Source organism: Paenibacillus tritici, from assembly GCF_013204885.1.
Classification (GTDB): domain Bacteria; phylum Bacillota; class Bacilli; order Paenibacillales; family Paenibacillaceae; genus Paenibacillus_AQ; species Paenibacillus_AQ tritici.
Map to the genome: position 1 here is coordinate 346,029 of NZ_JABMKX010000004.1, position 57,671 is coordinate 403,699.

Annotated in this window: 53 protein-coding genes; 40 read left to right on the forward strand and 13 right to left on the reverse strand. The window is 53.8% G+C overall.

Going from position 1 to position 57,671, the window contains the following annotated elements; all coding sequences use genetic code 11:
• Nucleotides 1–108 precede the first annotated feature (108 nt).
• The 4 genes from HQN87_RS09215 to ilvB are packed head-to-tail and all read left to right on the forward strand — an operon-like array spanning nucleotide 109 to nucleotide 5,640.
• Nucleotides 109–1,599, forward strand: coding sequence for a nitrate/nitrite transporter (locus tag HQN87_RS09215; protein WP_173131019.1), 1,491 nt, complete (start codon nucleotides 109–111; stop codon nucleotides 1,597–1,599).
• 41 nt (nucleotides 1,600–1,640) lie between these two features.
• Entirely contained in the window at nucleotides 1,641–2,891 is a 1,251-nt protein-coding gene (locus HQN87_RS09220) for a molybdopterin molybdotransferase MoeA (RefSeq protein ID WP_173131022.1), read from the forward strand.
• Nucleotides 2,892–2,916: 25 nt separating this feature from the next.
• Nucleotides 2,917–3,933: a GTP 3',8-cyclase MoaA gene (gene moaA / locus HQN87_RS09225; protein WP_173131025.1), complete on the forward strand. Its 1,017-nt coding sequence runs from the start codon at nucleotides 2,917–2,919 to the stop codon at nucleotides 3,931–3,933.
• Between the two features lie 30 nt (nucleotides 3,934–3,963).
• Nucleotides 3,964–5,640 (forward strand): biosynthetic-type acetolactate synthase large subunit, encoded by a 1,677-nt coding sequence (gene ilvB, locus HQN87_RS09230; protein WP_173131028.1) that lies wholly within the window; start codon nucleotides 3,964–3,966, stop codon nucleotides 5,638–5,640.
• Between the two features lie 255 nt (nucleotides 5,641–5,895).
• Here the strand turns inward: ilvB and HQN87_RS09235 are convergent, their stop codons facing one another.
• The gene (locus HQN87_RS09235) at nucleotides 5,896–6,609 is read right to left on the reverse strand and encodes a YwiC-like family protein (protein ID WP_173131031.1); all 714 of its coding nucleotides are present in this window, start codon (nucleotides 6,607–6,609) and stop codon (nucleotides 5,896–5,898) included.
• Nucleotides 6,610–6,794: 185 nt separating this feature from the next.
• Between HQN87_RS09235 and mobB the strand changes: the two genes are divergently transcribed.
• From mobB to HQN87_RS09325, 18 genes are all read left to right on the forward strand, one after another.
• Nucleotides 6,795–7,364 (forward strand): molybdopterin-guanine dinucleotide biosynthesis protein B, encoded by a 570-nt coding sequence (gene mobB / locus HQN87_RS09240; RefSeq protein ID WP_173131034.1) that lies wholly within the window; start codon nucleotides 6,795–6,797, stop codon nucleotides 7,362–7,364.
• 25 nt (nucleotides 7,365–7,389) lie between these two features.
• Nucleotides 7,390–7,998, forward strand: coding sequence for a molybdenum cofactor guanylyltransferase (mobA, locus tag HQN87_RS09245; protein ID WP_173131037.1), 609 nt, complete (start codon nucleotides 7,390–7,392; stop codon nucleotides 7,996–7,998).
• Nucleotides 7,999–8,002: 4 nt separating this feature from the next.
• The gene (locus tag HQN87_RS09250; protein ID WP_173131040.1) at nucleotides 8,003–8,488 is read left to right on the forward strand and encodes a molybdenum cofactor biosynthesis protein MoaE; all 486 of its coding nucleotides are present in this window, start codon (nucleotides 8,003–8,005) and stop codon (nucleotides 8,486–8,488) included.
• A 53-nt stretch (nucleotides 8,489–8,541) separates the two neighbouring features.
• Complete coding sequence (locus HQN87_RS09255; RefSeq protein ID WP_173131043.1) at nucleotides 8,542–9,249, forward strand: DNA alkylation repair protein; 708 nt, start codon at nucleotides 8,542–8,544, stop codon at nucleotides 9,247–9,249.
• A gap of 106 nt (nucleotides 9,250–9,355) precedes the next feature.
• Nucleotides 9,356–9,847: a pyridoxamine 5'-phosphate oxidase family protein gene (locus tag HQN87_RS09260; protein ID WP_173131046.1), complete on the forward strand. Its 492-nt coding sequence runs from the start codon at nucleotides 9,356–9,358 to the stop codon at nucleotides 9,845–9,847.
• Nucleotides 9,848–10,140: 293 nt separating this feature from the next.
• Nucleotides 10,141–10,698, forward strand: a complete 558-nt coding sequence (locus HQN87_RS09265; protein WP_367272679.1) for an RNA polymerase sigma factor — start codon at nucleotides 10,141–10,143, stop codon at nucleotides 10,696–10,698.
• Nucleotides 10,680–11,834 carry a DUF4367 domain-containing protein gene (locus tag HQN87_RS09270; protein ID WP_173131051.1) on the forward strand — a complete coding sequence of 385 codons (1,155 nt, stop codon included), beginning with the start codon at nucleotides 10,680–10,682 and terminating at the stop codon, nucleotides 11,832–11,834. The genes HQN87_RS09265 and HQN87_RS09270 overlap by 19 nt, the downstream gene beginning before the upstream one ends.
• A gap of 32 nt (nucleotides 11,835–11,866) precedes the next feature.
• The gene (locus HQN87_RS09275; protein WP_173131054.1) at nucleotides 11,867–12,742 is read left to right on the forward strand and encodes a hypothetical protein; all 876 of its coding nucleotides are present in this window, start codon (nucleotides 11,867–11,869) and stop codon (nucleotides 12,740–12,742) included.
• A 245-nt stretch (nucleotides 12,743–12,987) separates the two neighbouring features.
• The gene (locus HQN87_RS09280) at nucleotides 12,988–14,325 is read left to right on the forward strand and encodes an ABC transporter substrate-binding protein (RefSeq protein ID WP_173131072.1); all 1,338 of its coding nucleotides are present in this window, start codon (nucleotides 12,988–12,990) and stop codon (nucleotides 14,323–14,325) included.
• A 166-nt stretch (nucleotides 14,326–14,491) separates the two neighbouring features.
• Nucleotides 14,492–15,454, forward strand: a complete 963-nt coding sequence (locus HQN87_RS09285; RefSeq protein WP_173131075.1) for a carbohydrate ABC transporter permease — start codon at nucleotides 14,492–14,494, stop codon at nucleotides 15,452–15,454.
• Nucleotides 15,451–16,299, forward strand: a complete 849-nt coding sequence (locus HQN87_RS09290) for a carbohydrate ABC transporter permease (protein WP_173131078.1) — start codon at nucleotides 15,451–15,453, stop codon at nucleotides 16,297–16,299. Before HQN87_RS09285 ends, HQN87_RS09290 begins: the two co-directional genes overlap by 4 nt.
• A gap of 200 nt (nucleotides 16,300–16,499) precedes the next feature.
• Nucleotides 16,500–18,263 carry a sensor histidine kinase gene (locus tag HQN87_RS09295; RefSeq protein WP_173131082.1) on the forward strand — a complete coding sequence of 588 codons (1,764 nt, stop codon included), beginning with the start codon at nucleotides 16,500–16,502 and terminating at the stop codon, nucleotides 18,261–18,263.
• 43 nt (nucleotides 18,264–18,306) lie between these two features.
• On the forward strand, nucleotides 18,307–19,911 hold the full coding sequence (locus HQN87_RS09300) for a response regulator transcription factor (RefSeq protein ID WP_173131085.1): 1,605 nt from the start codon (nucleotides 18,307–18,309) through the stop codon (nucleotides 19,909–19,911).
• A gap of 139 nt (nucleotides 19,912–20,050) precedes the next feature.
• On the forward strand, nucleotides 20,051–21,133 hold the full coding sequence (locus HQN87_RS09305) for a Gfo/Idh/MocA family protein (protein ID WP_173131088.1): 1,083 nt from the start codon (nucleotides 20,051–20,053) through the stop codon (nucleotides 21,131–21,133).
• A 175-nt stretch (nucleotides 21,134–21,308) separates the two neighbouring features.
• Nucleotides 21,309–21,716 (forward strand): DUF4073 domain-containing protein, encoded by a 408-nt coding sequence (locus HQN87_RS09310; protein ID WP_173131091.1) that lies wholly within the window; start codon nucleotides 21,309–21,311, stop codon nucleotides 21,714–21,716.
• 318 nt (nucleotides 21,717–22,034) lie between these two features.
• Nucleotides 22,035–22,715 (forward strand): hypothetical protein, encoded by a 681-nt coding sequence (locus HQN87_RS09315; RefSeq protein WP_173131094.1) that lies wholly within the window; start codon nucleotides 22,035–22,037, stop codon nucleotides 22,713–22,715.
• Between the two features lie 70 nt (nucleotides 22,716–22,785).
• Nucleotides 22,786–23,049, forward strand: coding sequence for a hypothetical protein (locus HQN87_RS09320; protein ID WP_173131097.1), 264 nt, complete (start codon nucleotides 22,786–22,788; stop codon nucleotides 23,047–23,049).
• 93 nt (nucleotides 23,050–23,142) lie between these two features.
• A complete protein-coding gene (locus HQN87_RS09325; protein WP_173131100.1) occupies nucleotides 23,143–23,676 on the forward strand; it encodes a hypothetical protein in 534 nt (177 codons plus the stop codon).
• Nucleotides 23,677–23,701: 25 nt separating this feature from the next.
• On the opposite strand, the gene HQN87_RS09330 is transcribed toward HQN87_RS09325, so the two are convergent.
• The gene (locus tag HQN87_RS09330; protein WP_173131103.1) at nucleotides 23,702–26,080 is read right to left on the reverse strand and encodes an ABC transporter ATP-binding protein/permease; all 2,379 of its coding nucleotides are present in this window, start codon (nucleotides 26,078–26,080) and stop codon (nucleotides 23,702–23,704) included.
• 161 nt (nucleotides 26,081–26,241) lie between these two features.
• Here HQN87_RS09330 and HQN87_RS09335 point away from each other — a divergent pair, with 161 nt between their 5' ends.
• From HQN87_RS09335 to HQN87_RS09345, 3 genes are all read left to right on the forward strand, one after another.
• A complete protein-coding gene (locus tag HQN87_RS09335) occupies nucleotides 26,242–26,916 on the forward strand; it encodes a response regulator transcription factor (protein WP_173131106.1) in 675 nt (224 codons plus the stop codon).
• Nucleotides 26,913–27,956, forward strand: a complete 1,044-nt coding sequence (locus HQN87_RS09340) for a HAMP domain-containing sensor histidine kinase (RefSeq protein ID WP_173131109.1) — start codon at nucleotides 26,913–26,915, stop codon at nucleotides 27,954–27,956. The genes HQN87_RS09335 and HQN87_RS09340 overlap by 4 nt, the downstream gene beginning before the upstream one ends.
• Nucleotides 27,957–28,060: 104 nt before the next feature.
• Complete coding sequence (locus HQN87_RS09345) at nucleotides 28,061–28,402, forward strand: hypothetical protein (RefSeq protein WP_173131112.1); 342 nt, start codon at nucleotides 28,061–28,063, stop codon at nucleotides 28,400–28,402.
• A 43-nt stretch (nucleotides 28,403–28,445) separates the two neighbouring features.
• On the opposite strand, the gene HQN87_RS09350 is transcribed toward HQN87_RS09345, so the two are convergent.
• Complete coding sequence (locus HQN87_RS09350; protein ID WP_173131115.1) at nucleotides 28,446–28,736, reverse strand: hypothetical protein; 291 nt, start codon at nucleotides 28,734–28,736, stop codon at nucleotides 28,446–28,448.
• Between the two features lie 160 nt (nucleotides 28,737–28,896).
• The gene (locus tag HQN87_RS09355; protein ID WP_173131427.1) at nucleotides 28,897–30,327 is read right to left on the reverse strand and encodes a DHA2 family efflux MFS transporter permease subunit; all 1,431 of its coding nucleotides are present in this window, start codon (nucleotides 30,325–30,327) and stop codon (nucleotides 28,897–28,899) included.
• A gap of 298 nt (nucleotides 30,328–30,625) precedes the next feature.
• On the opposite strand from HQN87_RS09355, the gene HQN87_RS09360 reads away from it, so the two are divergent.
• The 4 genes from HQN87_RS09360 to HQN87_RS09370 all read left to right on the forward strand — a co-directional run bounded on the left by HQN87_RS09360 (nucleotide 30,626) and on the right by HQN87_RS09370 (nucleotide 32,942).
• On the forward strand, nucleotides 30,626–31,207 hold the full coding sequence (locus HQN87_RS09360) for a TetR/AcrR family transcriptional regulator (protein ID WP_173131118.1): 582 nt from the start codon (nucleotides 30,626–30,628) through the stop codon (nucleotides 31,205–31,207).
• An 80-nt stretch (nucleotides 31,208–31,287) separates the two neighbouring features.
• Nucleotides 31,288–31,410, forward strand: coding sequence for a hypothetical protein (locus HQN87_RS32690; RefSeq protein WP_301953166.1), 123 nt, complete (start codon nucleotides 31,288–31,290; stop codon nucleotides 31,408–31,410).
• Nucleotides 31,379–32,140, forward strand: coding sequence for a metallophosphoesterase (locus HQN87_RS09365; RefSeq protein ID WP_246553376.1), 762 nt, complete (start codon nucleotides 31,379–31,381; stop codon nucleotides 32,138–32,140). The genes HQN87_RS32690 and HQN87_RS09365 overlap by 32 nt, the downstream gene beginning before the upstream one ends.
• Before the next feature lie 103 nt (nucleotides 32,141–32,243).
• Nucleotides 32,244–32,942, forward strand: coding sequence for an SDR family oxidoreductase (locus HQN87_RS09370; RefSeq protein WP_173131123.1), 699 nt, complete (start codon nucleotides 32,244–32,246; stop codon nucleotides 32,940–32,942).
• Here HQN87_RS09370 and HQN87_RS09375 read toward each other — a convergent pair.
• On the reverse strand, nucleotides 32,902–33,327 hold the full coding sequence (locus tag HQN87_RS09375) for a response regulator (protein WP_173131126.1): 426 nt from the start codon (nucleotides 33,325–33,327) through the stop codon (nucleotides 32,902–32,904). The two genes, HQN87_RS09370 and HQN87_RS09375, sit on opposite strands and share 41 nt — an antisense overlap.
• A 14-nt stretch (nucleotides 33,328–33,341) precedes the next feature.
• A complete protein-coding gene (locus HQN87_RS09380; RefSeq protein WP_367272689.1) occupies nucleotides 33,342–34,601 on the reverse strand; it encodes a sugar efflux transporter in 1,260 nt (419 codons plus the stop codon).
• 75 nt (nucleotides 34,602–34,676) lie between these two features.
• On the opposite strand from HQN87_RS09380, the gene HQN87_RS09385 reads away from it, so the two are divergent.
• Together HQN87_RS09385 and HQN87_RS09390 are read left to right on the forward strand one after the other, a co-directional pair.
• A complete protein-coding gene (locus HQN87_RS09385) occupies nucleotides 34,677–35,591 on the forward strand; it encodes a helix-turn-helix domain-containing protein (protein ID WP_254075442.1) in 915 nt (304 codons plus the stop codon).
• A 117-nt stretch (nucleotides 35,592–35,708) separates the two neighbouring features.
• Nucleotides 35,709–38,531 carry a glycoside hydrolase family 3 protein gene (locus HQN87_RS09390; RefSeq protein WP_173131135.1) on the forward strand — a complete coding sequence of 941 codons (2,823 nt, stop codon included), beginning with the start codon at nucleotides 35,709–35,711 and terminating at the stop codon, nucleotides 38,529–38,531.
• Nucleotides 38,532–38,975: 444 nt separating this feature from the next.
• On the opposite strand, the gene HQN87_RS09395 is transcribed toward HQN87_RS09390, so the two are convergent.
• Nucleotides 38,976–39,887 carry a helix-turn-helix transcriptional regulator gene (locus HQN87_RS09395; RefSeq protein WP_173131138.1) on the reverse strand — a complete coding sequence of 304 codons (912 nt, stop codon included), beginning with the start codon at nucleotides 39,885–39,887 and terminating at the stop codon, nucleotides 38,976–38,978.
• A 158-nt stretch (nucleotides 39,888–40,045) separates the two neighbouring features.
• Here HQN87_RS09395 and HQN87_RS09400 point away from each other — a divergent pair, with 158 nt between their 5' ends.
• Both HQN87_RS09400 and HQN87_RS09405 read left to right on the forward strand, forming a co-directional pair.
• Nucleotides 40,046–43,177: an alpha-mannosidase gene (locus tag HQN87_RS09400; RefSeq protein WP_173131141.1), complete on the forward strand. Its 3,132-nt coding sequence runs from the start codon at nucleotides 40,046–40,048 to the stop codon at nucleotides 43,175–43,177.
• Nucleotides 43,174–44,334, forward strand: coding sequence for a glycoside hydrolase family 88/105 protein (locus tag HQN87_RS09405; protein ID WP_254075426.1), 1,161 nt, complete (start codon nucleotides 43,174–43,176; stop codon nucleotides 44,332–44,334). Before HQN87_RS09400 ends, HQN87_RS09405 begins: the two co-directional genes overlap by 4 nt.
• A 113-nt stretch (nucleotides 44,335–44,447) precedes the next feature.
• On the opposite strand, the gene HQN87_RS09410 is transcribed toward HQN87_RS09405, so the two are convergent.
• Genes HQN87_RS09410 through HQN87_RS09430 form a run of 5 tightly spaced genes read right to left on the reverse strand, consistent with a single transcriptional unit; the run spans nucleotide 44,448 to nucleotide 47,329 of the window.
• A complete protein-coding gene (locus HQN87_RS09410) occupies nucleotides 44,448–44,900 on the reverse strand; it encodes a GNAT family N-acetyltransferase (protein ID WP_173131144.1) in 453 nt (150 codons plus the stop codon).
• 16 nt (nucleotides 44,901–44,916) lie between these two features.
• Nucleotides 44,917–45,867 carry a phosphotransferase enzyme family protein gene (locus tag HQN87_RS09415; RefSeq protein WP_173131147.1) on the reverse strand — a complete coding sequence of 317 codons (951 nt, stop codon included), beginning with the start codon at nucleotides 45,865–45,867 and terminating at the stop codon, nucleotides 44,917–44,919.
• Between the two features lie 32 nt (nucleotides 45,868–45,899).
• On the reverse strand, nucleotides 45,900–46,355 hold the full coding sequence (locus HQN87_RS09420; RefSeq protein WP_173131150.1) for a DinB family protein: 456 nt from the start codon (nucleotides 46,353–46,355) through the stop codon (nucleotides 45,900–45,902).
• 15 nt (nucleotides 46,356–46,370) lie between these two features.
• On the reverse strand, nucleotides 46,371–46,892 hold the full coding sequence (locus HQN87_RS09425) for a GrpB family protein (RefSeq protein WP_173131153.1): 522 nt from the start codon (nucleotides 46,890–46,892) through the stop codon (nucleotides 46,371–46,373).
• A gap of 59 nt (nucleotides 46,893–46,951) precedes the next feature.
• Entirely contained in the window at nucleotides 46,952–47,329 is a 378-nt protein-coding gene (locus tag HQN87_RS09430; protein WP_367272681.1) for a GNAT family N-acetyltransferase, read from the reverse strand.
• 195 nt (nucleotides 47,330–47,524) lie between these two features.
• Here HQN87_RS09430 and iolG point away from each other — a divergent pair, with 195 nt between their 5' ends.
• The 3 genes from iolG (at nucleotide 47,525) to HQN87_RS09445 (ending at nucleotide 51,120) form a co-directional block, all read left to right on the forward strand.
• Nucleotides 47,525–48,568, forward strand: a complete 1,044-nt coding sequence (gene iolG / locus HQN87_RS09435) for an inositol 2-dehydrogenase (RefSeq protein WP_173131156.1) — start codon at nucleotides 47,525–47,527, stop codon at nucleotides 48,566–48,568.
• 40 nt (nucleotides 48,569–48,608) lie between these two features.
• A complete protein-coding gene (gene iolB, locus HQN87_RS09440) occupies nucleotides 48,609–49,439 on the forward strand; it encodes a 5-deoxy-glucuronate isomerase (RefSeq protein WP_173131159.1) in 831 nt (276 codons plus the stop codon).
• 670 nt (nucleotides 49,440–50,109) lie between these two features.
• Entirely contained in the window at nucleotides 50,110–51,120 is a 1,011-nt protein-coding gene (locus HQN87_RS09445; RefSeq protein ID WP_173131162.1) for a LacI family DNA-binding transcriptional regulator, read from the forward strand.
• A 280-nt stretch (nucleotides 51,121–51,400) separates the two neighbouring features.
• Here HQN87_RS09445 and HQN87_RS09450 read toward each other — a convergent pair whose 3' ends face one another.
• Nucleotides 51,401–51,598 (reverse strand): hypothetical protein, encoded by a 198-nt coding sequence (locus tag HQN87_RS09450; protein ID WP_173131165.1) that lies wholly within the window; start codon nucleotides 51,596–51,598, stop codon nucleotides 51,401–51,403.
• 373 nt (nucleotides 51,599–51,971) lie between these two features.
• Between HQN87_RS09450 and iolC the strand changes: the two genes are divergently transcribed.
• From iolC to iolE, 4 genes are all read left to right on the forward strand, one after another.
• Nucleotides 51,972–52,982 carry a 5-dehydro-2-deoxygluconokinase gene (iolC, locus tag HQN87_RS09455; RefSeq protein WP_173131168.1) on the forward strand — a complete coding sequence of 337 codons (1,011 nt, stop codon included), beginning with the start codon at nucleotides 51,972–51,974 and terminating at the stop codon, nucleotides 52,980–52,982.
• A gap of 110 nt (nucleotides 52,983–53,092) precedes the next feature.
• Nucleotides 53,093–54,553: a CoA-acylating methylmalonate-semialdehyde dehydrogenase gene (locus HQN87_RS09460; protein WP_173131170.1), complete on the forward strand. Its 1,461-nt coding sequence runs from the start codon at nucleotides 53,093–53,095 to the stop codon at nucleotides 54,551–54,553.
• 25 nt (nucleotides 54,554–54,578) lie between these two features.
• Nucleotides 54,579–56,588: a 3D-(3,5/4)-trihydroxycyclohexane-1,2-dione acylhydrolase (decyclizing) gene (gene iolD, locus HQN87_RS09465; protein WP_173131173.1), complete on the forward strand. Its 2,010-nt coding sequence runs from the start codon at nucleotides 54,579–54,581 to the stop codon at nucleotides 56,586–56,588.
• A 61-nt stretch (nucleotides 56,589–56,649) separates the two neighbouring features.
• On the forward strand, nucleotides 56,650–57,546 hold the full coding sequence (gene iolE / locus HQN87_RS09470) for a myo-inosose-2 dehydratase (protein ID WP_173131433.1): 897 nt from the start codon (nucleotides 56,650–56,652) through the stop codon (nucleotides 57,544–57,546).
• The last annotated feature ends 125 nt before the right edge of the window (nucleotides 57,547–57,671 follow it).

Here is a 57,671-nt window from a genome sequence, read left to right on the forward strand (position 1 = left end):
AGGGAAAGGGGACTCCCCTATATCTGAGCCGGGGAACGGCGGATACAATGAGTACAGAAGTATCTATAGGCATAAATCACAAGAAAAAACGGCGAAAAGGTGAGTCGAATGATTAGAAAAATGCAATTGCCCCTGCAAACCTTAAACTTGATTACCGGATTCATGGTGTGGGTGATTATCTCTTCCCTGATGCCCTTTATTTCGGAGGATATCAGCATCCCTCCAGGGCGGCTGGCCATGGTTACGGCCATTCCGGTTGTGCTTGGCTCGGTTCTAAGAATTCCGTTAGGCTATTATGCGAATATTCTGGGAGCGCGAATTATTTTTATGTCCAGTTTTATCCTGCTGCTGTTCCCCGTCTACTTCATCAGTGAAGCGTCCTCGGTCACTCATCTGATTATCGGAGGGCTGTTCCTGGGTGTCGGCGGGGCTGTATTCTCGGTAGGCGTAACCTCTCTGCCGAAGTATTATCCCAAGGAGAAGCATGGCCTGGTCAACGGAATCTATGGCATCGGGAATATCGGAACGGCGGTCACGACCTTCTCGGCCCCCATCGTGGCTGCACAGATCGGCTGGGCCCCTGCTGTCAAAATGTATCTGATTCTGTTACTGGTCTTCATCGCCCTGAACTTCTTCTTCGGGGACCGTCAGGAGCCTAAGCTCAGAACACCGATTATCGAGCAGATCAAAGGCGTATCCAGGAACGAGAAGCTCTGGCTTTTCTCTCTGTTCTATTTCATTACCTTCGGCTCGTTCGTGGCGTTTACCATTTATCTGCCGAACTTTCTGGTCTCCAATTTCAGTCTGGAAAAAGTGGATGCCGGGATGCGTACCGCCGGCTTCATTGCAGTAGCCACCTTCTTCCGTCCGATCGGAGGCTGGCTGGCCGACAAGTTCCAGCCTTTGTTCCTGCTAATCTTCACCTTCAGTATCTATACGGTTGCAGCCATTATTCTGGCCTTCATGCCGGACATGGGCTTATACACAGCAGGGTGCCTGGCGATAGCGGTAAGTGCGGGAATCGGTAACGGGGTCATCTTCAAGCTGGTTCCGCTGTACTTCAACAAGCAGGCGGGAATTGCCAACGGAATTGTGTCCATGATGGGCGGTCTGGGCGGATTTTTCCCTCCGATTATGCTGTCGGTCATTCATGCGGCGACCGGACAATACTCCATCGGGTTCATGCTGCTCTCCCAGGTGGCGCTTGCCAGTCTGGTGCTGGTGGTATGGCTGTATTTCCAGGACCGTCTGGCCCTTACCTCTGAAGTGTTCAATTCAACCGGTCAGGGGATTCTGGTTACCGATGTATCCGGTCATATCAAGACGGTTAACCCGGCCTTCACGAAGCTCACCGGCTATACCGAAGAAGAAGTGCTGGGCAGACAGCCCAGCCTGCTGAAGTCCGGCCGCCAATCCAAGGATTTTTACCGCGCGATGTGGAGAGAGGTCAAGGAGAAGGGGATGTGGCAGGGTGAGATCTGGAACAGGCGCAAGAGCGGAGAAGAATATTTGCAGTGGCTGAATATCAGCGCAGTGAAGGATGAGACAGGGGAAGATGTCCGTTATGTAGGCACCTTCAGTGATATTACGCAGAAATAGACGGGGATTGGGTATCCAGTCCGGCACCGGGTTAGGAGCAGATGAAGGTGGAGAAGACGAGAACGCCGGTTACTGTAGCAGAAGCTGTATTCCGGATTACCGATAGAGTATGCCGCACAGGTACAGAGAGAGTCCCGCTTGACGCAAGTTATGGACGCATACTGGCGCAGCCGCTCACGGCAACCCATGATGTTCCGCATTTCACCCGTTCCCCGTATGACGGATATGCTATTGCTTCGGCAGATTCTGCCGGTGCTTCCGGCAGCAGCCGGGTCAGCTTCACGGTGGTGGATCATATCGGCGCCGGGGAAGTCTCACAGGCTGTGATCGGCCGCCATGAAGCGGTCCGCCTGATGACGGGGGCAGCGCTGCCGGATGGGGCGGATGCGGTAGTCATGTTTGAGCAGGCCGTGTCCACGGGGCAGACGTTTACGATCCGCAAGGCTTTTGCACCGCAGGAGAATCTGTCTCTGCAGGGTGAGGATATGCAGGCAGGGGAAATGGTGATTCCGGCAGGCCGCTTCATTCATCCCGGGGTGATTGCGCTGCTTGCTACCTTCGGTTACGCGGAGGTGGAGACGGGGAGACGGCCGGTTGTAGGGATTCTGTCTACGGGAACAGAGCTGCTGGCTGTGAATGCACCCCTGGTCCCCGGCAAAATCCGTAACAGCAACGGGCCGATGATTGCCGCCCAGCTTGCCCGGATGGGGATCCCTTACCGGATGTATGATACGGAAGCGGACCAGCTCGAAGATTGCCTGCTGACAGTCCGCCGGGCCATGGCTGAAACCGACTGTCTGATCACAACGGGCGGAGTGTCGGTTGGAGATTATGACTACCTGCCGGAGATTTACAAGCGCCTCGGGGCTGAGGTGTTGTTCAACAAGGTGGCGATGCGCCCGGGCAGCGTGACAACAGTGGCAGTTGCCGGGGATACCTTCCTGTTCGGACTGTCCGGCAATCCTTCGGCGTGCTTCACCGGCTTCGAGCTGTTCGTCAGACCTGCCCTGCTCCGGATGATGGGAGCGGACAACCTGTATCTGCCTCATACGACGGCCCTGCTGGCAGAGGATGTGCCGAAGGCCAATCCGTTCACCCGGTTCATCCGGGCGGTCTATGACGGGACCACGGTACGGCCCGCCGGCTTCAATAAGTCGGGTGCAGTATCGTCGATTGCACGCGGGAACTCCCTGATCGTGCTGCCGGGCGGGACAAGAGGTTATGCTTCAGGTGACAAGGTGGATGTCCTGCTGCTGGGCGCTGAAGAAGGCACGGATGAATGGGGACTGTAAGGCTACCGGAAGGAGATAGACGCACATGAATACTCATCCACTACAGGATCAGCTGCGGCGGCCTATCCATGATCTGCGGATATCGGTCACCGACCGGTGCAATTTCCGCTGCTCCTACTGCATGCCGAAGGAGATATTCGGTGAGGATTATGCCTTCCTCCCGGCCAGCGAGCTGCTTACCTTCGATGAAATCTGCCGGTTGACCAGGCTGTTCGTCTCGCTGGGTGTCAGCAAAATCCGCCTGACCGGAGGCGAACCGCTGATGCGGCCTAATCTGCCTGAGCTGGTCACCCGAATCTCCGCTACGCCCGGTGTAGAGGATATGGGACTGACGACGAACGGGGTCCTGCTAGGCAGACAGGCGGCGCCGTTGTACGCGGCGGGCCTGCGCAGGCTGAATGTCAGCCTGGATGCCCTGGACCCTGAACTGTTCGGCAGAATGAACGGGCGCGGCTTCAAGCCGGGAAGCATTCTCCAGGCGATTGATCAGGCGGCCGCCGCCGGGTTCGAGGTCAAAGTGAATATGGTCGTCCAACGAGGCGTGAACGAATCGGAGATTCTGCCGATGGCCGCCTACTTCAAGAAGCGGAAGATCACGCTGCGCTTCATCGAATTCATGGATGCCGGCAACGATAACGGCTGGAGCTATGATAAGGTCGTTACCAAAAAAGAAATACTGCAGCAGCTGCAAAACGTCTATACGCTGGAAGCCCTGGAGCAGAATTACACCGGCGAAGTCGCACAGCGTTATGGCTATCAGGGAAGTGCGGGCGGGGTCGGCTTCATCACCTCCGTGTCCGAATCCTTCTGCTCCACCTGTTCGCGGGCCCGGCTGTCTTCCGACGGCAAATTGTATACCTGCCTGTTTGCTTCTGAGGGCTTCGACCTCAGGACCATGCTGCGCAGGGGGGCCAGTGATGCAAGTCTGCTGGCAGCGATCAGGCAGGTATGGGAACAGCGCAGCGACCGTTATTCCGACGAACGGACGGAGAAGACCCGCAGAAGCAAGGCCAAGATTGGCATGTCCTATATTGGAGGATAATTTTTGCATGACAGGAGGCGAATCGTACCTATGAACGGAGCAGAGCTGCTGATTGAGCTGCTGATCGGGAAGAAAGTGGAGACCCTGTTCGGCTACCCCGGCGGAGCCGTATTGCCTTTATATGATGCGCTATATGATAATGACCGGATTCAGCATGTGCTGGTCCGGCATGAGCAGGCTGCGGTCCATGCAGCGGACGGATATGCAAGAGCCACGGGGCGTCCGGGGGTGGCCCTCGTAACCAGTGGTCCCGGAGCCACCAATGCGGTCACCGGCATTGCCACAGCATTCATGGATTCTGTTCCGTTGATTGTGCTTACCGGCCAGGTAGCCACTGATCTCATTGGTCTGGACAGCTTCCAGGAAGTGGATATTTACGGAATGACCATGCCGGTCACCAAGCATAATTATATTGTCAGGGACATTGCCGATCTTCCCAGGATCGTACACGAAGCCTTCCATGTAGCGACCACAGGAAGACCGGGTCCGGTCCTGATTGATCTGCCGAAGAATGTCATGAATGCAGCGTACACCGGGGAGAATGGGGCAGCGGCACAGAGTGTCCCGCCAAGCATAAGAGGCTATCAGCCCGATCCGTCCATTGACCCTGCGGATATCATGCTTACGGCAGAGCGGCTGAGCCGCGCGGAGCGTCCGCTGATTCTCGCCGGCGGAGGCTGCATGCAGGGAGATACCCCTGCACTCCTGAGGGAATTCGCCGAGCGGCATAACCTTCCTGTAGCCAGTACGCTGATGGGTCTCGGAGCGTTCCCCTCGGGACATCCCCGGCATCTGGGCATGGTCGGGATGCATGGAACAGTGGCTGCTAACCGTGCGCTGCAGGGTGCCGATGTGGTGTTATGTCTCGGAGTACGGTTCAGTGACCGTGTAACGGGTAAGCGGAAGGCGTTCTCCCCGGGCTCCTACAAAATCCAAGTGGATCTGGACACCTCGGAGCTGAACAAGAACATTCCTGTAGATCTTGCGGTAAACGGCTCATGCGAGGAGCTGCTTAGAGGAATCCGGGAACAGGTACATACCGCGGAGCGTTCAGCCTGGGATCAGCAGATTATGACCTGGCTCCATCGCCCGGTGAAGTCAAGCCGGGAACAGGAGGCTAAGCTGACTCCCCAGGAAGTGATCCGCTGCCTTCAAAAGGCTACCGCAGGCGATGCGATTATTGCCACGGATGTCGGCCAGCATCAGATCTGGACGGCGACGCATTATGAATTCTCGGAAGCCCGGTCCTTCCTGACCTCCGGCGGGCTGGGCACCATGGGGTACGGTTTGCCTGCTGCAATAGGCGCTGCCGTTGCTTTTCCGGAACGCGATGTGGTGTGTATTACAGGGGACGGCAGCTTTCAGATGAATATGCAGGAGATCATGACGGCCGTGGACCATGGCCTGAATGTCAAGGTGGCGATCCTTAAGAACGGATATCTGGGGATGGTCAGACAATGGCAGCAGTTGTTTCTGGGCCGGCGGTATTCCTCGGTGCGGATCAGCTCGCCGGATTTCGTGGCCTTGGCGAAGTCCTTCGGCGCCCACGGGTTCCGGGCACGTACGCTGGCTGAAGCGGAGCAGATTATCCAGCTTGCGCTGCACACAGAGGGGCTGGTCGTGATGGAATTCGATATCACCGAGGAGAGCAATGTCTATCCTATTGTGCCGCCCGGCTCCAGCAATCAGGATATGATCGTAGAGTAGACAATAGACTGGCGGACATGAAGGAAGCTCCTCTGCGCGGATGACCGGCGGAAGAGCTTCCTGGTTTTTTAGAGGCTGATAAGCCGAATATAATAAGAAAAGCGATAAGGATCGGAGGGGGATTTTGGAACTGTAGGAGCGATAGCGACCGCCTTTGTCACCGGATTTTCTACCGCTAACTGCGGTTCCAAATCAAGAAATCTGGGGACAACAGCGGCCGGAAGTCCAAATATTCTCCGTAGTGACGATTAAGCTTTAGAAATATAATACAAGCACAGACACATACAACATGACGGAGAAGCCGATCTCGATGATTCCGGTACGTTTGGCGGTAATGCCAGTCCTTGGCAGAAGGGCTGCCCGCAGAAGCAGGATCAGCAGCGGGACCAGCAGAGACGGGAACAGAAACAGCCCGGCTGCGGCGAACAGCAGATGATATCCCACGGAGCCGTAATAGAAGCGGGGATTATTCCGTTCACGGATGACCGTTTTGACATAGAATGCGGTTCCGGTAAAATACAGCACAGCCAGCACGAACAGCTCGTTCACGGCCTGCCAGCTCTCTCCCCGCCCCACATAGAAGACCGGATAAATCACCAGGCAGAATGCCACAATAGCCGCGATATCATTGAGCAGGGCCCGTTCATTCTTCGTTCTGGCATAATAGAGATTTACAGCAAATAACGGCAAGAGCAGCAGCACGAACCCTAGCAGTACAGGCTGGACGATCACCAGATAGAGGGCGAACGGGACCAGCAGAATGCCATATACCTTGAGCGGCCCGGCAACCCGCGCGAATCTCCGGGTCTTCACCGCCTGCAATAACGGGAAGCTGAACAAATAGATCAGCAGCCAGCAGATAAACAGCGGAATATGTATGAATTGGCCTTTGGAGGCGGTGACTCCGAGCAGAAACGGGAGAACGAGCATCGCCCAGGCGCCGTGCTGGTTAGGGATATATTTTTTCATTGAGACATGGAGCTCCTTCCTTGAACGATCATGGGGTGTCAGGTACCAGACTCTTTAACTATACTTTTTGTGGGCGGGGAACACAGGTGATTTGAAGCACATGTGCGGCACCGGCAGAGTGGGAATGGGAAGCAGGCTGAACAATGTTATAATCGGATAGATACTCAAGAAGAGGAGTAAGCACTGTGACGAAGGAATCTCAGTATGCAGGAGAAGGAAGTCCGGTTCCTGTATTGCAAATCATAGGCTATAAGAACAGCGGCAAAACAACCCTGGCCTGCCGGCTGATCCACGCTCTATCCGCGCAAGGGATACGTGTTGGCACTGCCAAACGGGATGCTCATGATTTCCGGTTGGATGACCCGGGGACCGACAGCAGCAGGCATCTGCTGCACGGTGCGGTTGAGACTGTGCTGACCTCTTCAGAGGCCACAAGGGTCATGCGGAAGTCGGGGACTTCCCTGGAAGACATTGCGCAGTCGATGCACGGCAGGGTGGATCTGCTGATCGCCGAGGGGTTCAAATCTGCGGATTATCCCAAGATTGCCTTGATTCGCCGTTCAGAGGACAGGATAATGCTGCAAAAAGAAGCATCAAATATATGCCTGTGGTTAAGCTGGGAAGAGACGGCGGATAGGCATAGTGCAGCTTCCCAAGCTTGGAAGAGCCAGAATGGCTCCCCAATATTGCCGCTGCGGGATCAGGCGCTTGTAGATCAAGAGATCCTCGCTCTGGCTCTGTCGCTGCTAGCTTGAATACAACCTACAGGAGGTGTCCCTTGTGCTGACAGGAATCATATTGGCGGGCGGACGGAATTCCCGGATGGAGGGCCGGAATAAAGCACTCCTGACCTATCACGGGGAACCGTTCATTGTCCGGCAGGTGAGGGAGATGCGGACCGTTTGCTCCGCGGTGATGGTGGTCACGAACGATTCTTCCCCTTATCAGAGCCTTCTTCCGTCTGATATCCTGTATCTGCCGGATGTATACGCAGGGCATGGGCCGTTAAGCGGGTTTCATGCTGCTTTTGCCAGAGTGGAGACGGATTATTCCTGGGTTGTAGGCTGTGACAGCCCTAATATCTCGGCTCCGGCTGCCGCTTGGATGCTTACCCGGCTGGAGGAAGGCGGCTATGATGCGGTTCTTCCCGTAATTGACGGCAGACATCAGATGCTGCATGGGGTATACCGGACGCGTCCCGTCTTGCCAAGGATTATTGCAGGACTGGAGGCCGGACAATACCGGCTGGCAGGTCTACTGGATTCGATCTATTGGCTGGGGGTTGACCAGGACGAGCTTGCCGGGGCGGGATTCGAAGCGGAATGTGCGGCAGATGTAGATACACCCGGGCAGTATGAGCAGCTGCTTGCAGCTATCGAAAGGGAGTGAGCCTATGGACAGTTCATTGTTTGAAATTACAGACCAAGCTATAATACCGGCAGAGGTATCGGATAAAGTTCTGCGCCGGGAAGCCGGAGCGATTACGTTATTCATAGGTACGGTACGGGAGTTCACGCAGGGGAAAAGAACCTTATATCTGGAATATGAAGCGTACCCGTCCATGGCTGTTGCGCAATTGAAGCGCATCGGGCAGGAAGTGCTGGAGCGTTGGCCGGATACGAAGCTTGCGGTTACCCACCGGGTAGGCAGGCTTGAGATTACCGATATCGCTGTTGTGATCGCAGTCTCCTCCCCCCACCGTAAGGCCGCTTATGAGGCGAATGAATACGTGATTGAGCGGATCAAGCAAATCGTTCCGATCTGGAAAAAAGAAATGGGCGAAGACGGCCAAGCCTGGATAGGCGATCAGCTGGGTCAAACGGTTTATCCGCAGGGACGGCCGCTATTGCCGAATGTTCCGGCAGAGGACGGGAAGTAGCGGTAGGTCTACATTTTGAAAAGAATACATCACGAATAAGGAGTGTTGCACAGGTGAATGCAGAACAGGTTATGCAGGAGCTTGAAGCGCTTGGCAAGGAACGGACGAAGAAAATGTATGTCGCCAACGGCGCACGGGAACCGCTCTACGGAGTAGCTACCGGTGCCATGAAGCCGATCTTCCGGCAAACCAAAATCAACCAGCCGCTGGCTGAACAGCTGTATGCCACAGGCAATTATGATGCAATGTATTTTGCCGGGATCATTGCTGATCCGAATGCCATGACGGAAGCGGACTATAACCGGTGGATGGACGGGGCTTATTTCTATATGCTGTCTGATTTCGTGGTGGCTGTAACCCTGGCTGAAGCGGATATTGCCCAGAAGGTGGCCGATGAGTGGATCAAGAGCGGGGAGGACCTCAGAATGTCGGCGGGCTGGAGCTGTTACTGCTGGCTGCTGGGAAGCCGCCCGGATCAGGAATTCTCAGAGAGCAAGCTTGCCGGTATGCTGGAGCTGGTGAGCAAGAGTATTCATCAGTCCCCGGAGCGGACCCGTTATTCGATGAACAACTTCCTGTATACCGTAGCCGTATCCTATTCGCCGCTGCATGATCTGGCGTGCGAGACAGCCAGGCAGGTGGGCCCGGTTGAGGTGGACAAGGACAAGCCGAAGAGCAAGCTCATCAATGCTTACGATAATATTCAGAAGGCTGTCGATAAAGGGCGTACCGGCTTCAAACGCAAGCATGTAAGATGCTGATCCACCGGATTGTAGTGAAATAGATAATGCTTCGCCGCTTCTGGTTAATAAATGCTATGCGTTTGGATAACCTATTCCATATCCCGGAAGAAAAGAGGCGGTTAGTATGTCAACTACACACCACAGTCATGAGGAGGCCGTTGAGACGGTCCGCAAGCTGATCAAAGGTATTGATATGGCCATGTTCACGACGATCTCAGCCGAAGGGCTGGTCTCCCGGCCCATGAAGACGCAGGAAGTTGAATTCGACGGGGATCTGTGGTTCCTGACCAAGAAGGATACCAGCAAGTTCGGAGAGATCCTCTATGATCCGCGGGTGAATGTCGTATATTCCGATAAATTCTATGTCTCCATCCGTGGAACGGCCGAGATTGTGGAGGATGTGAGCAAGAAGAAGGAGTTCTGGAATGCGGGGTACGAGGCGTTCCTGAAGACCGGTTACGATGACCCGGATGTGATTCTGATCAAGGTCCATGCCGAAGCAGCCGAATATTGGAAAAGCGGTAATCTGGCTGAGAAGGCGATGTACATGTTCAAACGCATCACTAATCAGGATACAGACAAGCTGAACCTCAATCAGACCGTCGAGTTGGAGTAGACGGTTCTGGAAGCCGGTTCTGCCCCGGAGACCAACAGGATGTATCTGTTGGTCTCTTTTTGTGCAACAATTTTGAAATAGAGCCGGAATAAACAGGGGAATGTTGTATTTTAGGCAGGATTTTTTCCTGTTCATAGGAGTTGAACGGGACGCACGCCCCGCAAGGGCGGCGTTTTTTTTACATACGGATTCCGCCATAAATAAATGTCACGCTGATGGCTGCTCAGGTGTTATATCTTATAGAAACAGAAGAAAATAGAAGAATTAGAAGAATTAGAAGAAAGGAGACCAACGTGGATTCTATTGAAGAGAAGATCAGAAGAATACAGGCCGGAGAGGCCCCGCTGTTCTCAGATGTGATCAGGCTGTACCAGCAGCGGATATACCTCTACTGCTTCCGCCTGATGAACAATAAGGAAGAGGCTGAGGACGCGGTGCAGGATGTCTTTATCAAGGCTTACCAGAATATCGGGCAGTTCAGGCCGCAGACGAACCTCAACTCCTGGCTCTACAAGATCGCTTACCACCATTGTCTGAACCTGCTGCGGCGGCAGAAATTTCAGCTCCAACTGCGCAAGCTGCTCCGGCAGGAGGTTGCAGTGGACAGCGCCGAACAAATGGTCGAGAACCGCCTGTTCAGCGAGCCGGTCTCGGCTGCTCTGGCGAAGCTTGATGTGGAGGACCGGAATTTGTTGATTCTGCGTGTTTATGAAGACAAATCGTTTGCAGAAATCGGCGAGATTCTGGGGATAAGTACGCCTGCGGTGAGAAAAAGATATGAACGGACAAGAGGCAAGCTCAAAAAGGCTATTGAACGAAGGGAGAAACAGCTATGGGTAAAAGCGAATTGACCCCGGAGGAGCAGTTCTTGAAGGACGGAGACCGGTCTATGGATGTCAGACCTGTGGATATCCATGATCCTGTGATGGAAGCCATAGGGTTCGGCAAAATCCGTTGTACTCCTGAGCTGGAGACACCCCTGCCTGGCGGGGAGGCAATTGACACTATGCGTAGAGTTGAGACGGAAACCAGATCAGCACGGGACCGGAAGCGGATACTGCGGATGCCGGTGAGAAGCTGGGCCGCGGCGCTCATCCTGATAGTCTTGCTTGGAGGAGGGTATTCCTGGTACACCGGAGGGCCACGGCAGGCGGCCGGATTCGAGTATGAGGTGCTGCCCTACAAGCCGCTCCCAGTTACGAAGTCAGGTCTTATGATATCGTTATTGAAAGCTCCCTTAACTCCCGGTTTACCCCCCGATCCTGCTGCTTCTCAGCCCCAGCCGCGAAAGCAGCGCGAAGAGGATGAACTGTGGACTTTAAAATATAATAAGGGCTATAATGCCATAAAAAAATTATTGCTCCCCGGAGAGTATGCTACATTTGTATTAAAACAGGATGGCCGGGAAGGACGCAGTCAGCTTGGGGTGTATCACCCGCTGATGAAATTTACGGACTATTCAGCGTTTAAAAGCAGTGCAGAGAAGCATTTAGCTCCGCATTTGAAGCAGCCGGGGTATATGCCGGACGGCTATAAGTTTGACCAGGCATGGATTCCTCCCTCTATCAAAAAGATTGAAGAGAAAGAGCTGCTTGCCGGAACCGGCGGGATCAAGCTTGGGGATGGCTTCCGGGTGATCTGGAGACGCGAGCCTGCGGGGAACATTGCCTTTAATTCCTCTTCATTAATGTACAGGAATGGTGAGAATCAGATAAATTTAAACGCCAAACGTATTGATGAAAAGGCTGAAACGGCAGAGACTCTGCTGTGGACCAAAACCACAACGATCGAGAATATTGATATTGGCGGCAAGCAGCTGATCTATCTCGAACCCTCCGGTAATGAAGACTTCAAGGTCGGGTATAAGTATAAACTGGTCTGGGCCGATCCGGAAGCGCAGATTGTCTATGATGTGACAGCCAATGCTGAGAATACCACATTGACCAAGGATGAGATTATCCGCATTGCTGCCGGTATGATGAATTAAGTATTGTACACATAAAGAAAGGTGGAAACTCAATGAATTACAGAAAAATGTTCATGGCTGTGACAAGTGTGGCACTATTAGTGGGTATAGAGTGCGGGGCTTCAGTGGAGGCGTTTGCTGCCCCATCCAGAATACAATCTGCAGCAGCCCTGCCTGCCATCAAGACGGATGTTAAAGATGTAGCGCAGGTCAGCATGGAGGAGGCTAGAGCGAAAGCGGAGCAAGAGCAGAAGAAATTCAAGAGTCTTCTGGACCAGCAAAAGAAAGCGTTAAGCGGTACTTATCAGCCTGGAGAGATCAGGTATGCATACATTAATGACAAGGAATACCAGGCCAGTCCCATCGGCTCGTCCTATGGGAGTAACTCGTATTCACTTATATTCAGAAATTATGATGAATACGTCAAGAAGTATGCGGCAGGGAAGACCGCAATGCGTCTGGAGCTGAATCAGCTCCCGGATGGCTACAATTTTACTCTGGCAAGAATTGCACCCTATCAAACTTCTTCCGAACAGAAGCAGATATTGAACCAGGTGATTGCTGAGGGGAAGGCGTCCGGCAAAAAAATATATGTTAAGAAGCTGCAGGAGAAGCGGATTTCTATAGAGCTAATCTATACTATGGCCGCTCCGGTCAATGGAATAACTGGAGTCCTCGCTTTCAGAACCGAGCCCGCAGGGGCTGCAGGGAAGACGGTTGAATCGGAGCCGGTACAGCCGCAGTCGGAGAAACTGAAAGTCGATGGGCAAGAGGTGATATATACAGCTAACGATAAGCAGGAGCACAAGTCGGTTGTATGGATGAATGCAAAAACACATGTCAATTATATTCTCACGGAAGACCGCGGGCACCTGACCAAGGAGGAACTGCTGGCTTTGGCAGGACAGGTTATGGAGGCATCGAAATAGCTGCAGGTTCTGCTTGCTTGACAATCATCTGGTCCGTTGCGTGAAGACCTGCGTAAAGCACCTTCAAAATTGGCCCCTATCGCTAGGATGGGGGACAGCCTTGGAGGTGTTTTTGGCGTGCACGCCGATATTATTTCCGTGAGATTTTATAAGAATTCGTGCATTGCCCTTCTATGAACTTCCAATCCATCTTGTTACTATAGCAATGTAGCAAGACAATACAGATTTATACAGGAGGGTTAAAGATGTTGAAATGGAAGCGTTCTCTTTCGGTGTTGGCCATGACAGCGATAGTAGGTACACTGGCTGCCTGCGGCGGCGGAGGAAATAAAGTGAACAATGCCGGAGCGGCTACGGAGGCACCTGCCAGCACAACTGCTGCTGCAACTGAAGCTCCAAGCACCAATGAACCTGTCAAGCTCCGTATTATGTGGTGGGGTTCCCAGCCGCGTCACGAAGCTACCCTGGCGGCGCTCGACTTGTATACGAAGAACAATCCGAATGTAACGTTCGAGCCGGAGTATTCCGGGATGGACGGTTATCTGGACAAATTATCTACGCAGGCTGCGGCCAACAACGCTCCCGATGTAGTTCAGCTTGACCCGGGCTGGATGCCGGACTGGATGGCCCGCCAGCAATTGGCCGATCTGGCTCCTGAGGTGGATGTCAGCAAATTCGACGGGAAGCTGCTGGCCGGGGGCCAGAGGGAAGGCAAGCAGTATGCCGTGCCGCTCGGATCGGTAGCCTTCGGTATGGTATATGATAAAGCCGCGATGGATAAGCTGGGCATTGCGAATCCGGCCAACGGCTGGACCTGGGATGAATTCTTCGCCCTAGCCAAGGAATCCAAAGCCAAGCTGCCGAAGGGCCAATATTTCACCCTGGACTATGCGGGCAACTACTTCATGTATTCCGCCTATCAATATGCCAAGGGCAAAGGGCAGGTCATCACGGATGACGGTCATTTCAACGTAGATGAAGCCTCCTATCTGGAATGGACCAAGAAATTTGAAGAGCTGCGCAAGGAAGGCCTCGTTCCTCCGGCGGACGTCAATGCCTCCGATAAGGAAAATGATCCGCAGATGGACCTGCTGGCAGCAGGGAAAGTCCTGTTCCGCTACAGCTTCTCCAACAATCTGGGAACCTGGGACAGTATTAAGCCAGGAGCTTATGCCCTTGTAACCATGCCGCGTGCCGAAGAAGCCGGAGGCTGGCTGAAGCCGTCGATGTACATGGCTGTCTCCAAGAATTCCAAGCATGCCGAAGAAGCCAAGAAATTCATCAACTGGTTCGTGAATGATCCGGAAGCGGCTCAAATCACCAAAACCTTCCGCGGCCTGCCGGCCAACAAGGAGAATGCCGCCCTGCTGGAAGCGAATATGAGCGATCTGGATAAGGTGGGCTTAGAACTTCTCCGTGCGACAGAGCCGGATGGCCAGACCTGGTCGGCCGGAGCCGGCGGCTGGACCAACTTCGTGGATAAAGACTGGGTGCTGGTCCGTGATCAGCTCAGCTTCGGGAAATCCACACCGGAGGAAGCCTTCAAGCAGCTTAAGGAAGCTTCGCAATCTTACGAGAAATAAGCTGTGAACTTTAAGCCCGGGCAGCCATGTCCCGGGCTTTCTTTATCAACGGGTCTCTGAATTAATCGTTATATTTTGAAAGAATTCGAGCATTGCCCTTATTTAGAAGAACCTGGGCCAATTATATACTTAAGCTATACAAATTGACCACAAGAGGTGACCACAGATGAACCGCTCCACAACCACTTTAGCCCAAGCCGCACCATCGCCCAAAAAAAGCTCCTATTTCAAAAGCCGGTGGAACGCGCCGCTTGCAGGCTATTTGTTTATTTCGCCCTGGCTGATCGGGTTTCTGGTGCTGACAGCGTATCCGTTATTCCTGTCGCTGTATTATTCATTTACCGACTACACCCTGATGCAGCCCATGCAATGGATCGGGTCCCGCAATTACGAACGGATTTTTACAGCAGACCCCAAATTCATTCAATCCGCCAAAGTCACTGTTATGTATGTGCTTGCTTCCGTGCCCCTTAAGCTCATTGCGGCCCTGCTTGTAGCTATGGTTCTGAGCAAGGCTGTCAAAGGGATCGGCTTCTACCGCACAGCGATCTATTTCCCCTCACTCATCGGAGGCAGCATCGGGGTATCCCTGCTGTGGCGTAACATCTTCGGCGTAGACGGGATTTTCAATAAGCTGATTGCTGTCTTTGGCATCGAGGGCAAAAGCTGGATTACCAATCCCGACACAGCGCTCGGCACACTGATTCTGCTCACGGTCTGGCAATTCGGCTCCACCATGGTCATCTTCCTGGCAGGACTGAAGCAGATTCCGAATGACTTGTACGAGGCTTCCTCAGTGGACGGGGCCAACAAAATCGTTCAATTCTTCCGCATCACACTGCCCATGCTGTCGCCCATCCTTTACTTCAACCTGATCATGGCCGTTATTAATGCCTTCCAGATGTTCACCTCGGCCTTTGTGATTACGAACGGCGGTCCGATGAATGCTACATATGTGTATGCCATGTACCTGTACGAACGGGCATTCAGCCGCTATGAGCTGGGCTACGCTTCCGCACTGGCCTGGATTATGCTGGTCGCCATAGTAGCCGCAACGCTCCTGATCTCCTACACCTCGAAGTATTGGGTATTCTATGAGACTGACACTGGAGGGAAAAAACGCAAATGACAACAACTTTGAACTGGAAGCCTGCACTCCGGCATGTATTCATGATTCTCTTCAGCTTCCTCATGGTCTATCCGATTGTCTGGTGGATCGGGGCATCCCTGAAGGACAGCACCGAGCTAAGCTCGCCGGGAATCTTCCCGTCCGTCCCGCAATGGGAGAACTTCACCAAGGGCTGGAATTCGGTTCCCGGACACACATTCACTGACTTCTATCTCAACACCTTCGGCCTTGAAATTATGGTGCTGATCGCAACCCTGTTATCCTGCACGCTGGTTGCCTTCGGCTTCGCCAGACTGGATTTCCCGCTGAAGAAGTTCTGGTTCTCCATTCTGATGCTGACGCTGATGATGCCGGGACAGGTGCTGATTATTCCCCAGTATGCCTTGTTCCATCAGCTGGGCTGGGTTAATACGTATTTGCCATTTGTCGTTCCCCATCTGCTGGCAGGCGGGGCCGGGGGCAGCTTCTTCGTCTTCCTGCTGATTCAGTTTATCCGCGGTGTGCCCAAGGAGCTGGATGAATCGGCCAAAATCGACGGCTGCTCATGGTTCGGAATTTTCTGGAGAGTGGTTATGCCTCTGGCGTTCCCGGCGGTGGTGACGGTGACGATCTTCTGCTTCCTGTGGAACTGGGATGACTTCCTGGGTCACCTCCTGTACATCAACACGGTTGACAAATACACGGTTGGTCTAGCGCTGCGCATGATTAATGACTCACAGTCTGCTGCCGAGTGGGGCCAGCTCCTGGCCATGTCGCTTGTCTCGATTATTCCGGCTACCCTTGTATTCATATTCCTGCAAAAGTATTTCGTGGATGGGATTGCGACAACGGGGATAAAGGGATAAGATGTTAAAAAACATCCGTCTGATAACGGTAAAGCGACAGAGCCTTATTCGCCGCTTTACCGTTTATTTCGAAATATAAGCAATTATATGTTTTACACAATAATTTATCCTTCTATTTCTCGCTGAAACGGCACCGTCCTTTGAAAGGACGGTAAAGCCGTTTCTACTTGTGTGAGCCGGAGGCGAAGGAAGGGGATAGCTTGATCAATCCTTTTAAGAAATACAGGATCGACCGACTTTTTTTTCATAGCTTTGCTATCGTTCTTATTCTGGTAATAGCCGTTACTGCATGGACCAGCTACAGCAATTCCTCCAAGGCCCTTGTACAGACCACCTCTCATTATCAGCAGCGGCTGCTGGACGAATTGAATAATGAAATCAGCACCCGGCTGGATATGATTGAGCAGATCTCACTGTCCACCTCACGGGACAACGAGCTGACGACCTTTCTGCTGAACAGGCAGGATGATTTCGAGCGGTACCGCAAGCGTGTGAGCGTTGAGAGTGCGCTCGGCAATTTGACCTATGCCATTCCGTTGATTCAGGGGATTGACCTGTATATGGATGAGCCGATGCCGAGCGACGGCCAGAGCTATATCCAATTCCGGAATATTCGCGATCTGGATAAGCAGTCCTGGGCCAGGAATCTGGTGAAAAGCGATTTCGCCTGGTCGGGGGAGCATTCCATTCCCAGCGTGCAGGGGGAGATTCCGGTTCTAAGCTTCGCCAGAAAGGTAATGAACGAGAACGACTATCTCGGTGTGCTGGTCGTCCATATTAAGGCCAAGGAGATCCGTGCGCTGCTGACCGGTAACTCCTCCGGGTCGAACCGGATCATGGCGGACAGCGGGGGGAAGCAGATTCTGAGCATCGGGGAGACGCTCGAACAGAGTGAATGGTCCAAATGGATCGATCTCAAGAGTAACAACTCAGGTTATGTCCATATTCCCGGGGATGAGAATTCCGGCAATACCCTGCTCGTCTATTCCAGAATGGACAACTCCATTTGGACGCTGCTCGAATTCACCTCCTGGAAACAGATTACGGCAAGCAGTCTGGAGCTGGCGGAATGGATCGGACTGATCGGGATTGGGGCTATTCTGCTGGTCCTGCTGCTGACGCATTATCTGAGCAAGCAATTTACCAAGCCGATCAAGCAACTTGTAAGCGCTATGAAGATATATTCTGTAGGCGGGCATAGAGAGGAGCTGCCTATAGATTACGAGAATGAATTCGGTTATTTATTCTCCGGCTACCGCAAGCAGAACGACCGTATCGAGGAGCTGTACCTGTCGCTCGAACGGCGTTATGAGCAGCAGCGCAAAGCGGAGATTGAGGCCTTGCAGGCCAATATTAATCCTCACTTCCTCTATAATATGCTGGACCAGCTCAACTGGATGGCTATTGATGCCGGACAGGATGAGCTCAGCCGGATTCTGGAGCTGATGGGCCAGATGTTCCGTATCGGCTTATCCAATGGGGCGAGCTTCATCATGATCTCTGAAGAGCTGCAGCATATTCAGTGTTATCTGGAGATCCAGCAGCTTCGCTGGGGGGACGGGCTGGAGTACCAGATTGATGTGGCACCGGAGCTTCAGGAGATCTACCTCCCTAAGCTCACCTTGCAGCCTTTCGTGGAGAATTCCATTGTTCACGGATTCAACAAGCAGCGCAGCGGTCATATCTCTATCCGCATGGCTATGTTAGAGGAAGCGGTGCAGATTATTATTGACGATAATGGAGCAGGCCTGAAGCAGCCGGAGGAGCGGCCGAGGAGCCGCCGCACCGGCGGCTATGGCATACGTAATGTGAGAGAGCGGATTGCCGGATATTTCGGCAATGAGTACGGGATTACGCTGAAGGAGCGTGAAGAAGGCGGGACCCGGGTGGAGATTATTCTGCCGCTGCTCACAGAGGCTCCGGCACAGACACTGACGGCTTCGCTGGCTGCGAAAGAAGGCTGATACCGCTGCTGCGGGGATGTAGAAGCTTAAGGAGGCACAGATAATGTGGAAGATCGCTATTATTGACGATGAGCGCCAGGTACTTCAGGGAATGAAGCGGGCGATTCCATGGGAGGAGCTGGGTGCAGAATGGGCCGGTGAGGCGCTTAACGGGGGAGACGGGCTTACGATGATCCGAGCAGCCAGCCCGGACATTGTGATCACCGATATCTATATGCCGGTGATGAGTGGCCTGGAGATGATGGAGCAATTAAGGAACGAGGGCTTCAAGGGCAAAATTATTATTTTGAGCGGATATTCAGACTTTGAACATGCCAGGCAAGCCCTAAGGCTTCAGGTCAGTGACTATGTCTCCAAGCCGATCAGTCTGCCCACACTCCGAACGATTCTGTCCAAGGTCATTGCGGAGCTGGTCAAAGAGCAGGAGAAGCGGACCCGGCAAGGAGAGCTTGAGCTGAAAATGATGTTATACGAGCCGTTTGTCGAGAAGGAATGGGTTCGTTCGGCAGCAGTCGGCACGCTGGACCCTGCGTACCGCAACAATACCCATCTTCCGTCTTCGTATCATTATTGGCTGGAACGCCGCCATGCCACGATCGGAATCGAGCTGATCCGCGATGACCGGGCGAGTTCCTTCTCGGTCTCTGACTGGAATCTGTTTCGCTTCGCGGTCAGCAATATTGCCTGTGAGGTAACGCGCAAGCATTTTGCCAACATGGAATATACAGAGCTGAACAGCAACAGGGCATTATTGATTATTCATCCTGACGCAGAATGCACGCAGCAGCTTGAGGAGCTGGCGACCCGGCTGATTGACAGCATCAGCTCGTATCTTCGGCTGATGGTCCGCATAGGTATAGGAGGACTGAAGGATACGTGGACGAAGATTCCCGAATCGACGGAAGAGGCCTTCCGCGCCATGGATCACGGAGCTCTGCGGATCAGCCCGGCTTATGAAGTGTACTGCTACCGGGAGAGTCACAGCAGCGGGCAGGACCGGGGAGTCCTCTTCCCGGTCAAGTTCTCTTATAAGCTGGCCGCTGCAATGAAGGCTTCACAGGAGGCTGAGGCACAACAGCTTGTATACGGTTACATCGCGGAGCTGCAAGCGCAGCAAGGGGTCTCCGCCAGCTACGTGCAGATGCTCGGCAGTGAACTGTGGGGAATTATTGCCTACGCCTTATATGAATCAGGATTCGTGCTCGATGACCTGTTCACCAATGATCAGATCGCCCAGGAGATCGGCAACCTGGCCGTGCCGGATCAGCTGGCAGGCTGGTTATCCGCCAAGATCACAGCGATCTGTGCCAGCCGCCAATGGAAGGGCAGCAGCAAGCACAGGCAGATTGTTGATTTCATGACCAACTATATCCATGAGCATTATGCCGAGGAGCTTACGCTGGCCGATCTTTCGGATAAGGTGTTCATCTCCCGGAATCATTTGTCGATTATCTTCAAGAATATCACCGGGGAGACATTCAACAACTACCTGACCCGGGTGCGGATTGAGAAGGCCAGAGAGCTGCTCATGGAACGCAATATGCTGGTCTATGAAGTGGCGGAACGGGTGGGCTACAAGAACATTCCTTATTTCAGCACACTATTCAAAAAGATCACCGGTATGAACCCGACAGAGCTGATCAAATGAATGCGCCTAATGAAGTCTGATGGCATTGGCGGGACGGCGGTCCTGCCATGGGCGGAAAATCATAGCCCGGGTTCAAGGAGAGAGCGCGTACTTACTGTAGTACAGCATCATCACACCAGTTCACAGGGGAGGACAGGTTATGTCCGTAACATTCAGTATTATCGGCGGGGCCGGTTTCCGTGCACAATATTATCTCAGAATTGCCCGCTCGTTGCCGGACCGCTTCCGGATTGGCGGCCTTGTGGTAAGGGACCGGGCCAAAGGGAAGGCCATGGAAGCGGCATGGGGCGTTCAGACGTATCGTTCCCTTGAAGAGCTGCTCAGGAACGAGGACCCGGACTTTGTCGTTGTCTCGGTCAGCGGTCAGGCTTCCCTGGACTATTTGTACCGTCTGGCGTCACTGGGCCTTCCCGCGCTGACGGAGACACCTCCTGCCTCAGGCCTGGAAGAGCTGGAGCAGCTGCATAAGGAGCTGACCCGGCACGGGGCGTGGATTCAAGTCGCCGAGCAGTATCCTTACCATCCTGTTCAAGAAGCGAGACTGTCGCTGATCCGTTCAGGCAGGCTCGGCAGAATCACAGAAACGACGGTCTCCGTGTCGCATCTCTATCATGGAGCAGGCCTGATCCGCAAGATGCTTGGCATCGGGTTCGAGGAGACCACCATCCGGGGGATGCGGTTCGCCTCCAGCTGGGTGGGCGGCCCGACCCGGAGCGGTCCTCCGGCTGAAGACAAGCTGATTCCGCTACAGCGGGATCTGGCCTGGCTGGATTTTGGGGACCGGCTGGGTATTTACGATTTCACCAAGGATCAGCACCGCTCCTGGACACGCTCGAATCATCTCTCCGTACGCGGCGAGCGGGGGGAGATCTTCGACAACCGCGTGCTTATCCAGCAGGATAATCTGGTGCCGCTGCAAATGGAGCTGAGACGCATCAACAAAGGGGAGCAGGAGAATGCAGAGGGCTATTACCTGCAAGGGATTATCTGCGGTGAACAATGGGTCTATGATAACCCGTTCACTCCTGCCCGGCTGTATGATGATGAGATTGCCATTGCCACCTGCCTGGACCAAATGGCCAGCTACTCCGCAGGCGGCCCGGGATTCTACGGACTGGAGCAAGCCTCGCAGGATGCCTATCTCGGACTGATGATTGACAAGGCGATTCAGACCGGCGAGACGGTGAGAACCGAGCGGATGTGCTGGGCGGAGGACAGGTAGGCGACGCTGCGCTGGTGTAGGTGATTCAGGTCCTGGGGAAGTGAATACGTGCGCTAATCAGAAATTTTATAAAGAAATAACCAGATTCAGGAATAACTCTGCGAAATCAGATATATTATGATCTATGTCACATCGCTGTGTGATTATCATTTGATAATTTGTGGAGGTTGAAATAATGCGGGGAACGGTTAACAAATACATCCGTCTATCTTTAATTGGAGTTCTTTTTACCGGTACAGTCGGTACAGCCAGTCTGGGAGTCCATTCGCTGAAGGCTTATGCGTCGGATGAGTTCAATGCAGCAGGGCATAGCTCACCTTCGTCCATGACCCTGTTCTCTCAGCCGCCATGGCCGCCCAATGTAACTGCAGATGATGAAGCCAACACTATCATAGGTGCGAACGAGAAGATGGAGTATTCCACTGACGAAGGCTTGAACTGGACCGCCTATGATCCGCTCTGCCCGCCGGTCTTCTGCGGCGACCTGACGGTGCAGGTGCGGATCGCAGGAGACAGCGTGAATTATATTCCGGCCGGATTTATCAAAACGCTGACGTTTACAGCGGATACGCCGGATGTCTGATACGGCAGTTTAGCGGACGCACCCCGTACACCGAAATTAGCGAGTATAGCGTAGCGGACTGCGGATTAATGTTAGGTGCGGCTTTAAGGCTATCTATCAATTGAACAATTATGTTCCCTCGCCATATCTAATCACGATTCCGTCCGTCACAGGACGGGGGCGATGTCATTGACGCTGGCAGCAACAGACACTATAATCTATAAAAACGGATGAAGCACATCCCGTACCCATGGTTTGTTGGGTGCGGGATTTTTTGTTTTTTTAGGGCACAGTACGGTTCCACGTTTTGCGGATGATGTACAGAGGAGGATGAAGGGAATGGCTTTTGCAGAAGAGCATCACAAATGGCTGGAGTATCATAAGAAACGGAGAGCAGGGGAGCGTAAGGACCGGCTGGAGCGGGGACACCGGCATGGCGAGCAAATGTTTGTGGAGCGGGTGTGGTGGCCGATTTTTGGTAACATGGATGATCTTCACCCGGAGTATGAGGTTGCGGATTGGCGGGGGATGCCCTATTTCGTTGATTTTGTATGGAAGCAGGGACAGGTGAAGTTTGCTATTGAGGTCAAGGGCTATGGCCCGCATGTGGCCAAGACGGACAGGACCCGTTACCGCCAGGAGCTAAATCGAGAGACGTATTTGCAAATTGCCGGGTATCGGATCGTCGCAGTCCCTTACGATGAGCTGGAAGCCGCACCGGAGCTGATCATCTCTCTGTTAAAAGCTCTGCTCACTCCATGTTTGCTGAAAAATATGGCTGAGGGATGCCGTCCATTTACGAGGATCGAAGCCGACATTCTGCGGATGGCAAGCCGGAAGAATGGTTATCTCAAACCTGTGGATGTGGTGAGGGGGCTTGGGCTAAATCGTCGTACAGTAATAAAATATATGAATATTTTATGCGAAAAAGGTAAACTCAAACCAGTGCCCGTACAGGGAAGTAATCGAGTCAGCCGATATGAGCTTATTCATTCTTTTATGGATGCAGAGATATGGTAGGAAATTAGCATAGGCATGAATTCGCCGAAAGCGGGCGGCCGGTGGAAAGGAAGAGCAAAAGTGCACCTCCTTGCGCCAAAAGCAGGCGGCCAGCGAGAAGGAGGAGCAAAAGTGCACCTCATTGCGCCGAAAGCAGGCGGTAGGTGAGAAGGAGGAGCAAAAGTACACCTCCTTGCGCCAAAAGCAGGCGGCAGGTGAGAAGGAGGAGCAAAAGTGCACCTCCTTGTGCCGAAAGTGGGCGGCAGATGAGAAGGAGGAGCAAAAGTGCACCTCCTTGCGCCCAAAGCAGGCAGCCAGCGAGAAGGAGGAGCAAAAGTGCACCTCCTTGCGCTGAAAGCAGGCGGCAGGTGAGAAGGAGGAGCAAAAGTGCACCTCCTCGCGCCGAAAGCAGGCGGCAGGTGCCAAGGAGGAGCAAAAGTGCACCTCATTGCGCCGAAAGCAGGCGGTAGGTGAGAAGGAGGAGCAAAAGTGCACCTCCTTGTGCCGAAAGTGGGCGGCAGATGAGAAAGAGGAGCAAAAGTGCACCTCATTGCGCCGAAAGCAGGCGGCAGGTGCCAAGAAGGAGCAAAAGTGCACCTCCTTGCGCCGAAAGCAGGCGGTAGTTGAGAAGGAGGAGCAAAAGTGCACCTCCTCGCGCCGAAAGCAGGCGGCAGGTGAGAAGGAGGAGCAGAAGTGCACCTCCTTGCGCCAAAAGCGGGCGGCAGGTGCCAATGAGGAGCAAAAGTACACCTCCTTGCGCCAAAAGCAGGCGGCCAGCGAGAAGGAGGAGCAAAAGTGCACCTCCTCGCGCCGAAAGCGGGCGGCAGGTGCCCAGGAGGAGCAGAAGTGCACCTCCTTGCGCCGAAAGCAGGCGGCCGGCGGAAAGGAGAAGCAAAAGTACACCTCCTTGCGCCCAAAGCAGGCGGCAGCACCCAAAAAAATCCAAAGGGATACATTCCCCTTTGGATTTCTTATAAGTTAGTCCGGCATATCAGGACTAACCCTGGTTACTCACTGCGCAGCGCAGCGACCGGGTCCTTTTTCGCCGCCATTTTGGCTGGGATGGCACCGCCGAGCATCGTCAGCACGACACTGATCACACCCAGAATGAGCGCATGGAGCGGATTCAGCTGGGCGACATTCTTCAGCTCGGTCAGGTTATACAGGACGGCGTTAACCGGAATGGTCAGCAGGTAGGTAATGCCGATCCCCAGAATCCCCGAGCAAGCCCCGATAATGAAGGTCTCGGCATTGAACACCCGGGTAATGTCCTTCTTCCGGGCACCCAGTGCGCGCAGTACGCCGATCTCTTTCGTACGTTCCATAACGGAAATGTAAGTGATGATCGCAATCATAATCAGCGACACCACCAGGGAAATAGCTGCAAAAGCAATCAGTACCATCGTAATCCCGTCCATAATTCCGCCGGAAATGTTGGTGACTATAGCTGCGAGGTCGGTGTACTGTACCTGGGCTTCGGCAGCCTTTCCTTCATTCCACTTGTCCAGATAAGCCGTTACGGATTCCTTGGCACTGAAATCAATCGGATACAGCGAGACTGCGCTTGGAATATCCGTTGCACCCAGAGCAGCCAGTGCATGTTCTTTGGTCATGGACGACATGCTGGCCGCCGCTGCCATTCCGGCATTCATGAGCGGCATCTCGCCCATTCCGGCACTGGAGCCGCCGCCTGCGATACCCTCCGACAAGGCTTGCCCTGTCAATACGTTAATATCAGATTTCTCTTGTGCGAGTACAATTTCCGATTTCTGTGCATCCGCAATGAAGGTGGAGGTCAGCTCATCAGAATAGACAAGACCGGGAGACAGTGTAGAGATTCTGGACCCTTCCTGGGCACGCAGAACACCGACAATATTAAGGGTTACTGCCTTGGGGCTGTTGTAGAGGTCATTCAGATTTCCGCCGGTTGCATGGACTACAAACTGTTCACCATTTTTTTTGTAATAATCATTGTTCATGACCAGCTTAAGCGGAGTTCCGACCAGATCACTCAGATTGATACTCTTAGCTTCATAATCCAGTCCAAGCGCATTCACTGCACCCTCGGTCAGACGGTTGTATTGATCCACGATCAGCACCAGATCCGTCTTCTCGGCCGGGAATTTCCCCTCAAGCAGATCATAATATTGCTCCAGATAGCTGCCCGAGGCACTGCCCTGTTTGCTTGGATACGGAGCTGTCGTGATCTTGCTTTTATCCAGAACCGCCGCCTTGTCCCCGTTCTTCACCAGCCAGTTCATATTCACGGTACGGGTGTAAGAGACGCCGTCAATCAGCTTGGGATCGATTCCGTCCAGATACTTGATATACTCCTTGGTCAGCACGTTCGTGTGGATAGCTGAATTCACCGTAGGGTCGTATGGATACAGCTTTTTGTCGGCCGGATAGGAAGGGAGTTCCGTAGTTTCCTGCCCCGGAGGACCTGCATTCTGCAAATTCATGGCCGTCTGGTTGATCGAAATCGGGAAGTTGGATAATGCCCCGGTTTCGTACGAGCTGATCTGTTTGTCGAAGCCATTGGACAGCGACAGAATCAGGGCAATGCCGATAATTCCGATACTGGAGGCAAAAGCGGTCAACCCCGTGCGCCATTTCTTGGTGGCAATATTTTTGCCGGATAATTTCAGGGCGGTGAAAAAGCTCATGCTCGTCTGCTTCAGCTTATAAGCACTGGAAGTCTTCTGCGTGGCGAGCGGATTGCTGTCCGAGATCGCATGACCGTCCGAGAAACGGATGACGCGGTCTGCATAATTCTCCGCCAGCTCCGGGTTATGGGTAACCATAATGACGAGCTTATCCTCCGCAATGGTCTTGATCAGCTCCATGATCTGTTCACTGGTCTCCGAATCCAGAGCGCCTGTAGGTTCATCGGCGAGGATAATATCCGGATTGTTGGCCAGCGCCCGGGCAATCGCTACACGCTGCATCTGTCCGCCCGATAGCTGATTCGGCTTTTTGTGCACATGATCCTTAAGGCCGACCTTCTCCAGTACCTCCAGCGCCTTACGGTGCTTCTCGGCTGAATCGACCCCGCTGAGCGTCATCCCCATCTCCACGTTATCCGTGATGCTCAGGTGTGAGATCAGATTATAACTCTGGAAAATAAAGCCGACACTATTATTACGGTACGCATCCCACTCGCTGTCTTTGAAACGCTCGGTCGATTGGCCGTTAATGATCAGCTCTCCGCTGTCATACTGATCCAGTCCGCCGACGATATTGAGCAGCGTGGTCTTGCCTGATCCGCTCTGGCCCAGAATGGCGACGAATTCACTTTGTCTGAAATTGAGGTTCACTTTATCCAGCGCCACCTGTGTAAATTCACCGGTCTTATAGCTCTTGGTAATGTTTTTTAATTGCAGCATTGTCCAGTCTCCCTTTCCACTCCTGTAATCTTGTTTCTCTCTGTACCCTAGTATAATCGTCCAATATAAACTAAACCTAAACTCCCAGTTGAGATTCACTTGATCTTGGCAGGTTAAAGCTATACGCTTCATTACATATGAACGTTCCAGGAGGAGACCTAATGTTTAATATTCTTGTGGTTGAGGATGATGCCAAGCTGCGGCAGCTCTTCTGTACCGTACTGACCCGAAACGGATATCGCGCGCTGCCGGCGGTCAATGGAGAGGACGCGCTGGATGTGCTGGATAAGGAATATATTGATCTGATCATCTGCGATATTATGATGCCCCGGATGGACGGCTTCGAGCTGACACAGACGCTCAGGGACAACAACCAGCAGCTTCCCGTTCTTATGGTGACGGCGCGGGAGAATTTTGCCGATAAGCAGCAGGGCTTCCTTGTGGGAATCGACGATTATATGGTCAAGCCGGTCAATGTGAATGAGATGATCCTGCGTGTGGGAGCGCTGCTGCGCCGGGCCAAAATCATCAGCGAGCGCAAAATCGAATGGGGAGAAACCGTGCTGGATTATGATACGTTAATGGTAATTCAGGGGCCTGAGAGTATCCTGCTTCCGCAGAAGGAGTTCTATCTCCTCTACAAAATGATTTCTTATCCCAATAAGATCTTCACCAAACAGCAGCTGATGGATGAAATCTGGGGGATGGACTCCGAGTCCGACGAGCATACCGTGGTGGTCCATATTAACCGCCTGCGGGAGCGTTTCAGGGAAAGTGCGGATTTTGAGATCGTTACGGTCAGAGGGCTGGGCTATAAGGCGGTGAAGCGGGGATGATCCGTGGGAAAAACAGAGGGTTATGGTGGTATTTTGTCTCTATGGTGTTTGTGATCATTCTGTTCTTCGTCCTGCTTATGTCTGTATGGGCCTTCCTCTATTTCCGGATAGGAAACAACACCTGGGAGCATGGCAACCCATTCCCGCCTATTCTGACTATGGTGTTATTCAGCCTGGTCATCGGGACTACGATCAGTATCATGGTGGGCAGGACCATTCTGGCCCCGATTACGGACTTCAGCAAGGCAGCCAAGGAAATTGCAGGCGGCAACTTCGACATCTATCTGAATGAGTCGCACCGGGTCAATGAGATCAGCGAGGTGGCGCACCACTTCAACCTTATGGTTCAGGAGCTGCGCAGCATCGAGACCCTCCGCAATGACTTCGTCGTTAATGTGTCTCACGAATTCAAGACGCCCATTGCGGCAATCGAAGGATACGCGACGCTGCTCCAGGAGGAGAATCTGAGCAAAGAGGAGCATGACGAATACACCGGGATGATCATCGACAGCTCGCGGCAGCTGTCCAATCTCTCCGGCAATATCCTCAAAATATCCAAGCTCGAGAACCAGGAAATGCTTACAGAGCTGGCTGAATACCCTCTGGATGAGCAGCTCCGCCAGGCGCTGCTGTTGCTGGAGTCCCTCTGGTCTGCCAAGCAGCTTCATCTTAATCTCGACCTGGAGGAGCAGCCCTATTATGGAAATGAAGAGCTGATGATGCAGGTGTGGCTCAATGTGCTTGGCAACGCGATCAAATTCACCCCGGAAGGCGGGGCCATCTCGGTATCCATCCACTCGGATGGCTCCTGGATCTCCGTGGTCATCGCCGACAACGGAATCGGAATGACCCCGAAGGTGCGCAAGCACATCTTCGAGAAATTCTATCAGGGCGATCCCGCCCGCTCCGCCGGGGGCAACGGCCTCGGCCTGCCGCTGGCCGCCCGGATCATCAGCCTGAGCAAGGGCATCATCGAGGTGCAGAGCGAGCCGGGCCAAGGCTCGGTGTTCACGGTCAAACTGCCAGTGACGGGAGAGTAAATTAATCACAGACAAGCAGAAAAGGTATGGGATAAAATAACATAAATGAGAGTTATTCATTTGAGTTGTTCAATGGAGTTATTAAAGTGCTCAGGAGGGATCGAATGAAAACGAGAAATATCATCCTAATCATTGCGTGTTTGGTTGGACTGGCGGCTGTGATTACAATGCATGATATGTTCAAGAATCAGAATCTGAGAATAGTGTTGTCTTTAGCCGTCGCTGTTGCCGCGGCCTATCTCATTTCAAGAAGCGCCATTCCGAAGCAGGTATCGGCCAGAACAATGAACGTAGTGTTAGCGTCATTGTTGGTGTTTACTTGTGCGAATCATATCCTGCTCTCCGCAGCCTTAGGGCAGAGTATATTCGCTAACTACTTTTGGGGATTCTTGTGCGTGATCTATTGTCTAATCTGGCTGCGTGCCCGGCAAGATCAGAAGGGTTAACGGCCTGGCTCTGCTGAAGTGAACCGGTCAGCCAGGCAGCGGGTTATTCCGCAGACGGGAGCTTGGCGCGTGTGGACTTCTTTTTATTAATCTCCTTGGACAGCTCTAACTGCTGCTGGGAGATTTTTTTGAGTTCTGCCTGTAATTTGGTGATCCGGCTCATTTTACTGCTGAGCGAGCTTGGCGAAGAGCTGAGTTTGCAGTCTTTCTCCAGCTGGCTGATCTTGCCCCGGGTGGTGTTGGTCTTCTTCTGCAGCTCCGCAATATCCGATTCCATCTCGGTGATCTCCTGGTTCAGGCGGTTAAGCATAGATTTCGTGAAGCTAATAGCCATTCTGGCACCTCTTACTTCCCTTAATATAATGTGCATCAAGATATTATTGTACTACAAGCGTTACGTATATGCGAGATACAGAAGAAGACCCGTGGAGTGCGCTCCGCGGGTCTTCTTCTGTATGAAACCTATAGAATGGCAGAGAATGCAGGCGCGCTCCCTAGACTTCCTTGGCAACAACCATCTTCTGCTCCACACCCGGTTCCTTGGCCTGCCCCACCTGCTTAATGAAGAAGGAGAGGACCAGCCCGATCACGCCGATGCCAACAATGACCAGGTAGGAATCGTTGATGCCCTGGATGGAGGCTTCCATTATCATATGCTTCTGAGCTTCGCCGGTAGTTCCGCCGCTTGCCATCATATCTTGAACATGGGCGGCGGTACGGCTGGTCATCACGGTGACCAGCAGAGAAGTCCCTACGGCACCGGCTACTTGCCTTACAGTATTGGAGATCGCTGTACCATGTGAATTCAGCCTTGATGGGAGCTGATTCAGCCCGAGGGTCTGAATAGGCATGAGGAGCAGGGCCATTCCGATCCTGCGGCCGGTGGACATCAGCATCAAATAGCTGTAGCTTGTCGAGTCTGTAAGATTCACGAAGCTGAGGGTAGTCAGAATCGTGATCGTGAGGCCGATAATGGAGAGCCATTTCGCTCCGAAGCGGTCGAACAGCTTACCGGTGACCGGCATAAGCGCGCCCATAATGACCGCTCCGGGAAGCAGCAGCAGGCCGGATTCCATGGCGGTGAAGCCGCGGGCATTCTGCAGATAGAGCGGCAGCAGCATCATATCCGCGTACATCACAATCGTAACCGCCACACTGATGAGGGTGGTCAGGGAGAACATATTATATTTGAAGGCCCGCAGATCCAGCAGCGGGCTATCGGAAGTGAGCTGCTTCCAGATGAATAACCCGAGCGACAAGAGTCCTGCTGCCAGAGACAATAGCACTTCTGCGCTCGACCAGCCTGCGCTGGCCGCCCGGCTGAAGCCGTACAGCAGGGTGCCGAATCCGAGGGTGGACAGGACCACGCTGGTGATGTCGATTTTGGGAAAAGTACGCTCTGCCACATTTCTCAGATAAATAAATCCGCATACGATGACAATAACGGTAAGGGGAAGCATGCCGTAGAACATCGTCTCCCAAGAATAACGTTCCATAATATATCCGGCCAGCGTAGGGCCAATGGCCGGGGCGAAGATAATGGCGAGTCCGACCATACCCATGGCGGCGCCTCTTTTCTCACGCGGGAACAGGGTTAAGATGACATTGGTGAGCAGCGGCATAATAATGCCGGCACCGGCAGCCTGAATCATCCGTCCGGTAAGCAGCACGGGGAAGCTTCCGGCAAGAGCAGATACAAGGGTCCCCGCAAAGAAAATAAACATCGAGGCCTGGAACAGCTCGCGTGTAGTGAAACGCTGCATCAGATAGGCTGTGATCGGAATCAGCACACCGTTAACGAGCATATAACCGGTAGTCAGCCACTGGGCCGTTGCCGCCGTGATGTTGAAGTCATTCATCAACTCCGGTGTGGCCACGCTCATGATGGTCTGATTCAGTGTGGCCAGGAAGGCGCCGAGAATCATTACGAAAAGAATAGGTCCCTTTTGAATAGAGGGGACTTTGTAGTTTGCTGTCTTGTTACTCAATATTCTCCATCCTTTCAAACCGCCGAATCATGGACTAAATTTACAATGTGTCGTATAGTTTACAATGTATAAAGTAGATTATAAATGAAAATTTCATGCGATCAAGCAACGATTTTCGGGAAAATGTAAAGTAGTTTACACTTAGAAGAGATGTGTAGTGTATGTAGGTGAAAAACGACACTTTAGACTGAAATTGTAGCCTGCCCTTGGGCAGCCGCAGATAGGAGAGAACAGAATGGCCAATTCCCCCCAGCGGACAGATCCGCGTGTCCTCCGCACACGCCAATTCCTTAAGGAGGCGCTGGTTGAGCTGATGGAAGAGATGAGCATTGAGAAAATCACCGTCAACCGCCTTGCGCAGCGGGCCCAAATTAACCGTGTGACCTTCTATCTGCATTACCGGGATATCCCGGATATGCTTGAGAAAATGGCGGATGACATGGCTGAGGAGGTGCTGGAAGTGGTAAGGGATGATACGGACCCTATGGAAGCTGCACAGGAAGAGAAGTGGCCGATGCTGGAGCGTCTGCTTGTGCATATTGCTGAGAACGCCAAATTCTACAAAATCGTACTGACGTCACGGAAGAGTACGATCTTTACCGACCGGCTATTTAAACTGATGGCGGACATTATCTCGGCACGGGTGGAGAGCAGGGTTACTGCGCATGACGCTTCGGAGGTAACGGTGCAGAGGGACATCGCTGTGTGGTATGGCTCGGCGGCCCTCATCGGGACAATCATTGCCTGGCTCCGGGAGGATATGCCGTATACGCCGCAGTATCTGGCCAGGCAGATCACTTCGCTGCGGGCAAATTGATGGACTCACAGGTCCAAGAGCGGCCAATTCATCCAGCATATAAATAGTAGGGACTACTACGTATTCTGCAGCTATTTATAATGGATGGGGTGGTTCGGGATGAAGAGGAAGAGGAAGGCAAAATCGGCACGGAAGCGGGTAATTCCCGCCAGATTGCAGGCTATACTCAGAGTGAAGCGCAGAATCAAGGCGCAGACCCTTGAGTTTGCGGTATTTGGAGACAGCCATGTAGGATACGGCGACAGCTTAAGCATATTTAAGAGCCTTTTGCCCAAAGCGGTGAGCAGCGGGAACAAACGGTTGTTCATCTTCGGGGGAGATAATACACACGCGGGTGCGGACCAAGGGGAGAACGCCGAAGCGTATTACAAAGAATTCAGAGACACAGTAACAGGCACGCTCGGAAGTATTCCTTATAAGGCCTCGATAGGGAATTGGGAGGCCACCACCCGGCCTCTGTTCACCCAGTATTTGGGGGCGGTAGCCGGACAGATGAATTTCCCGGGAACCCAGGGCAAAGTGAAATATGTGTGGCTGGATTGCGCACTCGGACAATTCAGTCCGGCAAGTCTCTATCTGCTGCGAAATCTGGATGACAAGCATTACTATATTGTGGATTTCCATTGGCCTCTGAGGGTGCAGGGAATTTCAGTGGATTCCAGCCATGTGCTCAGCGCAGCGGAGACCACCAGATTCTTCTCGGCGATTCCGCCCCAAGCAAGAGATAAGGTTCTGGCTATCTTCACACACCATGGTCATAAATTCTACCGCAAGCTTAGTAATATCTATCCGGGATACGCTAAGACGAAATTCTTCGTCTGCGGCTGTTCCGGGGAATATAAATGCAAGACTGACGGGAACATGGGTTACTACAGTGCCACCTTAACCGGCAGCGCATCAGGATATATGGTCGATGCGTATATTGAGCACTGAGTGTAGTACAGCGGGACACGGCGGAGGGCTTGACAGCCCTTTCATGGGTTGGGTATGGTTGTATGGTTCATAACATGAGACATACGACAGGAGGAATCACACGATGAATATTCTGATTACCGGGGCCGGACGCGGACTGGGGCTTGATCTGGTTGCCGTAGCACTGGAACACGGACATGACGTTATTGCCGGAGTACGTGACCCGGCGCGCGGGCAGGCAGCACTATCAGCGCTTGCGGCTGCATACGGGGACAACCTGACCGTGGCTGCTCTTGATGTGACAGATGAGGCTGGAATAGCGGCGCTGGCTGCAAGCTTGAAGGAGCAGGGGCGGACGCTCGGTGTGATCATTAATAATGCCGCAGTGCTGAATGCCACGGACACTCCGCTTGAGGAGCTGGATATTGCAGAGATGCAGCTTGCGCTTGATATTAATCTGTACGGGCCGATGCGTGTGGTCAAGCACTTCCTGCCGCTGCTAACAGAGCAGAAGGCTTCAATTATCAATATCTCCTCCGAGGCAGGCAGTATCACGAATGCTTACCCGGGCAGTTATCCGTACACGATCTCTAAGACCGCACTAAATATGTTCTCGCAAAAGCTCCATGTCACGCTGAAGGAACGCGGTATCCATGTACTCAGCGTACACCCCGGCTGGATGCCCACCGATATGGGCGGATCTAAAGCGCCAACGAGTCCGCGTACCAGTGCCGAAGGCATTCTTAGCCTGATTGAGCAGCGCACCGCGCCGGAAGGGCACTTCAGGTTCGTGGACTATACGGGCAAGGACATGGAGATTTAATTGGAAGACACAGATTGCCGTTACCGCTGCTGGTGCCGGCTGATTCAAGCAGCGCTTCCTCCAGCGCCTGAAGACCGATAGGCTTAAGCAGGGAGTCCATGCCGCCCCGGCAGAAGGCCTTCAGGATGAAGGCGTGGCTGCTAGTCACGATCATTCTGCCGTAAGTATGCTGCCCGTACAACTGCTCCAGCAGAGGGGCTTCGCCCAGCAGCAGCAGCTTGGCATCCGTAATGATCAGTTCAGGTCTATGCTTCTGAATCAGCCGCAGGGCGGAAGCATCACAGCCGGCTTCCATAATCTCTGCGGTATCCGGGGAGAGCTGCTCCAGCATCTGCCTCAGGCTGTCCCGCACCTGAAGACTGTCGTCAACGAGTATGATTTGCATTGCAATTCCTCCTGTTAAGATGCCAAGGTCTCCTTAATCTTTGCGTCCGGGGAGCGGCGGGGCCATAGCAGCAGTCCAAGTGAACCTCCAATGAGGAGCAGGCAGAGCAGGTAAGAATGCCGGTATCCTAACCACTGGGCTGCGGCTCCTCCCGCCAGGCTTCCGGTCAGTCTGCCGATGGTTGTGGCATTGGTGTACAGCGTAGAGGCGTAGCCGGGAAGATCCGGCAGCAGATCCTGAATATAGCTGATGCCAATGGCAGAGATTACGGCGACAAAAAAAGCCAGCAGCACCTGTCCGGCCATGAGCTGCCAAAGCTCGCCCGCCCCCAGCACCAGCGCGTAATACATTCCTCCCAGCACCATGCCCCAGCCCATCAGCAGCTTGTTAGAATATTTGGCCGACATCAGTCCCAGCATGAACATGAACGGAATCTCCAGCAAGGCGCAGATACTCGCAACCGAAGCCACGTTCTGTGTACTGCCTCCAAGCGTATTGACGATGAATAACGAAATGTTCAGATTATTGGCCCAGTGTCCGGCATAGAGCAGGGTCAGGATGAGAAAAGGAACCAGCACCCTGGTATCCCGGTGCAGCCGGACTGGCTGTTGCCGGGGCTTATGGCTCTGCCGGTTAGCGGCAGGCGGCCGTACGAAGCTGAACACAAGCAGCGCATTCACCAGGAAGATCAGGGTTGTCGACAGGAATACTCCCTGGAACCCGAAGCGGCTCAAGAGCGCAGCTCCTGCCAGCGGCCCGCTGATGAAGCCAAGCGAGAACATCGAGCGCAGGGTAGAGTTGGCATAGGCGTGATCGGGGGAACGGCTGGCGTTCACGGCTTCCCTGGCACTGGCGAATAATTGCGGCATCGCCGGGGCGCCTACTGCGGTGAATACAGTCATATAGACCAGCAACGGGTAGAAGTCATGGATGAATATGTATCCGGCAAAAGCAATTGCATTAAATATCATACAGATCACCATCAGCCTGCGGCGGTTCAGACCGGCATCAGAGCGCTTGGCGATGAACATGCTTAAGGCCACACCGCTAAGCAGAGTCACCGCCGTGAAGATTCCGAAGGTTCCGGCGGATACGCCGAGTTCTTCGGTGAAGTAGACAGCCAGGAACGGGGCGCTGATAGAGATGGCCATTCCCTGAAACAGCATACATAACATGAATATGGGATAGCTTGGAATCCGGAGCAGAGCATAGGTTCTTTTGAGCATAGAGGCAGTGAGCTTCCTTTCGGCATCGCTTGTAGTCTTATCTTTGATTTGGTTATAGTATAGTTAATGTTACGGGAATATTGAATGTTTTATCTGATTATTTATCTATACTATTTGGCTGGGATGGTGAACATTGTGGATGTAAGGCTGCACGCGTGCGCGTATTCTTTTCATGTGCTGCCCTTCAAAACCTCCTTCACGCCGCCGCCCTTCTTCCTCTTCAGGCTGCAGGTGGTAGGCAGCTGCCGGGCGCTGGTTAACGGAAGGATGACCCGGATTCAGCCTGGAGATTTGCTGATCTATAAGCCCGGGGAGCCTTATCATCTGGTGGTGGAGGAGATGGACGGGAAGATCGAGAGCGGAGATTATTACCTGCTCTGCGAAGGCTCGTGGATTCAGCAGTGGTGGGAATCGCGTCCCCGTCTGCCGCATCAGCGTATTCACCTGGATGCAGGGATGCTCTCCCTGTGGCAGCAGCTTAGCATGGAGCAGCACCGGATCATCCAGGACAGCCCGGAGCTGATCCGCCATCTGCTCTGCGCACTATGCCTGTCACTGGACCGTCTGCCGGTAGAATCGTCACCCCTTGAGGATACGCTGAGATCCTCCAATGAGCGGGTGATGAGGATGCACCGCTACATTAACGAGTATGCGCTGAGTCCGCTGCGGGTGGAGGAGGTTGCGGCTTATGCGGGGCTAAGCGTATCGCGTGCGGTGCATCTTTTCAAGGAGCTGTCCGGGTATACCATCATTCAATATACCCAGGAGATCCGGTTGTCGAATGCTCTGGAGCGCATCCGTTATACCGACTTCAGTCTGGAGAATATTGCGAATGCCTGCGGCTTCGGGACCTATTCCTATTTCCACAAAGTATTCAAGGCCAGATACGGCGTCTCCCCCAAAGAGATCCGCAAGCGGCCGCTGGAGAACAAGCCGGAAGGGGATTATGTCATTACGGACGGGGACCTGAAATATACCGGACTGTCGGCAGATGCGCTGAAGTTCCATTATCCGCAAGGGAATCCCCCGCAGCCGTGAATCTCTAATTATGAACTGATTTTTGGGATAATTATGATGGTGTTGCCGGAAGCGCCGATCTTTTATGATGAGATGAAACCGTTATCATGAAGATTGAAGATTAAAGGAGCGATTGAAATGGATACTGCTACATATCCTTTTAGACAAACTGACGTACCATTGGGTGAACGTATACAGGATTTGCTCTCCAGGCTGACGCTGGAGGAGAAGGTAAGTCTGATGCCGCAATATCAGGCGGAGATTGAACGGCTTGGCATAGGCGGCTACAAGCATGGGACAGAAGGGGCGCACGGGATCTCTTGGCTGGGCAAAGCGACCTCTTTCCCGCAGCCAAGCGGCCTGGCCTGCACCTGGAACCCGGAGCTGCTGCAGCGGATCGGCTCAGCCATCGGGGATGAAGCCAGAGCCTTCTACCGGAAGAATCCGGCCGTCAACGGCCTGACCCTGTGGGCACCGACGGTGGACATGGAGCGGGACCCGCGCTGGGGAAGAACAGAAGAAGCGTACGGGGAAGACCCGGAGCTGACAGGCCAGCTTAGCACAGCACTGGTCCAAGGTATTCAGGGCGATCATCCGGTGTATTTGAAAGCGGTAGCAACCCTTAAGCACTTCCTCGGCAACAACAATGAGATCGACCGGGGGGTGGCGTCCTCCAGTATTGACCCGCGGAATATGCGCGAATATTATCTGGAAGCCTTCAAGCCCGCCTTCCAGGAAGGTGGCGCACAATCTATGATGACCGCCTACAATTCAGTGAACGGAGTGCCGGTCATCCTCCATCCGGCCGTGATGGAGATTGTGAAGGGCGAATGGGAGATGGACGGGTTCATTGTGAGCGATGCCGGAGACCTGTTCGGAATTGTGAAGGACCATAAGTATTATGATTCCTTCGCCCGGTCGATGGCCGAGTCGATCAAGAACGGCATTGACAGTGTGACGGAAGAGACCGAAGAGACCATTAAGGTCATTCATGAGGCGCTCCGTGAAGGACTGCTGACCGAGGAGGATCTGGACCGCGCCCTGTCGAACACCTTCCGCGTCCGCTTCCGGCTCGGGGAGTTCGATCCGGAGGAAGGCAATCCGTATACGAGTATAGATGACTCTGTCATTCTCAGCAAAGCGCATGGCGAGCTGTCCCTGGAAGCCGCGAAGCAATCTATTGTGCTGCTCAAGAACGATAAGGCTACCCTCCCGCTGAAGGCCGATTCGTTGTCCAAGGTGGCTGTAATTGGTCCGCTGGGGGATGAAGCGTTCAGGGACTGGTATTCCGGAACAATGCCTTATGCGGTAACTCCTTATCAGGGGGTAACCAAGAAGCTGGCAGGCAAGCAGGTAACCTTCGAGAGCGGGGATGACCGGATCATCTTAACCTCTGCGGCAGGCGGTCAGGCTGTAGGCATCACGGGTGAGGACGGCCGGCTGGCGGTGCTGCATGATCAGCCGGAGCGCGGCGAACTGTTCCGCCATACGGCGTGGGGCTGGACGGCCAATACCCTGGAGTCTACCAGCCGTGGGCAGTATGTTACCCTGAGCGATGCCGGAACACTGACAGCTTCCGCTGATGAGATCTACGGCTGGTATGTGAAGGAATCGCTGAATCTGGTCCCGGAGGCAGACGGCGCAGTCAGCTTGCGGACCTGGAACGACCAGCCGCTGTGTATCAGTGCTGAGGACGGAACCATTCGCGCGGCTGAAGAAGAAGCATCTGCCGAAGCAGCACTATTCCATAAGAAAATTGTCGTGAACGGCATAGAAGCTGCGGCAGAAGCGGCCCGGGCTGCTGAGGTTGCAGTCGTCTTCGTCGGCAACCACCCGCTGCTGAACGGGAAGGAAGAGATCGACCGGCCGGACATTGTGCTGCCTGCTGAACAGGAGAACCTGGTTAAGGCCGTCTATGCCGCTAACCCGAATACGGTGGTAGTCATCGTGGGCAGCTACCCGATCTCCTCCACCTGGATCGACGAGCATATTCCGGCAGTACTCTATACCTCCCACAGCGGACAGGAGCTTGGCCATGCGGTGGCAGAAGTCCTGTTCGGCGGGTACAGCCCGTCCGGCAAGCTGAATATGACCTGGTACCGCAGCGTGGACCAGCTTCCAGAATTCATGGACTATGACATTATCAAAGGCAAAAGAACCTACATGTACTTCGACGGTGAACCGCTGTATCCGTTCGGGCATGGTCTGAGCTACGCGCAGGTGGAGTATAAGAAGCTGTCGCTGGCGGCGGAGGAAGTGCAGCAGGACGGCACGATCAGCCTGACCGTAGAGCTTGAGAACAGCGGCAGTGTAGAGGGGGACGAGGTGGTGCAATGGTATGTGCAATCCTTGTCCACCCGGATCAAGCGTCCGCTTAAGCAGTTGAAGGGCTTTGAGAAGCTCCGGCTGGCTGCCGGGCAGGCAGAGACAGTCACCTTCACCCTGCCGGTATCCGAGCTCTCCTTCTGGGATGTAAGCCGGGAGCGGTATTGTGTGGAGGACGGGGAATACAAGCTCCTCGTAGGCCGTTCTTCAGGCGATATCCGGCTGAGTGCTACCATCCGGGTGCATGGCGAGAATGTTCCGCCGCGTAATCTGTATACAGCAGTGAAAGCCGAGAACTACGATGATTACGAAGCGGTATTCCTGGATGAGTGCAAGGCAGGCGGCGCTTCGGTACATCCGGTGAAGGATGGGGCATGGATTGCCTTCCATAATGTACAGTTCGCCGAGGGCGCAGCAGGTATTGAGCTGCTGGTATCCTCGTCCCAAGGAGGCGGGATTGAGGTCAGAACCGGCGGTCCGTCCGGCAAGCTGGCAGCTACGCTTGCGGTTCCGGCAGGCGAAGCCCAGAGCTGGCATAGCCAGTCCGCCCTGGCAGGCGTGGATGCCGGAACCGCCGATGTGTATCTTGTATTTAAGGGTGAGGTTCTGCTCAGCCGCGTTCTTTTTACGGTGTAGAAGGTTCCAAAAGTATAATTGGTAGGGAACACAACTTGAAGCTTCGTCGTCACCGGGTGTACATTTGGACTTCCGGAATGAAAAAAATCTGGAGACCACAGAGATTGGAACACCGGTCCGTTCGCGCAGCGTCCATCCAAGTGCTCACGTTGATCCCTCCAAAATAAAAAGCAGTCCCAAGTAGTCATTTCATGGCTTTTGGGACTGCTTTTTTGTTATTTTTGTCAGGTGCCGGAGATAGTTGGATTTACTCCACTTGCTGATAAAGGAATGAACGCTGCTAAGACAAGAGTTGGAAAAACAGCATTTAATTTCTCACAATTCACCCTCAGAAGCCCAAATGACTGATTTTAGATGCTGTTTTTCCACTTGCTTCTATCAATCCCTCAGAAACAGACAAAATAAGATACCTTTTTCCACCTGCTTGCTGCATGATCGACCGAATCAATACGACCGCGTGGACGAAGCCCCGCCAGACAACCCTTGCGCCTTGCGGAACGCAGACGGAGACATGCCGCTCTGCTTATTGAAGATGCGGTTGAACTGGGAGAAGCTGTTGAATCCGCATTGTCCGGCAATGTCGGAGATCTTCTGACGGGTATGCAGCAGCAGTTGCTGGGCTTTGCGGACGCGCGTCATCTGGATGTATTCCGTCAGAGTGAAGCCGGTAACGGTTTTGAACTGATGGGACAGGTAATAAGGGCTGATATAGAATTCCTTGGAGATAGAATCCAGGGACAGCTCGCTGCTGTAATGGCTGTGGATGCGGGCGGTGATCGAATAGATTTTTTGCATCATCGCGTTCCCGATCTCCTCCAGCACATAAGCGTTCTGGCCGGACTGCTGGAATAAACTGCACAGAAATTGCTGGAACAGGCTGTGGATCAGCACCGGATTCAGCGGCGAAGTATTGTGGGACAAGGTAAAAATGGCATTCAGCGGCTCGAACACGGCACTGCGCGGACCGCCCGTGAACCGGTAGATCGGAACCTCCGCGGCGAACGGTTGCAGCATGGTATGGTAAGCGGCCTCAAGTCCGGGGGTATTCCCGGGCATGTTGAAGTTGATGATCAGCCGCTTATGCGGCGGCCCTGCGGGATACTGGGTCATATGCAGCCGGTACGGGGCGAGCAGAACAATATCATATTGCTGCAGGGCATGAATATTACCCTCAATAATATGTGTGGCGCTGGAATCGAGCAGAATATGGATTTCATAAAAGTCATGATCATGCTGAAACTCCATATTAATGTCGTGGGACCGCTGATCGTAGTCAAAATAATAAAACAGCGGATCAGCCGGAGTATTGATACGTACGCTATACCCTTGCTCATACAACAGGTCGCTTTCAAGCATAACCTCTCTCCTCACCACTTGCAGATTACCCATATATTATAGGCCCGAAAAAGCAAATAATGCAATGTTTAGGACGGAATATAGCAAAAGTAAGGTAGTTTTTGAACCAGAGGGTTTGTTATAGTGATGATATGAAAGCGGATACAAGGAGTGATGAGATGTTATTCACAGAAGAAAAGCTGATAAAACGCCAGGCCGAAGTGGAAAAGCATAGATATCTTAAGGTTCTGGAGCTTACAGAGTTTGCGTTCGCAGAGGATGAGGAAGGGGCTAACGGCGTATACCCGGAATCGGTGTCCTTTGATGGCATCATCAGACTTCAGGAGCATTGGCGCGGACGGGACCGTTATGTCTGGCTGCGTACAGTGATCGTAATGCCCGAGAGTCAGGCGGGCTTCAGACTCGCCGGCAGATTTGATTTTGGCAAAACAGGGGACTTCAATAACTCCGGCTTCGAATCGCTGCTGTTCGTGAACGGCTCGCCTTACCAGGGCGTAGATAATAACCATAGAGAGGTGATCTTCGGCGATGAATGGGGCGGGCAGACGGTAGAGCTGGCGTTCCGGCTGTGGTCGGGGCTCGAAGGCGGCGGGCGTCCCAGAATTCAGGATCACCGGATCAGCGAAGCCTTCATCGGCTATTCGGACGAGAGAATTGATGATCTGTTCTATATGTCGAAGGCCGCGCTGGATACCTTCCGTTATCTGGGCAGAGACCAGCCGGAGAAGCAGTGGCTGCTTAGAGCGCTGAACGACGCCTTCCGCCTGATTGACTGGTCGGAGCCCGGCTCGCCGGAGCATATCACCTCGCTGTACGAGGCAGGCTCCAGTCTGAATCAGGCGGTAGAGGGGATGCCGCAGACTTTTGACGTAACGCTTACGGCTGTAGGCCATACCCACATTGATGTTGCGTGGCTGTGGCGGCTTAAAGCTACCCGTGAGAAGACCGCCCGCTCCTTCTCCACCGTCCTGCGGCTGATGGAGGAATTCCCGGAGTACCAGTTCCTGCAGACACAGCCGCAGCTATACGCGTACCTGGAGCAGGATTATCCCGAGCTGTTCGGGCGGATCTCGGAGAAGGTGAAGGAAGGACGCTGGGAGGCGGAAGGTGCCATGTGGCTGGAGGCCGATTGTAACATCCCGTCCGGGGAGTCGCTGGTCCGCCAGATTATGACGGGCAAACACTATCTTCGTGAACAATTCGGAGTTGAGAGCAAATACCTCTGGCTGCCGGATGTATTCGGGTATAGCTGGGCGCTGCCGCAGATTCTCCGCAAATCGGGGATTGATACCTTCATGACCACCAAAATCAGCTGGAACCAGTTCAACCGGATGCCGCATGACACCTTCTGGTGGCGGGGAATGGACGGCTCGGAGGTGCTCACGCATTTCATTACCACCTCAGAGAAGGACGGGGCTGAATACACATATAACGGACGGATGACAGCGGCGCTGCTGCGCGGGATCTGGAATTCCTATCAGGACAAGGAGATCAATGATCACCTGATGTTTGCCTACGGCTGGGGCGACGGGGGCGGAGGACCCACACGGGAGATGCTGGAGCTTCGCCGGCGCTTCGACAAGCTTCCGGGTATCCCGAAGATTGAAATGGGCAGTGCCGGGGACTATTTCACCGGACTGCATGAACGCATCGGTAAGGCAGAGGCATTCGTGCACACCTGGAACGGCGAGCTGTATTTCGAATGCCACAGGGGAACGTATACCTCGCAAGCCCGCAACAAGAAGTACAACCGCCGCCTGGAGCTGCTGCTGCGTGATGCGGAGTGGCTGTATACGCTGACCGGGGTAAGACGGGGGAATCTGGAATCGGTATATCCTGCGGCTGAACTGGGCGGGATCTGGGAGATTCTGCTGCGCAATCAGTTCCACGACATCATCCCCGGTTCGTCCATCCAGGAGGTCTACGAGGACAGCGACCTTGAATATGCGGAAGGAGAGGCACGTTCACTCGCGCTGATTAACAGCGCAGCTGAAGGAGAGACTGGCAGCCGGATCACCCTGCTGAACAGCTCGAACTGGAACCGTCCGCGGGTTGCGCTGATTCCCGCAGAGACCGCAGACGGCGCACAGGTTCATGATGCGGACGGGAACCGGCTGATGCAGCAGCAGACGGCAGACGGCGGAGTGCTGGTGTATGTTCCATCGGTGCCTGCACTTGGCACGGCAGTCCTCCAGATAGCACCCGGACAGGCTGAGGAGGCATCCCGGGAGGAACAGGTTCAGCCGCTTGCAGCCGTATCCGGCAACACGCTGACAACACCGCTTGTGAAGGTCGTGTGGAATGAGCAGGGCCAGTTCACTTCGATGCTTGACCGGCAGAGCGGCCGTGAGCTGCTGGCTCCGGGGCAGCGCGGCAATGTGCTTCAGGTGTTCGAGGATAAGCCGCTGGACTTTGAGGCGTGGGATATTGATATTTTCTACCAGGAAAAGATGACGGAGATCTCACAGCTGTCCGGCTGCGAGCTGACCGAGAACGGTCCGCTGCGGGCCGTGCTGCGTATGAGCTGGACCTATCACCGCACAGCGGTAACCCAGGACATCCTCTTTTACCGGGATACCGCCCGGATTGATTTCCGCACAGAGCTGGACTGGCACGGACATAACCAATTGCTGAAGGTGGCCTTCCCGGTGGATATTCATGCGTTGGAAGCTACCTATGATATTCAGTTCGGCAATGTGAAGCGCCCGACTCACTGGAATACGAGCTGGGATGTAGCCCGCTTTGAGACGGTAGGCCACCAGTGGGCGGATATCAGCGAGAAGGGGTATGGCATAGCGCTGCTGAATGACTGCAAATATGGCTACGACATCAAGGATAGTGTACTTCGGCTGACACTGCTGAAGTCGGCTGTTCATCCCGATCCCGAGCAGGATCAGGGGCATCATGCCTTTACGTATGCCCTTTATCCGCATACTGGCGATTTTGTGGAAGGCGGGGTAGTCCAGGAGGCGTGGGAGCTGAATAATCCGCTGCGCACCGTGGCAGGAGAGCTGGCAGGAGCACCGCTGCTTGATATCGCAGGCGCACATGTGATGGTGGATGCCATCAAGCGCTCGGAAGACGGCAACGATGTGGTGCTGCGGCTGCATGAATATGCCGGTTCCCGGACGCAGATCACGGTGGAGAGCGCATATTCTATTGCCTCCTGGCAGGAATGCAATCTGATGGAGGAGCCGCTCGGAGCCTGGCAGGAAGCAGAGCTGTCCTTCCAGATTAAGCCTTATGAGATCCGGACATTCAGAATGAAGCTGCGCGGGGCGCAAGCATGAGAGGGGAGCATGGCGGCATGGAAGCAGGAGAGAACCTGAAGGTGTATGGAAGCACTATTAATAAAGAGGAGCTGCTCCGTAAGCTGGACCTGGTTACAGATAAGCTGATGAAGCTGAGCCGGCCGGACAACGAGACGGAATTGCAGAAGCAGGTAGAGGGGGCGGGACGGCATCGTTATTTTGCCCGCGACTTCGGGATGGAGGAATGGGATTGGCCGCAGGGCGTAGGGCTGTATGGTCTGCAAAAGCTGGACCGCCACTTCGGGGACGGCCGTTATGAGGCCTACACCAAGCCGTGGATGGCCCGGCAGCTGGAGAAAGGCCTGCCCAGCCGGAACATCAATACGACCGCTCCGCTCTTGTCGCTGATGGAACTGGAGGAGGCCGGGGAGCTGAGCCTCGTATGGATGGATTGGCTGATGCATGGCCTGCCCAGGACACTGGAGCAAGGGTATCAGCATGTCACCACAGGTGCGGAGAAGCATGAAGTCTCACTCCATGAGAATGAGCTCTGGATTGATACGCTGTTCATGGCCATTCTGTTCACGGCCAAAATGGGAGTGAAGCATGATAACCCGCAGTGGCGGGAAGCCTCACTGCATCAATTGCTGCTGCACATTAAATATCTGTATGACAAAAAAACCGGCCTGTTCTTCCACGGCTGGCACTGTGAGCAGCGGCATAATTTCAGCGAAGCCTTCTGGTGCCGCGGCAATAGCTGGTTCACACTCGGCCTGCCGGAATATCTGGAGCTGATGCGCCCGTATCTGTCAGAGGGAATCTTCACATATCTCCAGCAGATCATGCAGGCCCAGGCGGAAGCTTTACTGGCTTGCCAGAGCGGGGATGGACTGTGGCATACGCTGCTGGATGACCCGGACAGTTATACCGAGACGTCCGGCTCGGCCGCCATTGCCGCCGGTATTCTGAACGGTGTACGCACCGGAATGCTGCCGGAGGCGTACGCGGAACCGGCGCTGAGAGCGATCCAGGCTGTGCTGGATCAGGTTGATGGCGAAGGCACCGTGCTTGGCGTATCGAGCGGTACTCCGATCGGTGCAGCCAAGGAGGATTACAAAGCGATTGTCATTGCCCCTATGGCCTACGGCCAGGCGATGGCGCTGGTTGCACTGGGTGAGGCTCTGCATTACTGCTGACGCGAAGGCGGATTTGCAGAACAGGCGGAGCGCAAGTGAAAGGAGTCTGCGAATGGTATAAGCGGCAGCTAAGGACGGGAGAATCGTCTTCGGCTGCCGCTTTTTTGCAGAGGCTATAGATCTTGTGACAGGCGTATCATATCGACCACTTGGATCCCATTCTCAAATAGTGCTTCAGGGTAATGTCTTATAAAAAAGTCCCTGTCGATCCCGGTCATTCTGAACCCGCATTTCTGATAAAGCAAAAGCTGTCCTACACTGGAGTTCCCCGTACCCAGCTCAAGCGTTTTATAGCCGAGAGACCTTGCCTTTTGAATGGCGTGATTCACCAGCAGTTTGCCTATCCCTTGGCCCTGGTAGTCCTCATCGACCGCAATATTCACCAGTTCCATGGTCTCTGGTCTGGTTTGCAGTAAGACATACACTCCGATTACACGGTTATCTGCCTCGGCGACGAAGCAGAGACCTCTTGCGGCATACTCATCAACAAGCCCCGGGGAAGGGTCTGCCAACAAAAGCAATTCTCTTGGGGGCTGTTCACCTGCAGTTAACGCTCTGATCTCCATACTGTTACCCCGTTCCTCATTCACTGTAATTCAAAGTGCCTGTACCCGGTCTGGTTTCGATCTTGTTTCTATATAAGTTCAGGATTCGAACCTCGGCCTCGCTTAACTCTTCGAAATTCCAGTACTTGTGCATCAGACTATATTCAAAACATTCCTTCAGCTTCAAAAATAACGGGAATTTCGTAAGCATCTCAGAAGAGAGATGATGCTCCTCCTGATAGCCTTCGAGCATTGCCTTAGTAATGGATCGTTCATAATCCCTCAGATTCCCTCCGCCCATGAAGGAGTACTCCAGCGCAGAATAGATCGGCACCACTAAATCGTATATATAGAAATGCTGTTCACAATCTTGAAAGTCAATCATGGTTAGTGCGGAGTCGCGGTCAACAAGGATATTTTCCAGCCACAGGTCGCCGTGGATTAGGCCGTAATTGGATGGGTCCCGGGGCAGCTCTTTAATCTGGGTGACCACGCCGGCTGCAATCTCCCGTATGGACTTCTCTTCTGCAGGAATATATTGGAGGAAATCGTATTCTTCACTTTCATGCCAATGACGAATAGTTACAGCAGCTTCAGTATTCAAATATCCTTTACTTACCCGGTGCATCCTGCCGATTTGTTGTCCAAGCCCTCTGAACACAGCTTCATTCCACTCTGTCCGCGGCAGATGGATTCCGGGTGCAGCCTTAAATACAACGCATAGCTGTTCTTCATCCAGGCTTAATGGTTCAAGGGATGAACCCTTGCTTGAGGGTACAATCTCTGCGACGCCTACGCCCTGGTTGAATAAATAATGAGTCCACTTAAGCTCTTCTAATTGTTCTTCATAGGTCTTGTAATTCGTGATTCGGGCGTAAAAGATACCTTGCCGGGAGTGACAACGGTACATTTCATTGGTTACTACTTCAACCTGATAAAACTCTACTTTATAGGTCTCGTTTAAAAATAGTAATATTCGTTCTTCCATAAGTTAATCCTCCACATGTTTTTCCTGCGTAATTAGAGCCTTGCAAACGTGATGTAATCGACTGGAGCAGGCTCTGCCGAATCCATCCGAAGCGCCCGGTTGATCTGTCCCCGGTGATATTGCCCATGTAAAAGGACCTGCAACAGGATATCCCGGACGGATGTTCGGAAGGGAACTCCGCTCTGGCTGGCATAATCAATCATCTTGTCCAGTTCGGATTCCTCCAGCCCTTCAATATAGATGCGGTACTGCTCAGCATTCTCTTCAAACATCTGCTGGATCGCCGCCAGCTCTTCGGTGTCCTCCCACAATGAATATTGTGCGCTGCCCTGACCTTGCAGCCGGGACAGCCAGACCCGCTCCGCAACCGCAATGTGCCGGACCAGCTTCAGCAGCTCCTTGTCCTTCGTGTCACTAGCCTCCAGCGCGTCCAAGATCCGTCCGTCCGCCCAATACAGGTGATTTAGCATGGATTTTATGGTTTTCATTTCGTTTCCTCCTCTTTATGATTCATGCTGATGTTCGGCCGACCAAGAGAGTGCCAGCTGTTCCATACTTTTTACAAAAGATTTTTTGGCTGGGCTATACTCACTTGTATTGTCGAAGCGTTCAACCAATTCTTGCTTGAACTTACTGTACCTGGTTACTTCTTCCGGATGACATCTCAAGTAATCTCTAAATATTAGATGCCGTTCAATTTGAGGATTATCTGTTTGATAACAATGAATGTGGTGAGTCCTTTCTTCACCGCCTTTGCGGAATAATCTTCTGCCAGGAATTCCCCAATCTCCGGCAACATCATATCCGAGCGAATGCATCCTATCGTTATATAAGTCGATCTTGTTAATGTCTTTTACAATACACATCATATCAATCACGGGTTTAGCCTGTAAGCCCGGCACTGAGGTACTTCCAAAATGCTCAAAACGCACGATTTCATCTGCCAATATAGTAGTTAAAAACGCAGCTTCCTCTTGGTAGCGGTTAACCCAGTCCGGATTATACTCGCTTAGTCTAACTTTCATGAAAAAACCTCCTACGGGGTGCATATAGGTCTATACTTATCTACCCGCTGGCTAAGGAATTAACTGTTTTGAGAGAGTTCTTTGGTCAAATAATAGTGAGAGTAACTGCCAGCGTTAGGTATCGTTCCAAACACTTCGAAGCCTTGCTTCAGGTAGAAGTCCAATGCCTGAAAGCTCAAGGTGTCTAATTTGATGAAGTCACATTTTTTCTCTTTAGCCATTCTTTCGGCTGTTGACAGTAGTTGCTTTCCGTATCCGAACGTCCGGTAGGCTTCTTCCACGAAAAGATATTGCACCTCTAACCAGTTCCAGCAGATCTCACCCACCAGTCCGCCGTAAATATTTCCAGCCTCATCTTGTAAAAGCGGGTTCACTTCCTGGTATCTGCCTTTCAACTCATCAGGGAAATGCTTAAGCCATCGGGAACACTCCTTCAAGCCAGTACATACTAACTTAAGTGTACCATTAAGCCCCAGTATTTGACTGTAAAAAACAACTAAACTTAAGCTATCCTGTATCTCAGCCTAATCCAGGTGGAGCCGGGTAAAAGATTTGCTTGAAGCTTCTGGGAGCATGAAGTATACTATTCTCGGGAAGGTTAAGCGCTTACCCTCTGAGGAGGATAAGTGAAGATGGTAAATCCGATTGTAGTTGGCATTATCGGCGCGGGAAGAATCGGGCGCCTGCATGCGGATAATCTGCGTGCGATGCCGTCCTATAAGCTGAAGTCTATTGCAGAAGCAATGATGAGTGACGAATTGCTGGCCTGGGCGGAGAGCCGGGGGCTGGGCTCTGTTTTTGCAGCGGGTGAAGATATTCTGAATGACCCTGAGATTGAAGCGGTGTTCATCTGCACACCGACGGATACACACGCATCGTGGATAGAGCGGGCTGCGCTTGCGGGGAAGCATATATTCTGTGAGAAGCCGATCAGCCTGTCATCGGAAGAGACCCTTCGGGCATTACAGATTGCAGAGGAAGCGGGCGTGCTGCTCCAGGTCGGCTTCAACCGCCGGATGGACCCCAGCTTCCGTAAGCTGAAGCAGCTGGTTGAGTCCGGGGAGCTGGGCAGCCCGCATATTGTGAAGATTACCTCGCGTGATCCGCAGCCTCCGGGCGAGTCTTATGTGCGCTCCTCGGGCGGGATGTTCATGGATATGACGATTCACGATTTCGATATGGCCCGCTACCTGATGGACGGGGAAGTGGCTGAGGTCTACACGCGGGGGGCGAACCTGATTGATCCGATGTTCGGCCGCTGCGGGGATGTGGACACAGCTGTCATCACACTGACCTTCGAGAGCGGAGCAATCTGCGTGATTGATAACAGCCGCAAGGCTGTCTACGGCTATGACCAGCGGGTGGAGGTATTCGGCACGCTTGGTTCGGCGACTGCCGACAATTGCCGCCCGACAACAGTGGAGGTGTCCACCGCCACTTCGGTTACCCGCGACCAGCCGGAGCATTTCTTCCTGGAGCGCTATAACCGGGCGTTCATGGACGAGATTGCCGCGTTTGCCCGTTCGGTACGGCTGCAGGAGCCGCTGATCTGCAGCGGCCGTGACGGTCAAGCGGCACAATTGATTGCCGAAGCAGCCAGAGCGTCCTATGTGAGCGGGCTTCCGGTCAAGCTGTCTGGTGCAGGAGCAGGACTATCGGAGATGCAAGCCTTGTAAGCGGATGCAAACCTTGAAGAACAAAGGAGGATGAGCGAAGATGTCCGAACTAATCATTAAGGCTGGAGCGCCAGACAAGGACGGACTGGTGGCTGCGGTCAGCCCGGAGAGCGCCGGATGGAAGTATGTAGGGTTCGAGGTGTATCAATTGCGAGCCGGGGATACTCTGGACCGCAGTGCAGAAGGGAACGAGGTCTGCCTGGTATTGCTTGCGGGCAAGGCGGATATCCGGGTGGAAGGCGAGCTGTTCGCAGGTATCGGCGGGCGTATGTCGGTCTTTGAAGATATGGCTCCATACGCGGTGTATGTTCCGGCGGGAGCGAACTACAAGGTTACAGCACTGACAGAGCTGGAGCTTGCAGCCTGTCTGGCTCCGGGAACGGGCAAATATCCGGCACGGCTGATTACTCCAGCCGATGCGGTTGCAGAGGACCGGGGGTATGGCAGCATGTCGCGCCGGGTCGTTAATATCCTGCCTGAGCAGAGTGTGGCTGAGAGTTTGCTGGTGGTGGAGGTGCGCACGGGCGGCGGCAACTGGTCCAGCTATCCGCCGCACAAGCATGATCAGGATAACCTGCCAGCCGAATCCTATCTGGAGGAGACGTACTATCACAGGGTGAATCCCGCCCATGGCTTTGTGGTGCAGCGGGTCTACAATGACGACCGCAGCTTAGACGAGACCCTGGCTGTGCCTGACCGGAGCATCGTGCTTGTTCCAGAGGGGTATCACCCGGTCTCCGCGCCGCCGGGTTATGATTCATATTATCTTAACGTGATGGCGGGGCCGGTCCGCACCTGGGTATTCCATAATGATCCAGATCATGAATGGCTGTTCAAGTGGGGGCAGAGTACGGCTGCTGTGGAAGATTGAACGGAGTCCGGGAGGGAAGATTGAGCGGAGTCTGCGAGGGGGAATTGAACGGAGCCCGCTAGGTAAATTCATAGATTAATCCGGGGCTTCCGCGTAGCGGAGGCCTTTTGACGCGGGGATACACAAATTATTGATAAGCACAGCGGTGCACATCTGAAAAAGCCCCGGAGCGGGCAGCGGCTGGAGGACTCGCGATTCTCTGGAGTGAAATGCTGAATGCTGAATGCTGAATGCTGAAATGCTGTAGTTATTGCAACTTGTGTTCATAGATAGCCGGGTGCCCGGGAGAGATGTTGCAGAGAATACAAGAATAGTCTTGCTACAATTGCTTAGAGAGGGCGAAATTCTGCTTTTGAGGCAACAATGATGGATTAGAGCCGATTGGGGTGAAGGAATGTTGCATTCTGGTCAGGAGTTTAATCTGGACAGGATTTCAATAAGGAGGAAGTCCGAAGGCAGAACAAGGAAGCTGAGTCCAGAATAAGGAAGTCTGAATGCAAGCCAAGGAAGCCGAATCCAGAACAAAGAAGTCCGAAAGCAGACATTGTCTGAGTTTCTGCGGTCTCTATTTTGCGGAGGAGGCAGTGTGCCGGATAGATAGACACCGCCGGAGGACTTCCTTATAATCGAGTTATAAGAAGGCTAGAACGCAAAGGCGGGCTTAATAACGATGAAACCTACGATCTATGATGTGGCAAGGGAAGCGGGCGTCTCCATCGCTACCGTGTCCAAGGTATTGAATAAGAGCGGACGGATCAGTATCAAGACACGGGAAAAGGTAGGGCGGATCATGGAGGAGCTGAATTATCAGCCAAGTATGGTAGCTTCCGCTCTGACCAACCGCCGGACAGGAACCATCGGGCTGATGATTCCCGATATTGCCAATCCTTTTTTTGCTGAGACGGCCCGTGGTATCGAGGATTATGCCCAGGAACAGGGCAGTGACTTAATCGTGTGCAGTACGGACCGCAGTGATGAGAAGGCTGCACGGTATATCTCGCTGCTGCTGCGCAAACGGGTGGACGGCTTGATCATTGCGTCTCATCCCGGGAATCCTGAGCTGATTCGCGGATTGGTGGCCGATCATGTGCCGCTCGTGCTGTTCTCAGCCGATATCCGCAGCTTGGAGAGCCATAGTGTCACGGTGGATGATTATAAGGGCGGCTATCAGGCAACAGAATATTTACTGGCCCTCGGCCACCGCAGGCTGGGGATTATCTCCGACAATCTGCCGGGGAGCAAGCTGCGTGTGGAAGGTTTCCTGGATGCGCTGAAGGCGGAGGGAATAGCTTGTGACAATCCGGCTAACATGATACACACCTCGGCCACACTGGAGAACGGCCGCACGGCAGCAGCAGAGATGCTCAACCAGGCCGCAGACATCCGCCCTACAGCCATCTTTGCCTGCAATGACCTGCTGGCGATCGGGGTGCTCAAAGAAGCCCGCAGTGCCGGACTCTCCATTCCCCGCGACCTGTCTGTAGTAGGCTTCGACAATACGGTACTGGCAGAAATCTGCCATCCCACATTAACCAGTATCGCCCAGCCTTTGCGCGAGATGACAGAGCAGGCGATGATTCTGCTGAATGAGTCGATCAGTAATCCGGCCAGCCCCAAGCGGAAGATTATGCTGATGCCGGAGCTGGTAATCCGCCATTCTACAGGCCCGGTTCCGCGATAAGGAACTCATAGGCTCGGCAGCACCCGTGTGACCCTCAAGCAGAAAGGCTGCGCCGTCCTTCAACAGGATGGCATCCGTTTCAGCGAGAAAGATAAGGAATATCCATTGTGCGAAGCATATCAATTCTATATTTGAAGGATAGACCCCACTTTGTGGGGTTTTTTGCTGAACCGGAGGCTGTCCTATGAAAGGACGGCCTAGCGGTTCCTACTTGTGAAACAAAGCTAAAAGCACCCAGAGAACAAGTTGGACAAACCTGGAAGTTAGAGTAATCGGGTAGTTAGAGTAAGCTGGAATTAGTTGGATTTTCTCCACTTGCTAATGAATGAATGGACGCTGCCAAAACAGTAGTTGGATAAATGACACTTAAATTAGCATAATTTCCCCAAAGTAGCGAAACTGCCGCCAGTAGATGCTGTTTATCCACTTGCTTCCGTCTATCTCTTAAAAATCGGCGGATTAAGATACGTTTTTCCACCTATTTACTGTGAGAGCTGGAATACCCCGATGTTCTCTCATTAGCTTAGTTTGCAATCCCCCCGTTTGTTATCGCTTTCAAATTGATCATTGCCAAATGTCTTGTTCTAATCTATACTAAAGAGGAAAATTAGGTTAAGCGCTTACCCTCCCCCCACGAAAAAAGAAAATAACTTTCTGAGAAAGAACAACTGGCCAATTAATCAACTATTCAATCGACCAATCAACTAACCAAATAAGCAAACAAACGTTAAACAACCAACCAACCAACAACCAAGCAACAACCAACAACCAATCAACAACCAACCAATCAACCAACAACACGCGGTCACTCAACGACCTTATTCCCTAAGCTCGATCAAGGAGGCATCACTATGAACGGTTTACAGTTCGACCCTACCCGGCAGATGGATCTAATCGCCGTTGGCCGGCTTTGTATAGATCTGAACGCCAATGAAACCGGGAGACCGATGGAAGAGACGATGACCTTCACCAAATATGTCGGCGGCTCTCCGGCTAATATTGTCATTGGTGCAGCGCGGCTGGGTATGCGCACCGGCTTCATCGGCAAGATTGCCGATGACCAGATGGGCCGCTTCATCCGCAGCTATCTGCAGAAGGGCGGCATAGATGACAGTCAGGTCTGCGTCGACCGGACGGGTGCGGTGACGGGGCTGGCTTTTACAGAAATTAAAAGCCCGCAGGAATGCAGCATTCTCATGTACCGGGATCATGTGGCTGATCTCCTGCTGAAGCCGGAGGAAATCTCGGAGGAGTACATCCGCAGCTCCAAAGCGCTGCTCATCTCCGGTACCGCTCTCGCGCAGAGCCCTTCCCGTGAAGCGGTGTTCCTGGCGCTGGAGTTCGCCCGCAAGCATGGGGTTACCGTGTTTTTTGATCTCGATTACCGGCCGTATACCTGGACATCAGCCGCTGAAACAGCGGTCTACTATAACCTCGCTGCCGAGAAAAGCCACTGCATCATCGGCACGCGCGAAGAATTCGACATGATGGAGAATCTGTATAATCTGGCTGGTGCCGATGATCAGGCAACGGCAGCCCGCTGGTTCGCGCATCAGGCGGAGCTGGTGGTCATCAAGCATGGCGGCAGCGGCTCGATCTCTTATACAGCGGATGGTCAGAGCCATAGAAGCGGTATTTTTCCGGCTAAGGTGCTGAAGACGTTCGGTGCAGGTGATTCGTATGCGTCAGCCTTCATCCACAGTCTGATGAACGGGCATAGTGTCAGCGAGGCGATGCGGCGCGGCAGTGCGTCGGCATCCATCGTCATCTCCCGCCATAGCTGCTCCGATGCCATGCCAACCCTCAATGAGCTGGAAGACTTCCTGCTCTCGAACGAGGAGATTACATCAGGCGCACAATAAGCGCATATGCGGGGGACGGAAGGAACCGGCGGCGATTACACATTCAGGCAGCAGCAGAACAGACGGAATCATTACCAGCAGACATCAATAGAGCCGAAGGAGTGGACAGAATGACAGTATCAACTGCACAAATACTGAAGAATTATATTGACGGACAATGGGTAGAAGCGGATACAGCGCAGACGGAGCAGGTAGTTAATCCGGCGACGGGTGAGGAGCTGGGCAGAGTTCCCCTGTCCTCGAGAGCCGATGTGGACCGGGCGGTGGCGGCGGCCAAGGCAGCTTTTGCCGGATGGTCCACCACACCGGTGCCGCGCAGGGCACGGATTCTGTTCAAATACCAGCAGCTGCTGGTCGAGAATTGGGAGCCGCTGGCGAAGATCATCACGCTGGAGAACGGCAAAAGCTTCAAAGAAGCTTACGGTGAAGTGCAGCGCGGCATCGAATGTGTAGAATTCGCGGCAGGCGCCCCGACGCTGATGATGGGCCGGCAGCTGCCGGATATTGCGACTGGCATTGAGTCCGGTATGTACCGCTATCCGATAGGGGTGGTCGGCGGGATTACTCCGTTTAATTTTCCGATGATGGTGCCCTGCTGGATGTTCCCGCTGGCGATTGCCTGTGGCAACACCTTTGTGCTGAAGCCCTCGGAGCGTACACCGCTGCTGGCGGCACGCCTCGCTGAACTGCTGGAGGAAGCCGGACTGCCGAAGGGTGTGCTCAATGTGGTGAACGGTGCGCATGAGGTGGTGAACGGCCTGCTGGAGCATCCGGATGTGAAGGCGATTTCTTTTGTCGGATCGCAGCCGGTGGCGGAATATGTCTACAAAAAAGGAACAGACCACCTGAAACGCGTCCAGGCGCTGGCAGGAGCGAAGAACCATTCCATCGTACTGGCGGACGCGAACCTGGAGGCTTCGGCTTCCCAGATTGTGAATGCGGCCTTCGGCTCTGCCGGGGAACGCTGTATGGCCTGTTCTGTGGTAACGGTGCAGGAGGAAGTGGCCGATGAGCTGATCTCCATCCTTTTGCGTGAATGCAACAGCATGACTATCGGGAATGGCCTGGCGGAGGATACGTTCCTTGGGCCGGTGATCCGGCAGGGGCATAAAGACCGGACGGTTGCCTACATTGAACAGGGGATCGCCGAAGGGGCGAAGCTGCTCAGGGATGGCCGGGAGGATGCTGCGGTGCAGGGAGCGGGTTATTTTATCGGGCCAACATTGTTCGACGGAGTGACGGAGGAGATGAAGATCTGGCAGGAGGAGGTCTTTGCGCCGGTGCTGTCGGTCATCCGGGTGAAGGATGTCGCCGAGGCGGTGGAGATTGCGAACCGCTCACGGTTTGCGAATGGAGCGTGTATCTTCACCAATGATGGCGGCAAAGTCCGCTACTTCCGCGAGCATATCGAATCCGGGATGCTGGGTGTGAATGTTGGCGTACCGGCACCGATGGCCTTCTTCCCGTTCTCGGGCTGGAAGGATTCATTCTACGGCGATCTTCATGCGAACGGAAGCGACGGGGTAGAATTCTATACGCGCAAAAAAGTGGTCACCGCCCGTTGGCAATAGGTTGAAGATGAAGGGAGGACATCAGGTGGAACGGATCAAATTAACGACAGCGCAGGCGCTGGTTAAATTTCTGAATCAGCAATATGTCGATTTCGGCGGCGGGCCGGAACGGTTCGTGCACGGTGTATTCACTGTGTTCGGACATGGCAATGTACTCGGACTCGGGCAGGCTTTGCAGGAAGCGCCGGGGGAACTGACGGTCTATCAGGGACGCAACGAGCAGGGAATGGTTCATGCGGCGACCGCGTTCGCCAAGCAGAGCCGCAGGCGGAAGATTATGGCCTGTACCGCTTCGGTAGGGCCGGGGGCGGCCAATATGCTGACGGCTGCCGCTACAGCGACGGCGAATCAGATTCCGGTGCTGCTGCTGCCGGGGGATACTTTTGCCACCCGCCAGCCGGACCCGGTGCTGCAGCAGATGGAGCATACTTACAATCTGTCGATCTCGGTTAACGACGCCTTCAAGGCCGTAAGCAAATACTGGGACCGGGTCTGCCGGCCTGAACAGCTGATGTCGGCTATGCTGAATGCAATGCGGGTGCTGACGGATCAGGCGGATACCGGGGCGGTAACCATCGCGCTGCCGCAGGATGTACAGGGGGAGGCTTGGGAGTATCCGCTTGATTTCTTCCGCAAAAGAGTTCACCGCGTCCTTCCCCGGCTTCCGCATCCGGCTGAGATCGCTGCTGCTGCCGAGCTGATTGCGGGCAAGCAGCGGCCGCTGCTGATCTGCGGCGGCGGTGTCCGGTACAGTGATGCCGGAGAGGCGCTGCGCGCTTTTGCAGAGAAATTCGCCATCCCGTTCGGAGAGACGCAGGCCGGAAAAAGCGCGGTCGCCAGCAGTTTCGAGTACAACCTCGGCGGTATCGGTGTCACCGGCAACGGCTGCGCCAACGCGCTGGCCCCGGAGGCTGATCTGGTGATCGGCGTCGGCACCCGGTTTACGGATTTCACCACAGCCTCGAAGAGTCTGTTCAGTCATCCAGAGGTGGAGTTCCTGACGCTCAACGCCTCGCCTTATCACGCGGCTAAGCTGGATGCGCTGGCTGTTGTCTGCGATGCTGCAGAAGGATTGAACGCGTTAGCCGCAGCGCTGGAGGAGCGGGGATACCGCTCAGCGTATACGGATGAGATTGCAGAGGCCAAGAAGGCTTGGGGCGCGGAGAGAGAACGTCTCGCCGGTGTAGAGTATCCGTGGAATGCCGGAGATGAGCGAAGCTTGCAGGGTGGCATGACGGAAGGCGGCGTTAAGAAGGGTCAGGCTGATCGCGCAGCAGATTCTTTTATTCCAGAGGTGGCCGGTCATCTTGACGAGAAGCTCTCCGAGTATGCCGGGGTGCTGGGTACTTCGCTTACACAGACGCAAGTGCTGGCGATCATCAATGACACCATTCCACAGGACGCAATTGTTATTGGAGCCGCAGGAAGTCTTCCGGGAGACATGCAGCGGATGTGGAACTCGGAGGTGCCGGATACCTATCATATGGAATATGGATTCTCGTGTATGGGCTATGAAATCTCGGGTGCGCTGGGTATCAAAATAGCCGAGCCGCAGCGCGAGGTCTACGCGCTGGTCGGCGACGGCAGTTACCAGATGCTGCATTCCGAGCTGGTAACCAGCCTGCAGGAGAACCGCAAGATCAACGTCATTCTGCTGGACAATGCAGGCTTCGGGTGCATTAATAACCTGCAGATGGAGCAGGGAATGGACAGCATGGCGACGGAATTCCGTCACCGGGGTGCGGACGGCCAGCTCAGCGGTGAACTGATGCGTATCGACTATGCCGCGAGCGCTGCCGGTTATGGGGTTCAGACCTTCCGCGCGGCCACAGCCGGGGAGCTTCAGGCTGCTCTGGCGGCGGCCCGGAAGTCGGAACGCTCTACGCTGATCGACATCAAGGTGCTGCCCAAGACGATGACCCATGGCTATGGGGCCTGGTGGAATGTGGGTGTAGCTGAAGTATCCGGCAGTGAGGCAGTGCAGGCAGCCTACGCGCAAAAATCCAACGAACTGAAGAAGGCCCGCAGCTACTGAGGGTGCATGATGAAGATGAAGCCTGCCATACTTGGGATTGTGGAAGGGGAAGAACAAGATGATGTTCCGAGAACATGCCGTCCGGCTGGCCATTGCTCCGATCGCCTGGACGAATGATGATATGCCTGAGCTTGGGCAGGGTAATACCTTCGAGCAGTGCATCAGCGAAATGGCGCTTGCCGGGTATCAGGGCAGTGAGGTGGGCAATAAATACCCGCGCTCCCCGGCGGTGCTGCGCCGGGCCTTGGAGCTGCGCGGTCTGGAGATCGCCAGTGCCTGGTTCAGTGCGTATCTGACGGTACGTCCGTATGAGGAGACGGCAGAAGCTTTTTGCATACACCGTGATTTCCTGCATGAGATGGGCGCCAAAGTCATTGTAGTGTCCGAACAGGGACGGAGCATTCAGGGGCAGATGGATACGCCGCTGTTCGCTGAGAAACCGGTATTTGACGATCAGGAGTGGGCGGCGCTTGCGGCTGGTCTGGGCGGACTGGGGCGGCTGGCGGCTGAGAAGGGCATGACACTGGTGTATCACCATCATATGGGGACCGGTGTGCAGACGGCTGCGGAAATCACCCGACTCATGGAGCTTACCGACCCTGGTGAAGTGTCGCTGCTGTACGATACGGGGCATCTGGCCTTCTCCGGTGAGAACCCGCTGGAGGTGCTGCGTGGGCATCTGCCGCGGATCAGGCATGTGCATCTGAAGGACATCCGGCCGGAAGTGGTCCGGCAGGTGACTGCGGAGAAGCTGAGCTTCCTCCAGGCGGTAAAAGCTGGAGCGTTCACTGTCCCGGGGGATGGCTGTATTGCGTTCGGGGAGATTTTTGCCGAGCTGGCTGCCTCGCCTTATACGGGATGGTTCGTCGTCGAAGCGGAGCAGGACCCGGCGCTGGCCGACCCGCTGGAATATGCCATCAAGGCACGGCGTTATATCCGGGAACTCAGCGGTTTATAGCAGTTTATAAGTCATATAGGTGGCAGCCTTTATGGCGGATGGGTGAGAGAATGCGGGGGTACACGGCTGCGGCTGTGTGTACTCCGCTTTTTCATGGATTCCCAGCGTATCGCCTACTTCCAGCC

Bases quoted from the DNA above. Each gene is read 5' to 3' on its own strand.
- HQN87_RS09215 (WP_173131019.1), top strand. From the start codon at position 109: ATGATTAGAAAAATGCAATTGCCCCTGCAAACCTTAAACTTGATTACC.
- HQN87_RS09220 (WP_173131022.1), top strand. From the start codon at position 1,641: ATGAAGGTGGAGAAGACGAGAACGCCGGTTACTGTAGCAGAAGCTGTA.
- moaA (WP_173131025.1), top strand. From the start codon at position 2,917: ATGAATACTCATCCACTACAGGATCAGCTGCGGCGGCCTATCCATGAT.
- ilvB (WP_173131028.1), top strand. From the start codon at position 3,964: ATGAACGGAGCAGAGCTGCTGATTGAGCTGCTGATCGGGAAGAAAGTG.
- HQN87_RS09235 (WP_173131031.1), bottom strand. From the start codon at position 6,609: ATGAAAAAATATATCCCTAACCAGCACGGCGCCTGGGCGATGCTCGTT.
- HQN87_RS09250 (WP_173131040.1), top strand. From the start codon at position 8,003: ATGGACAGTTCATTGTTTGAAATTACAGACCAAGCTATAATACCGGCA.
- HQN87_RS09260 (WP_173131046.1), top strand. From the start codon at position 9,356: ATGTCAACTACACACCACAGTCATGAGGAGGCCGTTGAGACGGTCCGC.
- HQN87_RS09270 (WP_173131051.1), top strand. From the start codon at position 10,680: ATGGGTAAAAGCGAATTGACCCCGGAGGAGCAGTTCTTGAAGGACGGA.
- HQN87_RS09275 (WP_173131054.1), top strand. From the start codon at position 11,867: ATGAATTACAGAAAAATGTTCATGGCTGTGACAAGTGTGGCACTATTA.
- HQN87_RS09280 (WP_173131072.1), top strand. From the start codon at position 12,988: ATGTTGAAATGGAAGCGTTCTCTTTCGGTGTTGGCCATGACAGCGATA.
- HQN87_RS09285 (WP_173131075.1), top strand. From the start codon at position 14,492: ATGAACCGCTCCACAACCACTTTAGCCCAAGCCGCACCATCGCCCAAA.
- HQN87_RS09290 (WP_173131078.1), top strand. From the start codon at position 15,451: ATGACAACAACTTTGAACTGGAAGCCTGCACTCCGGCATGTATTCATG.
- HQN87_RS09300 (WP_173131085.1), top strand. From the start codon at position 18,307: ATGTGGAAGATCGCTATTATTGACGATGAGCGCCAGGTACTTCAGGGA.
- HQN87_RS09305 (WP_173131088.1), top strand. From the start codon at position 20,051: ATGTCCGTAACATTCAGTATTATCGGCGGGGCCGGTTTCCGTGCACAA.
- HQN87_RS09310 (WP_173131091.1), top strand. From the start codon at position 21,309: ATGCGGGGAACGGTTAACAAATACATCCGTCTATCTTTAATTGGAGTT.
- HQN87_RS09315 (WP_173131094.1), top strand. From the start codon at position 22,035: ATGGCTTTTGCAGAAGAGCATCACAAATGGCTGGAGTATCATAAGAAA.
- HQN87_RS09330 (WP_173131103.1), bottom strand. From the start codon at position 26,080: ATGCTGCAATTAAAAAACATTACCAAGAGCTATAAGACCGGTGAATTT.
- HQN87_RS09335 (WP_173131106.1), top strand. From the start codon at position 26,242: ATGTTTAATATTCTTGTGGTTGAGGATGATGCCAAGCTGCGGCAGCTC.
- HQN87_RS09340 (WP_173131109.1), top strand. From the start codon at position 26,913: ATGATCCGTGGGAAAAACAGAGGGTTATGGTGGTATTTTGTCTCTATG.
- HQN87_RS09345 (WP_173131112.1), top strand. From the start codon at position 28,061: ATGAAAACGAGAAATATCATCCTAATCATTGCGTGTTTGGTTGGACTG.
- HQN87_RS09350 (WP_173131115.1), bottom strand. From the start codon at position 28,736: ATGGCTATTAGCTTCACGAAATCTATGCTTAACCGCCTGAACCAGGAG.
- HQN87_RS09355 (WP_173131427.1), bottom strand. From the start codon at position 30,327: ATGATTCTCGGCGCCTTCCTGGCCACACTGAATCAGACCATCATGAGC.
- HQN87_RS09360 (WP_173131118.1), top strand. From the start codon at position 30,626: ATGGCCAATTCCCCCCAGCGGACAGATCCGCGTGTCCTCCGCACACGC.
- HQN87_RS32690 (WP_301953166.1), top strand. From the start codon at position 31,288: ATGGATGGGGTGGTTCGGGATGAAGAGGAAGAGGAAGGCAAAATCGGC.
- HQN87_RS09370 (WP_173131123.1), top strand. From the start codon at position 32,244: ATGAATATTCTGATTACCGGGGCCGGACGCGGACTGGGGCTTGATCTG.
- HQN87_RS09375 (WP_173131126.1), bottom strand. From the start codon at position 33,327: ATGCAAATCATACTCGTTGACGACAGTCTTCAGGTGCGGGACAGCCTG.
- HQN87_RS09385 (WP_254075442.1), top strand. From the start codon at position 34,677: ATGGTGAACATTGTGGATGTAAGGCTGCACGCGTGCGCGTATTCTTTT.
- HQN87_RS09390 (WP_173131135.1), top strand. From the start codon at position 35,709: ATGGATACTGCTACATATCCTTTTAGACAAACTGACGTACCATTGGGT.
- HQN87_RS09395 (WP_173131138.1), bottom strand. From the start codon at position 39,887: ATGCTTGAAAGCGACCTGTTGTATGAGCAAGGGTATAGCGTACGTATC.
- HQN87_RS09400 (WP_173131141.1), top strand. From the start codon at position 40,046: ATGTTATTCACAGAAGAAAAGCTGATAAAACGCCAGGCCGAAGTGGAA.
- HQN87_RS09405 (WP_254075426.1), top strand. From the start codon at position 43,174: ATGAGAGGGGAGCATGGCGGCATGGAAGCAGGAGAGAACCTGAAGGTG.
- HQN87_RS09410 (WP_173131144.1), bottom strand. From the start codon at position 44,900: ATGGAGATCAGAGCGTTAACTGCAGGTGAACAGCCCCCAAGAGAATTG.
- HQN87_RS09415 (WP_173131147.1), bottom strand. From the start codon at position 45,867: ATGGAAGAACGAATATTACTATTTTTAAACGAGACCTATAAAGTAGAG.
- HQN87_RS09420 (WP_173131150.1), bottom strand. From the start codon at position 46,355: ATGAAAACCATAAAATCCATGCTAAATCACCTGTATTGGGCGGACGGA.
- HQN87_RS09425 (WP_173131153.1), bottom strand. From the start codon at position 46,892: ATGAAAGTTAGACTAAGCGAGTATAATCCGGACTGGGTTAACCGCTAC.
- iolG (WP_173131156.1), top strand. From the start codon at position 47,525: ATGGTAAATCCGATTGTAGTTGGCATTATCGGCGCGGGAAGAATCGGG.
- iolB (WP_173131159.1), top strand. From the start codon at position 48,609: ATGTCCGAACTAATCATTAAGGCTGGAGCGCCAGACAAGGACGGACTG.
- HQN87_RS09445 (WP_173131162.1), top strand. From the start codon at position 50,110: ATGAAACCTACGATCTATGATGTGGCAAGGGAAGCGGGCGTCTCCATC.
- iolC (WP_173131168.1), top strand. From the start codon at position 51,972: ATGAACGGTTTACAGTTCGACCCTACCCGGCAGATGGATCTAATCGCC.
- HQN87_RS09460 (WP_173131170.1), top strand. From the start codon at position 53,093: ATGACAGTATCAACTGCACAAATACTGAAGAATTATATTGACGGACAA.
- iolE (WP_173131433.1), top strand. From the start codon at position 56,650: ATGTTCCGAGAACATGCCGTCCGGCTGGCCATTGCTCCGATCGCCTGG.